Annotated in this window: 50 protein-coding genes; 32 read left to right on the top strand and 18 right to left on the bottom strand. The window is 62.1% G+C overall.

Annotation, left to right across the window (positions count from 1 at the left end):
- Positions 1 to 117: 117 nt before the first annotated feature.
- Both OKB81_RS04795 and OKB81_RS04790 read right to left on the bottom strand, forming a co-directional pair.
- Positions 118 to 2,343 (bottom strand): sensor domain-containing diguanylate cyclase, encoded by a 2,226-nt coding sequence (locus OKB81_RS04795; RefSeq protein WP_333562692.1) that lies wholly within the window; start codon positions 2,341 to 2,343, stop codon positions 118 to 120.
- An 85-nt stretch (positions 2,344 to 2,428) separates the two neighbouring features.
- Positions 2,429 to 3,037 carry an AhpA/YtjB family protein gene (locus OKB81_RS04790; RefSeq protein WP_049636480.1) on the bottom strand — a complete coding sequence of 203 codons (609 nt, stop codon included), beginning with the start codon at positions 3,035 to 3,037 and terminating at the stop codon, positions 2,429 to 2,431.
- 193 nt (positions 3,038 to 3,230) lie between these two features.
- On the opposite strand from OKB81_RS04790, the gene serB reads away from it, so the two are divergent.
- Together serB and OKB81_RS04780 are read left to right on the top strand one after the other, a co-directional pair.
- Positions 3,231 to 4,235: a phosphoserine phosphatase SerB gene (serB, locus tag OKB81_RS04785; protein WP_160839083.1), complete on the top strand. Its 1,005-nt coding sequence runs from the start codon at positions 3,231 to 3,233 to the stop codon at positions 4,233 to 4,235.
- Positions 4,236 to 4,263: 28 nt separating this feature from the next.
- Positions 4,264 to 5,169, top strand: a complete 906-nt coding sequence (locus OKB81_RS04780; protein ID WP_160839081.1) for an alpha/beta hydrolase family protein — start codon at positions 4,264 to 4,266, stop codon at positions 5,167 to 5,169.
- A 56-nt stretch (positions 5,170 to 5,225) separates the two neighbouring features.
- Here the strand turns inward: OKB81_RS04780 and OKB81_RS04775 are convergent, their stop codons facing one another.
- On the bottom strand, positions 5,226 to 7,601 hold the full coding sequence (locus tag OKB81_RS04775; RefSeq protein ID WP_270661878.1) for a PilZ domain-containing protein: 2,376 nt from the start codon (positions 7,599 to 7,601) through the stop codon (positions 5,226 to 5,228).
- A 100-nt stretch (positions 7,602 to 7,701) separates the two neighbouring features.
- Here OKB81_RS04775 and radA point away from each other — a divergent pair, with 100 nt between their 5' ends.
- On the top strand, positions 7,702 to 9,066 hold the full coding sequence (gene radA / locus OKB81_RS04770) for a DNA repair protein RadA (protein ID WP_010673036.1): 1,365 nt from the start codon (positions 7,702 to 7,704) through the stop codon (positions 9,064 to 9,066).
- Positions 9,067 to 9,119: 53 nt separating this feature from the next.
- Here the strand turns inward: radA and OKB81_RS04765 are convergent, their stop codons facing one another.
- Positions 9,120 to 9,506 (bottom strand): PilZ domain-containing protein, encoded by a 387-nt coding sequence (locus OKB81_RS04765; RefSeq protein WP_029313755.1) that lies wholly within the window; start codon positions 9,504 to 9,506, stop codon positions 9,120 to 9,122.
- A 102-nt stretch (positions 9,507 to 9,608) separates the two neighbouring features.
- Positions 9,609 to 10,091 (bottom strand): sigma D regulator, encoded by a 483-nt coding sequence (gene rsd / locus OKB81_RS04760; protein ID WP_160839077.1) that lies wholly within the window; start codon positions 10,089 to 10,091, stop codon positions 9,609 to 9,611.
- Between the two features lie 338 nt (positions 10,092 to 10,429).
- Here rsd and hupA point away from each other — a divergent pair, with 338 nt between their 5' ends.
- Positions 10,430 to 10,702: a nucleoid-associated protein HU-alpha gene (gene hupA / locus OKB81_RS04755; RefSeq protein WP_005305063.1), complete on the top strand. Its 273-nt coding sequence runs from the start codon at positions 10,430 to 10,432 to the stop codon at positions 10,700 to 10,702.
- Positions 10,703 to 10,815: 113 nt separating this feature from the next.
- On the top strand, positions 10,816 to 11,241 hold the full coding sequence (locus OKB81_RS04750; RefSeq protein WP_029313758.1) for a hypothetical protein: 426 nt from the start codon (positions 10,816 to 10,818) through the stop codon (positions 11,239 to 11,241).
- A gap of 83 nt (positions 11,242 to 11,324) precedes the next feature.
- On the opposite strand, the gene OKB81_RS04745 is transcribed toward OKB81_RS04750, so the two are convergent.
- Entirely contained in the window at positions 11,325 to 11,474 is a 150-nt protein-coding gene (locus tag OKB81_RS04745) for a hypothetical protein (protein WP_128273066.1), read from the bottom strand.
- A 2-nt stretch (positions 11,475 to 11,476) separates the two neighbouring features.
- Positions 11,477 to 12,463 carry a tRNA dihydrouridine(20/20a) synthase DusA gene (gene dusA, locus OKB81_RS04740; RefSeq protein ID WP_010673041.1) on the bottom strand — a complete coding sequence of 329 codons (987 nt, stop codon included), beginning with the start codon at positions 12,461 to 12,463 and terminating at the stop codon, positions 11,477 to 11,479.
- 136 nt (positions 12,464 to 12,599) lie between these two features.
- Between dusA and zur the strand changes: the two genes are divergently transcribed.
- Genes zur through OKB81_RS04725 form a run of 3 tightly spaced genes read left to right on the top strand, consistent with a single transcriptional unit; the run spans position 12,600 to position 13,742 of the window.
- Entirely contained in the window at positions 12,600 to 13,058 is a 459-nt protein-coding gene (gene zur / locus OKB81_RS04735) for a zinc uptake transcriptional repressor Zur (RefSeq protein ID WP_010673042.1), read from the top strand.
- On the top strand, positions 13,048 to 13,509 hold the full coding sequence (locus tag OKB81_RS04730; RefSeq protein ID WP_270661854.1) for a chemotaxis protein CheX: 462 nt from the start codon (positions 13,048 to 13,050) through the stop codon (positions 13,507 to 13,509). Before zur ends, OKB81_RS04730 begins: the two co-directional genes overlap by 11 nt.
- Before the next feature lie 5 nt (positions 13,510 to 13,514).
- Positions 13,515 to 13,742 (top strand): hypothetical protein, encoded by a 228-nt coding sequence (locus tag OKB81_RS04725; protein WP_160838505.1) that lies wholly within the window; start codon positions 13,515 to 13,517, stop codon positions 13,740 to 13,742.
- Between the two features lie 89 nt (positions 13,743 to 13,831).
- On the opposite strand, the gene brnQ is transcribed toward OKB81_RS04725, so the two are convergent.
- On the bottom strand, positions 13,832 to 15,139 hold the full coding sequence (brnQ, locus tag OKB81_RS04720; RefSeq protein WP_039040015.1) for a branched-chain amino acid transport system II carrier protein: 1,308 nt from the start codon (positions 15,137 to 15,139) through the stop codon (positions 13,832 to 13,834).
- 190 nt (positions 15,140 to 15,329) lie between these two features.
- Entirely contained in the window at positions 15,330 to 16,040 is a 711-nt protein-coding gene (locus tag OKB81_RS04715; RefSeq protein ID WP_160838503.1) for a tRNA1(Val) (adenine(37)-N6)-methyltransferase, read from the bottom strand.
- A gap of 127 nt (positions 16,041 to 16,167) precedes the next feature.
- Between OKB81_RS04715 and srmB the strand changes: the two genes are divergently transcribed.
- Positions 16,168 to 17,388 carry an ATP-dependent RNA helicase SrmB gene (srmB, locus tag OKB81_RS04710; RefSeq protein WP_041210934.1) on the top strand — a complete coding sequence of 407 codons (1,221 nt, stop codon included), beginning with the start codon at positions 16,168 to 16,170 and terminating at the stop codon, positions 17,386 to 17,388.
- Between the two features lie 187 nt (positions 17,389 to 17,575).
- Here the strand turns inward: srmB and yaaA are convergent, their stop codons facing one another.
- From yaaA to tapT, 3 genes are read right to left on the bottom strand one after another with little or no spacing between them, the layout of a single operon-like run.
- A complete protein-coding gene (yaaA, locus tag OKB81_RS04705) occupies positions 17,576 to 18,349 on the bottom strand; it encodes a peroxide stress protein YaaA (protein ID WP_042882155.1) in 774 nt (257 codons plus the stop codon).
- A gap of 32 nt (positions 18,350 to 18,381) precedes the next feature.
- Positions 18,382 to 19,491, bottom strand: coding sequence for a PilT/PilU family type 4a pilus ATPase (locus OKB81_RS04700; protein ID WP_041214461.1), 1,110 nt, complete (start codon positions 19,489 to 19,491; stop codon positions 18,382 to 18,384).
- Positions 19,492 to 19,514: 23 nt separating this feature from the next.
- Positions 19,515 to 20,549, bottom strand: a complete 1,035-nt coding sequence (tapT, locus tag OKB81_RS04695; RefSeq protein ID WP_010673050.1) for a type IVa pilus ATPase TapT — start codon at positions 20,547 to 20,549, stop codon at positions 19,515 to 19,517.
- Positions 20,550 to 20,588: 39 nt separating this feature from the next.
- Between tapT and OKB81_RS04690 the strand changes: the two genes are divergently transcribed.
- From OKB81_RS04690 to OKB81_RS04670, 5 genes are all read left to right on the top strand, one after another.
- Complete coding sequence (locus OKB81_RS04690; protein WP_042864460.1) at positions 20,589 to 21,290, top strand: YggS family pyridoxal phosphate-dependent enzyme; 702 nt, start codon at positions 20,589 to 20,591, stop codon at positions 21,288 to 21,290.
- A gap of 123 nt (positions 21,291 to 21,413) precedes the next feature.
- A complete protein-coding gene (proC, locus tag OKB81_RS04685) occupies positions 21,414 to 22,238 on the top strand; it encodes a pyrroline-5-carboxylate reductase (RefSeq protein WP_041210938.1) in 825 nt (274 codons plus the stop codon).
- Positions 22,239 to 22,261: 23 nt separating this feature from the next.
- Positions 22,262 to 22,813 carry a YggT family protein gene (locus OKB81_RS04680; RefSeq protein ID WP_010673053.1) on the top strand — a complete coding sequence of 184 codons (552 nt, stop codon included), beginning with the start codon at positions 22,262 to 22,264 and terminating at the stop codon, positions 22,811 to 22,813.
- On the top strand, positions 22,813 to 23,112 hold the full coding sequence (gene yggU, locus OKB81_RS04675) for a DUF167 family protein YggU (RefSeq protein ID WP_010673054.1): 300 nt from the start codon (positions 22,813 to 22,815) through the stop codon (positions 23,110 to 23,112). Before OKB81_RS04680 ends, yggU begins: the two co-directional genes overlap by 1 nt.
- Before the next feature lie 18 nt (positions 23,113 to 23,130).
- Positions 23,131 to 23,550, top strand: a complete 420-nt coding sequence (locus tag OKB81_RS04670; RefSeq protein WP_160838499.1) for a DUF4426 domain-containing protein — start codon at positions 23,131 to 23,133, stop codon at positions 23,548 to 23,550.
- A 77-nt stretch (positions 23,551 to 23,627) separates the two neighbouring features.
- Here OKB81_RS04670 and OKB81_RS04665 read toward each other — a convergent pair whose 3' ends face one another.
- The 3 genes from OKB81_RS04665 to OKB81_RS04655 all read right to left on the bottom strand — a co-directional run bounded on the left by OKB81_RS04665 (position 23,628) and on the right by OKB81_RS04655 (position 25,334).
- Positions 23,628 to 24,458 (bottom strand): CPBP family intramembrane glutamic endopeptidase, encoded by an 831-nt coding sequence (locus OKB81_RS04665; protein ID WP_160838497.1) that lies wholly within the window; start codon positions 24,456 to 24,458, stop codon positions 23,628 to 23,630.
- 161 nt (positions 24,459 to 24,619) lie between these two features.
- The gene (locus OKB81_RS04660; protein ID WP_039039963.1) at positions 24,620 to 24,910 is read right to left on the bottom strand and encodes a hypothetical protein; all 291 of its coding nucleotides are present in this window, start codon (positions 24,908 to 24,910) and stop codon (positions 24,620 to 24,622) included.
- A 49-nt stretch (positions 24,911 to 24,959) separates the two neighbouring features.
- Positions 24,960 to 25,334, bottom strand: coding sequence for a YacL family protein (locus tag OKB81_RS04655; RefSeq protein ID WP_039039964.1), 375 nt, complete (start codon positions 25,332 to 25,334; stop codon positions 24,960 to 24,962).
- A gap of 206 nt (positions 25,335 to 25,540) precedes the next feature.
- Between OKB81_RS04655 and OKB81_RS04650 the strand changes: the two genes are divergently transcribed.
- From OKB81_RS04650 to OKB81_RS04620, 7 genes are all read left to right on the top strand, one after another.
- Positions 25,541 to 26,656 carry a sugar diacid recognition domain-containing protein gene (locus tag OKB81_RS04650; RefSeq protein ID WP_160838495.1) on the top strand — a complete coding sequence of 372 codons (1,116 nt, stop codon included), beginning with the start codon at positions 25,541 to 25,543 and terminating at the stop codon, positions 26,654 to 26,656.
- A gap of 119 nt (positions 26,657 to 26,775) precedes the next feature.
- Positions 26,776 to 28,038, top strand: a complete 1,263-nt coding sequence (locus OKB81_RS04645) for a GntP family permease (RefSeq protein WP_042014914.1) — start codon at positions 26,776 to 26,778, stop codon at positions 28,036 to 28,038.
- A 9-nt stretch (positions 28,039 to 28,047) separates the two neighbouring features.
- Positions 28,048 to 29,181 (top strand): glycerate kinase, encoded by a 1,134-nt coding sequence (locus OKB81_RS04640; RefSeq protein WP_160838493.1) that lies wholly within the window; start codon positions 28,048 to 28,050, stop codon positions 29,179 to 29,181.
- A 261-nt stretch (positions 29,182 to 29,442) separates the two neighbouring features.
- Positions 29,443 to 30,006, top strand: coding sequence for an NnrU family protein (locus tag OKB81_RS04635; RefSeq protein WP_103857977.1), 564 nt, complete (start codon positions 29,443 to 29,445; stop codon positions 30,004 to 30,006).
- A 59-nt stretch (positions 30,007 to 30,065) separates the two neighbouring features.
- Positions 30,066 to 30,602 (top strand): glutathione peroxidase, encoded by a 537-nt coding sequence (locus OKB81_RS04630; RefSeq protein WP_010673063.1) that lies wholly within the window; start codon positions 30,066 to 30,068, stop codon positions 30,600 to 30,602.
- An 82-nt stretch (positions 30,603 to 30,684) separates the two neighbouring features.
- Entirely contained in the window at positions 30,685 to 31,620 is a 936-nt protein-coding gene (locus OKB81_RS04625; protein ID WP_010673064.1) for a LysR family transcriptional regulator, read from the top strand.
- A 182-nt stretch (positions 31,621 to 31,802) separates the two neighbouring features.
- Entirely contained in the window at positions 31,803 to 32,999 is a 1,197-nt protein-coding gene (locus OKB81_RS04620; protein WP_270805134.1) for a NupC/NupG family nucleoside CNT transporter, read from the top strand.
- Between the two features lie 606 nt (positions 33,000 to 33,605).
- Here the strand turns inward: OKB81_RS04620 and OKB81_RS04615 are convergent.
- Positions 33,606 to 34,100, bottom strand: a complete 495-nt coding sequence (locus OKB81_RS04615) for a methylated-DNA--[protein]-cysteine S-methyltransferase (RefSeq protein ID WP_052814794.1) — start codon at positions 34,098 to 34,100, stop codon at positions 33,606 to 33,608.
- A 26-nt stretch (positions 34,101 to 34,126) separates the two neighbouring features.
- Complete coding sequence (gene arfB, locus OKB81_RS04610; protein ID WP_010673067.1) at positions 34,127 to 34,543, bottom strand: alternative ribosome rescue aminoacyl-tRNA hydrolase ArfB; 417 nt, start codon at positions 34,541 to 34,543, stop codon at positions 34,127 to 34,129.
- A gap of 201 nt (positions 34,544 to 34,744) precedes the next feature.
- Here arfB and glnK point away from each other — a divergent pair, with 201 nt between their 5' ends.
- The 5 genes from glnK to OKB81_RS04585 all read left to right on the top strand — a co-directional run bounded on the left by glnK (position 34,745) and on the right by OKB81_RS04585 (position 40,054).
- Complete coding sequence (glnK, locus tag OKB81_RS04605; protein WP_005332325.1) at positions 34,745 to 35,083, top strand: P-II family nitrogen regulator; 339 nt, start codon at positions 34,745 to 34,747, stop codon at positions 35,081 to 35,083.
- A gap of 228 nt (positions 35,084 to 35,311) precedes the next feature.
- Positions 35,312 to 36,319, top strand: a complete 1,008-nt coding sequence (locus tag OKB81_RS04600) for a Fe(3+) ABC transporter substrate-binding protein (protein ID WP_270661880.1) — start codon at positions 35,312 to 35,314, stop codon at positions 36,317 to 36,319.
- A gap of 39 nt (positions 36,320 to 36,358) precedes the next feature.
- Complete coding sequence (locus tag OKB81_RS04595; protein WP_103857974.1) at positions 36,359 to 37,984, top strand: ABC transporter permease; 1,626 nt, start codon at positions 36,359 to 36,361, stop codon at positions 37,982 to 37,984.
- Between the two features lie 40 nt (positions 37,985 to 38,024).
- A complete protein-coding gene (locus tag OKB81_RS04590) occupies positions 38,025 to 39,059 on the top strand; it encodes an ABC transporter ATP-binding protein (RefSeq protein ID WP_104455236.1) in 1,035 nt (344 codons plus the stop codon).
- An 89-nt stretch (positions 39,060 to 39,148) separates the two neighbouring features.
- Positions 39,149 to 40,054 (top strand): Dyp-type peroxidase, encoded by a 906-nt coding sequence (locus tag OKB81_RS04585; protein ID WP_042864452.1) that lies wholly within the window; start codon positions 39,149 to 39,151, stop codon positions 40,052 to 40,054.
- 79 nt (positions 40,055 to 40,133) lie between these two features.
- On the opposite strand, the gene argR is transcribed toward OKB81_RS04585, so the two are convergent.
- Complete coding sequence (gene argR / locus OKB81_RS04580; protein WP_005308670.1) at positions 40,134 to 40,604, bottom strand: transcriptional regulator ArgR; 471 nt, start codon at positions 40,602 to 40,604, stop codon at positions 40,134 to 40,136.
- 200 nt (positions 40,605 to 40,804) lie between these two features.
- On the opposite strand from argR, the gene OKB81_RS04575 reads away from it, so the two are divergent.
- The 6 genes from OKB81_RS04575 (at position 40,805) to OKB81_RS04550 (ending at position 45,791) form a co-directional block, all read left to right on the top strand.
- Positions 40,805 to 41,545, top strand: coding sequence for an ATP-binding cassette domain-containing protein (locus tag OKB81_RS04575; RefSeq protein WP_041214472.1), 741 nt, complete (start codon positions 40,805 to 40,807; stop codon positions 41,543 to 41,545).
- A 24-nt stretch (positions 41,546 to 41,569) separates the two neighbouring features.
- Entirely contained in the window at positions 41,570 to 42,307 is a 738-nt protein-coding gene (locus tag OKB81_RS04570) for an arginine ABC transporter substrate-binding protein (RefSeq protein ID WP_010673073.1), read from the top strand.
- A 3-nt stretch (positions 42,308 to 42,310) separates the two neighbouring features.
- Positions 42,311 to 42,961, top strand: a complete 651-nt coding sequence (gene artQ, locus OKB81_RS04565) for an arginine ABC transporter permease ArtQ (protein ID WP_125117090.1) — start codon at positions 42,311 to 42,313, stop codon at positions 42,959 to 42,961.
- A 2-nt stretch (positions 42,962 to 42,963) separates the two neighbouring features.
- The gene (gene artM / locus OKB81_RS04560; protein ID WP_048209073.1) at positions 42,964 to 43,626 is read left to right on the top strand and encodes an arginine ABC transporter permease ArtM; all 663 of its coding nucleotides are present in this window, start codon (positions 42,964 to 42,966) and stop codon (positions 43,624 to 43,626) included.
- A 242-nt stretch (positions 43,627 to 43,868) separates the two neighbouring features.
- Complete coding sequence (gene mdh, locus OKB81_RS04555; protein WP_010673076.1) at positions 43,869 to 44,804, top strand: malate dehydrogenase; 936 nt, start codon at positions 43,869 to 43,871, stop codon at positions 44,802 to 44,804.
- 396 nt (positions 44,805 to 45,200) lie between these two features.
- Positions 45,201 to 45,791 (top strand): tetratricopeptide repeat protein, encoded by a 591-nt coding sequence (locus tag OKB81_RS04550; protein ID WP_029313773.1) that lies wholly within the window; start codon positions 45,201 to 45,203, stop codon positions 45,789 to 45,791.
- Positions 45,792 to 45,893: the final 102 nt, after the last annotated feature.

The following is a 45,893-nucleotide window of genomic DNA, read 5'->3' as shown; positions in this document are numbered from 1 at the left end:
CAAAGCCAAACCACAGAAGTATGCGACGAGAAAACCTAGTAAAAACAATGCCAGTCAGGCTTAACTGACTGGCATTACGGCCCTCGGGCCGCCGTTTTGCATTTTTGCGAAGCACGGTCAGAGATCGAGGGCGAAGCGCCCCTTGCCCGACTGCTTGGCCCGGTACATGGCGGCATCGGCCCGGTGCAGCAGATCGTCGATGTGACAATACTGGCCCGAGTGGCAGAGGGCGCCTCCTATGCTGCCGGCAAGGGGCAGCCGGTGACCGGCCACGTCCCCAGGAACCGCCATGGCCGCCAGCAGCCGCTCGCACAGGGCGGGCAGCTCCAGTTCCGGCTGGCGCAGGGCGGGCAGTATGATGGTGAACTCGTCGCCGGCCAGGCGCGCCACCATGTCCCCCGGGCGCACCTCGGCACTCAGCACCTGGGCGAAGCGTTGCAACAGGGCATCGCCGACGTGGTGTCCCAGCCTGTCGTTGATCCCCTTGAAGCCGTCGAGATCGAGGAACAGCAGGCCCAGGGGGTCGGCATTCTGGCGCACCCGCTCCAGCTCCCGGGAGAGGCGCAGGGTGAAGGCGCGCCGGTTGGGCAGGCCGGTGAGGGGGTCGTGAGCCGCCTCGTGTTCCAGCTGGCTTTGCAGCGCCTTGAACTCGGTGATGTCGCTGCCGAGGATGTAGACCCCGGGCTCGTCGCCCCGGCTCGGGATCATGGTGATCCTGAGGTCGCGTTGGCCTATGGGGAGATCGAAACGGTGCTCGAAACTCACCTGCTCACCGGCGAGGGCCTTTGCCACATAGGCCATGGCCCTGCCGTGGGCCTCCTCGCCGATGACGTCCCGCACGCTCATTTCCCGCATCTGTTCGGTATCGAGCCCGAAGTAGCGGCAATAGGCTTGGTTGGCGAACAGGTAACGCCCTTCGGGCGACACCATGCTGATGGTGACCGGCAGGCCATCGGTGATGGCCCGCAGTCGGGCACGGCCACGCTCGATCTCCGCGAGCACCTGGCGGCGGGCCGTGATGTCGTGCAAAAACAGGGCGATGCGCACCTTGCCGTCGAACTGGTAACGCTCGGCAATCACCTCGACCGGGATGTGCCGGCCTGTGCGGGTGATGATGTCGCACTCCAGCCGCCGTGGCGGACTCTGCGGGTTGCCTGACAGGCTCAGCAGGGGATGCTCGGCGCCGAGTAGCCCGAAGAGGGGACGGCCCAGCATCTCGTCGGCGTGCCAGCCGAGCAGGGTGGTGGAGGCCGGGTTCCAGCCTGTGATGATGAAATCGGCATCGAGCTCGAGGAAGGCGTTGCTGGTGTGCTCCAGCATGTGCTGCAGGCGGCGCTGCTCCTGCCACAGCTGCTGCTGCATGGCGCCGCGCTCGCGCATCTCCTGATGCAGCTGTTCCACCGTGCGGGAGAGCTCCCGGGTCCGTGACTGCACCTGCTGCTCGAGCCCTTGCTGCAGCCGCACGAGTTCGGCTTCGGCCTGTTTGCGCTCGGTGAGGTCGGCAAACACGGCGATCATGTGGGGGGCCATGGTGCGGCTCTGGCAGAGGGTCACGCTGAGCTGGACCCAGCACTGGGTGCCATCGGCCCGGATCATCCGCTTCTCCAGCCGGTAATCCTGCAGTTGCCCCGCGATCAGGGCATCGAACAGGGGCTGCTCCCGTTGCAGATCTTCGGGATGGGTCATGGCGAGCCAGGTCCGGCTCAGCATCTCGTGCTCGCTGTAACCGAGCAGCCGCTCCAGCCCCGGGTTGGCTCTCAGCCATTTCCCCTCGAGGGAGGAGAGGGCCATGCCCACCGACGACTGGTTGAAGGTCAGGGTGAAGAGATGCTCCTTGTCTTCCAGCACCTGGTTGAGGGTACGCACCTGGTGGCGCCGCTCCAGGTCGTGCAGGGTGTTCTCCACCAGGCGGCCGAAGTCGTCGAGATCCCGGCAGGCATCTTCGTCGAGATGGCGCGGCACATGGTCCACCAGGCAGAGGGTGCCGAGCACCACGCCATCGAGGGCGCGCAGGGGGCGGCCGGCGTAGAAGACCACGCCGGGATCATCGGTCACCAGCGGATTGTCGGCAAAGCGGAGATCCCGTCTGGCATCCGGTACCTGCATGATCTCGGGGCGCAAAATGGCATGACCGCAGAAGGAGTGCTCCCGGTTGATCTCGCACATATCGACCCCGGTGCGGGCGAGAAACCACTGCCTGTTCACATCGGTCAGGGAGACCATGGCGATGGGGAGTGCGAAATGCCGGGTGATGAGCCGGGTGAGGCGATCAAGCTGATCGATGGGCTCGTGGTCGAGCAGGCCGAGGATGCGCAGTCGTTCCAGTCGACTGTGTTCATCCAGCGGCAAGGGGGGGCAATCATGTGGCTCTCCTGCCAGTGATCTTGCCAGTGTAATATACAAGCCGAAGGATGGGATCCACCCCCGCTTATTGCGGAGCGGCGGGTTTGCTCTGTTTCTTGTGCTTGCGCACCCGCATGTAGTTGCGACGGACCCCGTAGGAGATGAGCAGGCCGGCCAGCAGCATCACCAGCAGCATCAGGCGCTGTTTCTCCTGGTTGACCTTGAGATGGGTATCTTGTGCGGCCAGCAGTTTCTGCTCTTCCAGGGTGATCCTCAGATAGCCCAGGGTCAGGTTTCCGTCCTGGATCTCCTGGACGAACTGGATGCGCCCCTTGCCCTGCTCCGGCAGGGATTTGTTGTCGCTGCCGATGGGCAGCAGACTGTCCAGCGGCAGGGCGTTGTCCGACTGGGCTAGGGGAATGCCGCGGGCGTCATAGAGGGTGACATCCAGAATGTCAGGCTCGACGGCCAGATCCTGCGCCAGTCTCTCCAGTTCGCTCTCCTTGTCCTCCTTGATCCAGCGGCGCATGTCCCGGGCGGCATAGGCGACCAGCGCCTGTGCCCTGTCCCGTGCCGCCGCGTGCAGGGCGGCCTGGCTCTCTCCCTGCATGTGGATGAGCAGCACCAGCACCCAGAGACCGAGCAGGACTCCCGCCGCCAGGCTGACAACACGTTTGATGGGAAGATGACGCACAGAACCGGGCCTTTGGTAATGGATGAGCGGGGCTGGCTGGTGCCCCGGTGCCGCGAAGCGGGAAACAGGGTGGTCTGTTTCCATGTCTGCCCGCACCGCAGGCGGGATCTTGGCGCTTGCCTGTACAAAAAGCAATACGCTACTCTGGGCCCGCATGATGAACCCCATGATTTCCAAGGAAGGCGTCTCTCTTATGTTGTTGTCCCAACTTCCCCGCTCCCTGCACGACTGGTCCGGGGCCCTGAGCTGTGCCCCCTGCTGGCAGCTCACCAACGAAGCCCTGCTGCCCGCGGCCAACGCCCACGACAGCGCCTGGATTGTCCTGTTTGGCAAGGGGCTGGAGGCCGGTCATCTGGCCCGCCTGGCCCAGCAGCTGGATGCCCTGGGGCTCGAGGCCAGCCTCTATCCCGCAGGGGAGCAGGCCGGTATTCCGCTGCTGCTGCTTGGCACCAACCGCTTTTCCCCCGAGCTGGTGCAGGCGCTCAAAGCCCAGGAGTGGGACATCGATCTGTGTCATCTGGCCGCCCTGCCTACCCTGAGTGAGCCCGGTCTGCTGGTGATGGACATGGATTCCACCGCGATCAGGATAGAGTGCATCGACGAAATCGCGCGGCTGGCCGGGGTCGGTGAGCAAGTGGCGGCCGTTACCGCGGCGGCCATGCAGGGCAAGCTGGAGTTTGCCGACAGTCTGCGTGCCCGGGTGGCGCTGCTGGAAGGGGCGCCGGTCACCATCCTCGACGAGGTGGCGGCCGACATGCCCTGGATGCCGGGCCTGCCACTCATGGTCGATACCCTCAAGCAGGCTGGCTGGAAGGTGGCGATCGCCTCCGGTGGCTTCACCCGCTTTGCCGGCGAGTTGCAGCGTGCTCTGGGTCTGGATGCCATTTTCGCCAACGAGCTGGCGGTGGAAGGGGGCCTGCTGACCGGCAAGGTGAGCGGCCCCATCGTCGATGCCGCCGCCAAGGCCGAGGCGCTGCAACAGCTGGCCTCGGAGTACGGGGTGGTTGCATCCCAGACGGTCGCGGTCGGCGATGGTGCCAACGATCTCAAGATGATGGGGGTGGCGGGGCTGGGCATTGCCATTCATGCCAAACCCCTGGTTCGTGCCCAGGCGGCGGCGACCCTCAATCACCACGATCTGGAAGGGGTGCTCTGCCTGCTCGGCGCCCTGGCTTGTCGCGACCGACGCTGGTGCTGATCCCGCTCAAGGAGGAGCCGATCACGAGATGGAACTGTTACAGCAATCCCTGTTTGTCCCCTGCGGTGAGCATCGACTCCATGTGCGCCATATCCAGCCCGGTGTCGCGATGCATGCCGACCCCATCCTGATGGTGCACGGGGCCATCGAGAACGGCCGCATCTTCTACACCGAATCGGGCAAGGGGCTTGCCTGCTTTCTGGCTCGCCACGGGTATCAGGTCTATGTGGCGGATCTGCGTGGTCGGGGTCTGAGCACACCGACCATCGCCGAGCGGGCCGGCCACGGTCAGCATGAGCTGATCACCGAGGATCTGCCCGCCCTGCAGCGCTGGGTATCGGCCCGCCATGCCGGTGCCCGGGTGCACTGGATGGCCCACTCCTGGGGCGGCGTCATCATGGCCTCGACCCTGGTGCGCTTCCCCGAGCTGGCGGAGCAGGTTGCCAGCCTGGTGTTCTTCGGCACCAAGCGTGGGGTCTCGGTGCAGAACCCGGAGCGCTGGTTGAAGGTGGATCTGATCTGGAACCGGCTCGCCCCCTGGCTGGCGCGCCGCCGGGGGTTTCTGGCCGCCCGCCGGTTGAAGATAGGGGCCGATGATGAGCCCCTGCGCTACCTGCAGGAGACCATCCCCTGGGTCAAGTGCGGGCCCTGGTTGGACCCCTTTGACGGCTTCGCCTATGACGAGGCGGCGAGCCGGGTCAACTGGCCCCCGCTCTGGATGATCTCCGCCAAGGCGGACAAGGTACTTGGCCACCCCGTCGACGTGCGCCGCTTCAGCGACGAGATGGGCTCGGCCGTCCGCCACACCCGCCTTGGGCGGGACAACGGCAACCGCCTCGATTACGACCACATCAACATGCTGACGGCCCCCCAGGCACAGGAGGATCACTTCCCCGACATCCTCGCCTGGCTGCGTAACCCCCAGGCTGCCTGATAGACAAAAAACGGGCACTTGCGTGCCCGTTTTTTGTTGTCTCCCGGCCCTGCTGGCTAGCGGGGCCCGGATGGTATGCCAAGGCGGAACAGGGTCGCCTCGGTGGTATCGGTCAGTTCACCCACGCCCACGACACTCCAGAGCTCCTCTTCCAGCTTCTTGGCCTTGTGAATGGCGAACTTGGCGATGTAGTCCAGTTCACCCGCGATGAAGCTGGTGTCCGGGCGGCCGGTGCGCGAAATACCCACCAGTACCGAATAGAACTCTCCCTGTTGCCGGGCCAGTTCGATGAAACGGCGCTTTTGATCCGGTGAGCTGAAGCTGCTGGCCAGGTGGCTGCGAAACAGGGGGGGTCCCCCCTGGGAGTGGAGGGCGGCGATGTAGACCTCCTCCTCTTCCGGCTTGTCTTCCCGCTCGATGGCGCGCAGGGGATTGAGCAGCAGGGCCTTGAGCAGTGCCCCCTGGAACAGGGGATACAGGTTCAACTGCTGATCCTGCTCGGCACAGATGCGCAGCAGACGGGAAAGGCTGCGTGGCTGTGGCGAGAGGCCGGCCGCGGCCAGTTTCGGGGCGGCCTTGAGCTTGTTCACATAGACGGGGGTGTTGAACAGGTGGTGGGTGTAGAGGTTGCGCAGCGCCCTGGCCATGCCGCGATAGCGATTGAACTCCCGGGTGGTCTTGAGCTTGTTCTGGTTGCTTTCGATAAGCAGGCTGAAGAACTGGTGGCCGGTATGGCGCTCGGCCGTCCCCTCGATGCACAGATGCAGCACGGTTCTGCTCAGGTTGAGGCTGACCAGCCGATAGGGCAGGCGTTGCAGGTCCATGTTCCTGGCGAGCTCCTGCAAGCGGGGCAGAGCCACCGTGATGATGTCTCCCTTCTCCCCGTCGAACGGCTCCTCCAGCTCGATTTGCATGCCGTGGGCAGAGATGTCTCGGGTCCAGCCGACCCAGGATCGCTCCTTGTGATGCAAGACGATGGCCGTCTTGTGCATGTAGCGCGCCTCCTTGCGCAGTTGCACATAGTGCAGCGTCTCTATCTCGAAGGGGGCGGCATGGATGTCATGGCCAAAGCGCTGCAAGGCGTTGGCGTTGAGCGGATCCTGACCCGTCTCTCGCTGGAACTCGTCGCGCTGGTTGTCCAGGTTTATCTCCTGCAGCATGCCCACGTAACCGAGCTGGGCCAGGCGCTCGCGCAGCAGCCTGTCCTGCAACTGGCTCGCCCCGCCCTGGGGGTTGTCGAGGTCGGCCTCCCGCAGGGTGCAGGCTTCCATGCTGAACTTGTACACCCGCCAACTGGGGCGGCGGGCGCCGATCTGGAAGAAGAGCGCGGTCAGTCCGCTCTGTTCCAGCTCCTCCCGGGTCGCGGAGAAGAAGTAGAGGTGGCTGCGTACCGCATGGGTAAAGCTGTAGATCAGCGTCTTGCGCAGCCCCTCTTTGCCTGGGAGCAATGAGGGCATGCGGGCAGCGGTGAAGAGGCTGGCGAGCATGTCGCGGTTCTTGGCGTCGCGCCAGTATTCGAGAATGTGCTGGTTGTTCTCGGTGCGCAGGGCGATCTCGAGGGCGGGGACGCTGCCCTTGCCGAAATAGAGGGGCATGCCGGTCATGCGTGGCAGATAGAACTGCTCATACCCCTTGATGACGGCGGCGGAGAGCAGGTAGTCGACGCTGACGCGATAGCGGCTGCGGTTGCGCTCGATGAAGTCGCGCAGGAACTCGTCGAACACCGGATGCTCGCCGTTCTTGAGCAGCCTGAGCCAGAATTTGTCCTCTTTTCTCTCCTCCCCCAGGATCTGGTAGCTGACCGGGTCACGCAGCAGGGGATGGGGATGATCGCGTTCCAGTCCGGTGAAGAAGACGGCTATCAGGTCGCCTGTCTGGTAGTCGGGCAGATAGGGCACGGATACCCGGATGCCGCCGAGGGAGATGTCGGAGCTCTTGGCGAGGATCTTCTCGCCGTTGGCGAGCTGGAGCACCATGGGAGAGCTGAAGTGCATGCGCTCTTCCTGTCGCCCGTAATGGCTGGCGAAGGGGATGGCGCTGACATCGAACGGACGAAACGGGCTGATGGGCAGCGCCAGATTGTCGCTGCGCCCCTGGTTGAGTTTGTACCAGGCTTGCAGCGCCTCGTAGACCCCCAGGGTGTAGCTGTCCCGGTAGAGGTAGCACTGGGATTGAAACAGCTCGATGGCCTCGGCGGGCATGAAGTGGGTCACCCCGTCGAACTCATGCACCTGACAGAGGGCGCCCAGCTCGTTGCGCATGTCGATGACGCGCCGGCAGGCGGTGCACTTGCGTTTGAGTTCCATCTTCAGCAGGAACCGGCTGTTGGTATTTTCGTTCTGGGTCAGACGGTTGAAGATTTCGTCGAAGTCCTTTTCCCGGAGCAGGGGGACAAGTTGTTCTATCAGATGTAGTGGTTGTTCTGAATCCATCTATTCCTGCCGCGGAAAGTCACTTTTCCGATTCTGGGTTTGATCTGCCGGTCGCAAACAAGTATATCAAGCAGGAATTCATCCTGTCCCCGAGTTATCCATGGCCAAAAACAAAACCGCCTATGTTTGTTCCGAATGTGGAGCCGACTTCACCCGCTGGCAAGGCCAGTGCAGCGAGTGCAAGGAGTGGAACACCATCACCGAGGTGCGACTGGGGGTGACGACACCCGGCAAGAGCGCTCGCTATACCGGTTATGCGGGCGCCGTCGGCAGCCAGGTGCAGACCCTGGCGGAGATCGCCACCACGGAGATCCCCCGTTTCAGCTCGGGCTTCAAGGAGCTGGACCGCGTACTCGGTGGCGGCGTGGTCCCCGGTTCGGCCATTCTCATCGGCGGCAACCCCGGGGCCGGCAAGTCGACCCTGTTGCTGCAGACCATGTGCGGCCTGGCGCAGCGCATGAAGACCCTCTATGTGACCGGTGAGGAGTCACTGCAACAGGTGGCGATGCGGGCTGGTCGGCTGGGTCTGCCCACGGACAAGCTGCGCATGTTGTCCGAGACCAGTGTCGAGCAGATCTGCCTCATCGCCCAGCAGGAGCAGCCTCAGATCATGGTCATCGACTCCATCCAGGTGATGCACGTGGCGGATGTGCAGTCCGCGCCGGGGTCCGTCTCCCAGGTGCGGGAGTCGGCGGCGCTGCTGACACGCTATGCCAAGCAGAATCATGTGGCCATCTTCATGGTGGGCCACGTCACCAAAGACGGCACCTTGGCGGGTCCCAAGGTGCTGGAGCACTGCATCGACTGCTCCGTGCTGCTGGATGGCGGGCACGACTCGCGTTTTCGCACCCTGCGCTCCCACAAGAACCGCTTCGGTGCGGTCAACGAACTGGGGGTCTTCGCCATGACCGGGCAGGGAATGAAGGAGGTGAGCAACCCTTCCGCGATTTTCCTCAGCCGCGGGGAGGAGCAGGCTCCGGGCTCCATAGTCATGGTGATCTGGGAAGGCACGCGCCCCCTGCTGGTGGAGTTGCAGGCGCTGGTGGATTATTCCCAGCTCTCCAATCCGCGCCGGGTGGCGGTGGGGATGGACCACAACCGTCTCGCCATGCTGCTGGCGGTGCTGCATCGTCACGGCGGGTTGCAGATGGCGGATCAGGATGTGTTCATCAACGTGGTGGGTGGCGTCAAAGTCGAGGAGACCAGCGCGGATCTGGCGCTGCTGCTGGCCATGGTGTCGAGCTTCCGGGATCAGGCCCTGCCCAAGGATCTGGTGGTCTTTGGCGAGGTGGGGCTCTCCGGCGAGATACGGCCCGTGCCCTCGGGTCAGGAGCGACTGCAGGAGGCGGCCAAGCACGGTTTCCGCCGAGCCATCGTCCCGCATGCCAATGCGCCCAAACATCCCATCGAGGGGATGGAGGTGGTGCCGGTGAAGAAACTCTCCGATGCCCTTGAAGCCCTGTAATCGACCATGAAAAAGGAGCGTATGGACGCTCCTTTGTTTTTCTGCCCGCCCGCTCAGGATTCGGGGGGGACGTGGTCTCGGTGCTCTTGCAGCAACTGCTCCAGCTCGCGATGGAGCAGTTGCTCCTCTCCGATGTTCAGCTCGATCATCCGCTTGAGGTGAGTGGCGCTGTCGATGTCGATGTGGTGGCAGTAAAACCCCAGCTTCTTGCTGGCTTCGTGGGTCAGCTCGACCTGCATCTTGATCTCGATGTCGCTGCCCCCGAGCACGAAGCAGATTTCGTACTCCTTGTCCTCGCTGGCGACCCAATCCTCGGGTCTGAGCAGCAGGGCTCCCTGCAGGGAGACATCGACCAGCTGGGTGCGCCACTGGTGTTCACCCTGGGTGAGCTTGGCGGCGGTCAAATAGAAAATCCGAGTAAAGTGGCGGCGCTCGGCCATGGTCGTCTCCGGTCTACGTGCGAGCAAGATGCTCATCCTTCATGTTGCAGAGTGTAATCCAGCTGGCACGCCAGGATATTGAACTGGCTCCGATATTGAATATCAGACCTGCTGATGGCTGAGGGATTCCACCACCTGCAGCGCCTTGACCAGCCGATCCTCCTGTTTGAACCTGTCCTCCAGCACGGGGCCGAGCTGGTTCAGATCCTCGTCCAGTTGCAGCAACTGGGCTTCGTCGGCGTTGCTGTACTTGTCGTTGAACTCCAGCGCGAATTCGGTACAGGCACGGATATGGGGGTAGATGCGCTTGGCCAGCTCCAGTTTGTCCCGGCTGGCTTGCTCAAAGGCGGTGACGACGTGGTTGTAGATCTCGAAATGGCCTGCGCTGACGTAATCGACCAGTTGTTCGCAAAAACGTTGCAGTTCGACGTGACCTGGGAGGGTGCGTTGCTTGCACTTGGCGGGCATGAGGCCTGCCAGTCGCATGTACTCGACCAGCAACGCCTGTCTGGCATCCAGCCAGTCATCTATTGCTCTGTGCTTGCCTGCCAGTGCGCGCTTGGTTTTTTCCAGTTCAGTTAACATAGTCCCTCCATGGGCATGGCATGCGGCTCTCGGGTCGCATGCCTTCGGTCATTCTCATCGACTGACGACACTCCTATAACTAGGGAAAATCCAGTTGACCGTCAATAGGAGTGTAGGGATATTGTTACATCAGGCGGGGATTTGCATGCCTCTCCCCACCGGTACTTCGCATCCTGTCGCCCATCCAGGGGACAAGGGGGCGATATATGTGACTATTTCCGCAGATCTTGATGAAAACCCCAGCATTCAAGCCAATCCGGCTGATAAAGCCTTTGCCTGAGTGTTTTTTTTTGAATAGAGTGGCCCGGTGCTAAATGCCCGATCATAAAGGAAATGTTATGAACAAAGCTCAACTTGTCGATGCAATTGCCGCCAAAGCAGACCTGAGCAAAGCTCAGGCCAAAGTCGCTCTGGAAGAGATCATCAATGGTATTACCCAGAGCCTGAAAGAGGGCGATGCCGTTCAGTTGGTGGGTTTTGGTACCTTCAAGGTCAACCATCGCGCGGGCCGTACCGGTCGCAACCCGCAAACCGGTAAAGAGATCCAGATTGCAGCCGCCAATGTGCCGTCCTTCGTGGCTGGCAAGGCGCTGAAAGACGCCGTCAAATAAGATCGTCTTGTAATCAAATGAAACCCGGCTTGTGCCGGGTTTTTTCTTGCCATCTTCGTCAAAATTTGTTTCAGATACACTCAGAATATGGCATGCGCTGTAGCGAGGTGGATATGGAACAGAAAAATGCCATTCGGCAGGTAGCCGTCCCCTGGGCACCCTCTCGTCAACTCCCTCCCGGCCTGGTCGTGGCCGAACTGCATCAGGATATCTGGAGCGACACCCTGACCGTCATGCTGGGGCGTGCTCGCAGCATCGATCTGCCTCCGTTGCCCCTGTGCCGGGTGAGTTTTCGCCACATCTTCGCAGTGCGGGTGATGGAGGATTGCGATCTGGCGGAGGGGCGTGACAGCCACGTCATCGAGGAGCAGATCCAGCTCATCACCCCGTCCCGTTTCGCCAGCTGGTTCCATCAGGAATCCGATGGACTGCACCTGGATGAAGATTTGCAGCACTACCGCATCTCGACCTGGGATTACTGCGCCGATGTGCTGACCTCTTCTCCCCCTGAACTCCAGTTCATGGTTCAGGAAGAGTAAGCCAGACTGTCGGGTCACCTCCGTGGTGACAAAAAAGCCGGCGCAGGGGCGCCGGCTTTTTCTTGTTCGGGAGCGTGGGGCGCTTAGCCCAGGATCTGGTCCCGGTGCAGCCCCAGCACGATCAGCAGCCCGATGAAATAGAAGGCGCTGAGCTTGATGCCGAGAATGGTGAGCAGGCCGGCGCACAGACGCACCACGGCCTTGTGCAGCCAGGATCCGGTGAAGCGGTACATGATCACTCCACCGCGTCGGCCGGCGCGAACTCCGGCACCTTGGCCATGGCGTCCAGCACCACTTGAATGTCGGCCCCCGGTTTGCAGGCATTCTCGCTCAGATGGCGACGCCAGGCGCGCGCCCCCTGCATGTTCTGGAACAGCCCCAGCATGTGGCGGGTCATGTGGGAGAGGTAGTTGCCCTTGGCCAGCTCTTGTTCGATGTAAGGCAGCATCATCCGCACCACCTCGTGGCGGCTCGGCACGGCACGGTTCTCGCCGAACACCAGATTGTCCACCTGGGCCAGAATGTAGGGGTTCTGGTAGGCTTCGCGGCCCATCATGACCCCGTCGAGGTGCTGCAGATGTTCAAGAGTCTGCTCCAGACTGGTCACCCCGCCGTTGATGGCAATGGTCAGATCCGGGTAATCCTGCTTGACCCGGTAGACGCGAGGATAATCGAGGGGCGGGATCTCGCGGTTCTCTTTCGGACTCAGGCCGCTCAGCCAGGCCTTGCGGGCATGGACGATGAAGGTATCGCAACCGGCGTCCCTTACCTGCTCGATGAAGGCCTGCAAGAACTCGTAGGAGTCTTGCTCGTCGATGCCGATACGGGTCTTCACGGTGACCGGAATGTCGACTACGTCGCGCATCGCCTTGACGCAATCAGCCACCAGCGCGGGTTCGCCCATGAGGCAGGCGCCGAAGCGGCCGTTTTGCACCCGATCGGAAGGGCAGCCGACGTTGAGGTTGACCTCGTCATACCCGCGCTCCTCGGCGAGCCTGGCGCAGCGGGCCAGGTCTGCCGGGTTGCTGCCACCCAGTTGCAGGGCGAGAGGGTGTTCCTGCTCGCTGTAACCCAGATAGTCGCCCTTGCCGTGGATGATGGCGCCCGTGGTCACCATCTCGGTATAGAGCAGGGTCTGGCGGGTCATCAGACGGTGGAAATAACGGCAATGCCGATCGGTCCAGTCCAGCATGGGGGCGATGGAAAAGCGCTGCGCCTGCATAAAAATCATCCGGGTTGGCCAAACAAGGGGCGGGATTCTATCACAACGTGAGACAGCCCCAGAAAATGAATTTTGTCGCCGCGCACTGGGGGCCCTGTGATAGTATCCGGCTAATTGACAGGGTATCTGCGTGAACATGAATCAAGACCAACTTCTACAACGAGCGGAGCGCCTCTGCGAGCAGCGCGGGATCCGTTTCACCCCGACACGGCGCCAGGTGCTCCGGCTGCTTGCCGCCCACGGCAATGCCATTAGTGCCTATGATTTGCTGGCCCAGTTGCAGCAGACCGAGGCTCATGCTAAACCGCCTACCGTCTATCGGGCGCTCGACTTCCTGCTCGAACAGGGCTTTGCCCACAAGGTGGAGTCGCTCAACGCCTTCATCTTCTGCTGCCACTTCGACCATGCCCACCCGATGCAACTGCTGATCTGCGATCGTTGCGGTGAGGTAGTGGAGCTGCACGATCCCGCCATCGACGGCGCCTTTTCCGAGCAGGCTCATCAGCATGGTTTTACTATTACCAACAAGACCATAGAAGCCCATGGTCAATGTGCCCGCTGTTCCGCTACCGTAGGAAGTCAAGATGAAGGCTGATTTTGTAAACCCGTTCCTGCTCTCCCTGCTCAACGTGCTCTCCACCATGGCACAGCTGGAACTCAAACCGGGCGCGCCCAAGCGCAAGACGGACGAGCTGGCTCGGGGAGATGTCTCCGGCCTGATTGGCATGGTGGGTCCGCAGACCCGGGGTTCCCTCTCCATCAGCTTCGAGAAGGGACTGGCATTGGAGATCATGCGCCGCATGCTGGGGGAGGCGCCGGCCACCATCAACGAGGAAGTGACCGACATGGTGGGCGAGATCGCCAACATGGTGACGGGCGGCGCCAAACGCATGCTGGGGGAGAAGGGCTATGAGTTCGACATGGCGACCCCGGTCATCGTCTCCGGTCCCAATCACACCATCACTCACCGGGCCGACGGCGCCAAGATCATGATGCCGTTCGAATCGGAGTATGGCCGTGCCACCATCGAGATCTGCTTCGAGTAATCGCCATGTGGAAGATGCTGAAATGGAGTGTCATCGGTGGGGTGGTGCTGCTTATCCTGTCGGATATCGAGATCAGCACCTCTCTCTACAAGTACGAAGACAACCGCGTGGAGATCAACTTCCCGCGCTGGCATGCTGACCAGCCTTGGGGCACCCTGTGCTGGCATGCGGGCCGGTTTGAGCATCACTGGTACGGTCTTGCAGGCAAACCCAAGCCCGCAACCGTACTCTGAAGAGCGCTTTCCACAACGGATGAACCAGATTGCACCAACAAAAAAGAGGCCAGCGAATGCTGGCCTCTTTATTTGGTCAAGATCTGTTATCAGGCTGCTTCTGCTGCCAGCTTGCCATTGCCACGCACCATGACACCGAGGCCACAGGCCAGCAGGGTCGGCAGCAACCAGGCCAGGCCCTTGTCAAACAGCGGCAGGAAGGCGAACGCATCCATCTTCATGCCGGCGGCGCCCAGGCCGTCCAGGCAGCCGAACAGGAAGGCGACCAGCAGCACGGAGCGGAACACCAGGCGGGGGCGACCGAAGTAACCCTTCAGGAAGGTGACCAGCACCAGCGCCACGGCAACCGGATAGATGGCGACCAGCACCGGAATGGAGAGGCTGATGAGCTGGCTCAGGCCCACGTTGGCCACGACGCCGCAGATGACACCCAGCAGCACGACCAGCTTCTTGTAGCTCATGCCGGTCAGGTTGTGGAAGAAGTCGGAGCAGGCGGAGATGAGGCCGACGGCCGTGGTGAAGCAGGCCAGGGTGATGATGGCAGCCAGGATGAACTGACCCGGTTGGCCGAACAGGCTCAGCACGTAGGCGTTGACGATGGCACCGCCGTTGCTCACGTCGGTGGCGACGCCGGCAGCGGTGTTACCCAGCTGGAACAGGGAGACATAGACCACGGAGAGACCGATGGCGGAGATGATGCCCGCGATGGCCAGGTACTTGAACTGGCTCTGGTAGTCATGGATGCCTTTCTGGCGCAGCAGGTCGACGATCAGGGCGCCGAACATCAGGGACGCCAGGGTGTCCATGGTGTTGTAGCCTTCCAGAATGCCCTTCACGAAGGGGGTGCTTTGGTAGTCACCGGATGCGGCAGGCATGCTTCCTTGCGGTGCGACGAAGACACCGATGGCCAGGGTCAGCAGCAGCAGCATCAGCAGCGGAGTCAGGTACTTGCCGATGGCATCCATCAGCTTGCCCTGGTTCAGGGAGACCAGGATGGCCACGCCGAAGAACAGTACTGTGTAGGCAGCCAGACCGGATGGTCCCATGTCGCCAAGGAAGGGCTTGAGGCCCATCTCGTAGGCCACTAGGCCGGTACGGGGGGCGGCGAAGGCCGGGCCGATGATGATGTAGATGGCGACGGCCAGTGCGGTGGCCACGCCGGTCGGCAGCAGCTTGGTCATGCCGGCCCAGCCGTTGCCAGCCTTGGCCACGGCGATGATGGTGATGAGGGGCAGGCCCACGGCGGTGACCAGGAAGCCCAGCATGGCCAGGGAGAGGTGCTCACCCGCCATGAAGCCGGCCAGGGGCGGGAAGATGATGTTGCCTGCGCCCAGATAGAACGCAAAGGTCATGAAGCCCAATCCGAGTACATCGGACAATGTGAGTGATTTCGTCAAGTTCAACCTCGTCTGTCTTGTAAACTATTGCTTGTTATAGTTTTTTATTTGTCAGTGACCGGCACTTTCCGGGGGTAAAAAAAAGAGCCCCGCTGGTTTTTTCATCGCGACCAGTGGTTTGAACTGGTCTTGAGCGGGCGCTCATTTAGCAGTCAGCATAATGATGTGAAAAAATAGTTCAAGGCAAAATTTACATCTTCAAATAGAAGGGGCTGGTTAGTTGGATATATCTGTCGGAATAGCCTCCCGTGGCAGAATGGATCACAATTTCACCCCTCTCACACTTGTTTAATCCTCTGCCAAGCAGCAATAAAACACGATTTGCCTCTTTCCCCTCTCTGGTAGTAACAGCCAGATAACAACGCTCATACAGATCATAACTCGACGAAATGCATAAAATTTCATCCGCCATCGCCGTGGGCAGCACCAGGGCCAGTTGCCCGGTACGGCTCAGCAGGCGATCGCTGGCGGCCAGCAATCCCCTGGGGGCGAGCCCCCCGGTATGACGGGCCAGAGCCCTGGCCGGATCGCGGAGTGTCTGGCCTGCCGGGAAATAGGGCGGGTTGGAGACGATGAGATCGTAAGGGGGGGCGAGGTGATCCTGAATGGCGCTCTCTATGATGGTGACCCGCTCACGCCAGGGGGAGGCCGCCACATTCTCATGGGCCTGCATGGCTGCATCCTTATCCAGCTCCACCCCGTCTATGTGGCAGTCGTTCGTGCTGCGCTGGGCCAGCATCAGGGCGATGAGGCCGCTGCCGGTGCCGATGTCCAGCACCCGACGGGCGTTGTCGACCGGCGCCCAGGCTCCCAGCAGAATGCCGTCCGTACCGACCTTCATGGCGCAGCGGTCGTGATCGATGTGAAATTGCTTGAACGTGAAACCGTTGTTGCGCCCCATTCGGCCCTCCTCCTGTGCCTGCCCGCGGAAAATGGCCGGCGATTATAGCGGCTAAGCCACAGTCACCATAGGAGCCGGCGGCATAATCGCCTATAATCTGCCGCTTCCTTAATGACCGAGTATTGCCATGAGCCAGTCCTTTGATGATTTCGACCTGAATCCAGCCCTCAGTCGGGCCTTGGCCGAGATGGGATTCACCCGCCCCACCACCATCCAGCAGATGGTGCTGGAGCCAGCCCTGGACGGCCGCGATATTCTGGCTTCTGCGCCGACCGGAACCGGCAAGACCGCCGCCTTCCTGCTGCCCGCGATGCAGCACCTGCTGGACTTCCCGCGTCGCAAGCCGGGTCCGTGCCGCATGCTGATCCTGACTCCGACCCGCGAGCTCGCGCTGCAGGTGAGTGCTCACGCCAAGGCCCTGGCGGTGCACACCCATCTCAGCATCGAGACCATCATCGGTGGCGTCAGCCATGAAGAGCAGCTGCCTGCCCTGACCAAGACCACCGACATCGTGGTGGCCACCCCGGGCCGTCTGCTCGAGTACATCGAGAAAGAGGAGTTCGAGAGCCATGACATCGAGGTGCTGGTGCTGGATGAAGCGGACCGGATGCTGGACATGGGCTTCATCAAGGACGTGAACCGCATCGTGGAAGAGGCGCGCTACCGCAAGCACACCATGCTCTTCTCCGCCACCCTGGAAGGGGCCGGCCTCGAGAAGTTTGCGAGCGAGATCCTCAAAGACCCGGTTGAGCTGCACGCCGAGCCGCCCCGCAGCGAGCGCCGCCCCATCACCCAGTGGATCCACCTGGCCGATGATGCCGCCCACAAGCTGGCTCTGCTGGTGCACATCCTGAAAAACCCGGAAACCCAGAAGGCCATCATCTTCGTCAAGACCCGTGAGCGACTGGCGGAGCTTTCCGGCCAGTTGCAGGCGGCAGGCGTGCCCTGCGCCTGGATCCGTGGCGAGATGGAGCAGGCCAAGCGCATCGAGTCTATCCGCAAGTTCCACGAAGGGGAGGTGCCCTTCCTCATCGCCACCGACGTGGCCGCCCGCGGCATCGACCTGCCGAACGTCAGCCATGTCATCAACTACGACATGCCATACGGCGCGGATGTCTATGTGCACCGCATCGGTCGTACCGGTCGTGCCGGCAACCGTGGCTGCGCCATCAGCCTGGTGGAAGCTCACGACATGGCCATGGTCGCCAAGATCGAACGCTACACCGAGGAGCGCCTCAAGCGCCGGGTGATCGATGAGCTGCGCCCCAGACACAAGGAAGCACGGGTGCCGGTGAAGAAGAAAAAGCCGAAGGATGCCAAGAAGTCGGCAAAGAAGAAAAAGAAGTAATGCCCCCGAGCACAGTTGAAACGGCCATCCCAGGATGGCCGTTTTGCTGTCTGCTGCCTGGGGAGTAGCCTGAGAGAGGCGCAGAAAAAAGCCGACGCAAGGACGTCGGCCAACAAAAAGTGCTTACAACAGAGGATTCACAGAGTCAGACCCGAGGATCTCCGACTTGGTTCCCTTGAATGTGTAATTAATTTTCAGCGCGCTTGAACATCAGGGTATTGGCGTCGGACTCTTCCGGTACAAAGTAGTAGCCGTCGGCATTGAAACCGGTCAGCTGTTCCACCCGGGTGAGCCGATGCTTGATGATGTGGCGTGCCATCATGCCGCGGGCCTTCTTGGCGTAGAAGCTGATGATCTTGAACTGGCCGTTCTTCTCGTCCTTGAAGACCGGGGTGATGATGCGCCCCTGCAGGGCTTTCGGGCGCACCGACTTGAAATACTCGTCGGAGGCGAGGTTGATCAGTACGTCGTCCCCCTGGGCCGCCAGCGCCTTGTTCAGGTGCGCAGTGATGATGTCGCCCCAGAACTGGTAGAGGTCCTTGCCGCGCGGGTTGTCGAGGCGGATCCCCATCTCCAGGCGGTAGGGCATCATGAGGTCCAGCGGCCGCAGTACGCCATAAAGGCCGGAGAGCATGCGCAGGTGGGCCTGGGCAAAGTCGAGGTCGGCCTCGCTGAAATCTTCTACGGCCAGACCGGTGTAGACGTCCCCCTTGAAGGCCAGCAGCGCCTGGCGGGCGTTGGCCGGCGTGAAGTCAGGCTGCCACTCGGCAAAGCGGGCGGCGTTGAGGCCGGCGAGCTTGTCGCTGATCTTCATCAGGCTGGCGATCTGGTCCGGGCTCAGTTGACGAGCCCGGGTGATCAGTGCTGCGGAGTGGTCCAGCAGTTCGGGTTGGGTGAAACGGGAGGTCACCAGGGGTGACTCGTAATCCAGCGTCTTGGCCGGGGAAACCACAATCAGCATAACTGTCCTTTACTAGCGGTGACGCACACCCCTCATTCATCCAGGGTCACGTTGTCGAGAGTGCCTGCGCCCAGCTGCTCGCGACCCGACAGCTTGATGAGCAGTCGCAGGTCGTTGGCGGAGTCGGCATGGGCAAGGGCCTCACTGTAGCCAATTTGGCCGGCGCAGAACAGGCCGAACAGCGCCTGATCGAAGGTCTGCATGCCGAGCTCGCCGGATTTGGTCATCACCTCCTTGAGTCTGTGCATCTCTCCCTTGCGGATGATGTCGGTGACGAGCGGGGTGTTGAGCAGGATCTCGAAGGCGGCGACCCGGCGCTGCCCGTGAGCGGAGGGGAGCAGCTGCTGGGCGACGATGGCGCGCAGGTTGAAGGAGAGATCGAACAGGAACTGGCGGTGCTTCTCCTGGGGGACCAGATGCAGGATGCGATCCAGCGCCTGGTTGGCATTGTTGGCGTGCAAGGTGGCGAGGCAGAGGTGCCCCGTCTCGGCGAACTGGATGGCGAATTCCATGGTCTCCTGGGAGCGGATTTCACCGATGAGGATGACATCCGGGGCCTGGCGCAGGGAGTTTTTGAGGGCGACATCGAAGGATGCGGTGTCGATCCCCACCTCCCGCTGGGTCACCAGACAGCGATCGTGCTGATGGACGAACTCCACCGGATCCTCCACCGTCAGGATGTGGCCGTCACCGTGCTGGTTGCGAAAGCCGATCATGGCCGCCTGGGTGGTGGACTTGCCGGCGCCAGTGGCGCCGACGAAGAGCACCAGCCCGCGTTTGGCCATGGCGACCTCCTGCAGGATGGGAGGCAGCACCAGCTCGTCAAAGGTGGGGATGCGGGTCTCGATGCGGCGCAGCACCATGCCCGGCATATCCTGTTGCCAGAAGGCGCTGACCCGAAAGCGCCCCAGCGAGCCCCGCTGGATGGCGTAGTTGGCCTCGCGGGTGTGCAGGAAGCGCTCGAAGTGGGTCTCGTCCAGGCTCTCCCTGATCAACGCCAGCGCCGTCGTCTTGTCGAGGGGAGCCGGCCCGAGCGACACCAGACGCCCGTTGACCTTGAGGGTCGGGGGGGCATCGACCGTGATGAAGAGATCCGAGCCCTTTTGTTCAACCAGTGCGGCGAGCAGAACATCCATGTTCATGGCGACTCCTTGGGTGTGCGAGCTTAAATGGTATTGGGATCGACCGCCTTGGCCTTGGCATCAAGGGAGGCGACGACCCCCCGGTTGACCAGCTGCTTGAGGCTCTGGTCCATGGTCTGCATGCCGTGGGTCATCCCGGTCTGGATGACGGAATAGAGCTGGGCCACCTTGTCTTCCCGGATGAGGTTTCGCACCGCCGGGATCCCCAGCATGATCTCGTGGGCCGCCACCCGGCCGCCACCGATACGCTTGAGCAGGGTCTGGGAGATGACCGCTCGCAGGGATTCGGAGAGCATGGATCGCACCATGTCCTTCTCCGAGCCGGGGAAGACGTCGATGATGCGGTCGATGGTCTTGGCAGCCGAGGAGGTGTGCAGGGTGCCAAACACCAGGTGACCGGTTTCGGCGGCGGTCATGGCGAGGCGGATGGTTTCGAGGTCCCGCATTTCACCTACCAGGATGATATCCGGGTCTTCCCGCAGGGCCGAGCGCAGGGCGTTGCTGAAGCTCTTGGTGTCGCGGTGTACTTCCCGCTGGTTCACCAGGCAGCGCTTGTTCTCGTGCACGAATTCGATGGGATCCTCGATGGTGAGGATGTGGTGGTGGAAGTTGTCATTGATGTAATCGACCATGGCGGCCAGGGTGGTGGATTTGCCCGAACCGGTGGGTCCAGTCACCAGCACCAGGCCGCGAGGGTACTCCGCTATCTTGCGAAATATCTCCGGCGCCCCCAGATCGTCCAGGGTCAGAACGGTGCTCGGGATGGTACGAAACACGGCGCCCGAGCCGCGCGCCTGCTGGAAGGCATTGACCCGAAAGCGTGCCATGCCGGGTACTTCGAAGGAGAAGTCCACCTCGAAGTTCTCCTCCAGCTCCTTGCGCTGGTGGTCATTCATGATGTCGTAAATGAGAGCATGGACTTCCCGGTGATCCAGGGCGGGCAAATTGATCTTGCGAACCTCCCCATCAACCCTGATCATCGGGGGGACCCCGGCCGAGAGGTGTAGATCCGAGGCCTTATGCTTTACACTGAATGCCAATAACTCTGTGATATCCATAGATTTGTTATTCTCCCATCACAAGATTACGAACGAAATATGAGCCAGATTGCCCAGCACCTGCTTCAGGTAAAGGAACGTATTGTAGAGGCTGCCCGGCGTGTTGGCCGCAGCCCAGATCACATCCAGTTGCTTGCTGTCAGCAAAACCAAGCCGCTGGGGGACATTCAGGCTGCCTATGCCGCCGGTCAGCGGCGCTTTGGCGAATCCTACGCCCAGGAGGCCGCGCTCAAGATTGATGCCTTGCGCGAGCAGAACGCCTGTACAGACATAGAGTGGCACTTTATCGGCCCGCTGCAATCGAACAAGTCCAAGCTGGTGGCGGAGCGGTTCGACTGGGTTCAAAGTGTCGATCGCGACAAGCTCATCGAACGCCTCAACAACCAGAGACCGAGTGGGCTCGCGCCGCTAAATATCTGTCTGCAAATCAATATTAGCGGAGAGAGCAGCAAATCCGGTACGTCGGAGCAAGAGATTTTCCGCCTGGCCTCCCTGGTGGCCCAAAGCGAGCGGCTGCGGTTGCGCGGTCTGATGGCCATCCCCGAGCATACCCGCGACGAGGGGGTGCTGGCGGCCCAGATGGCGCGCATGCAGGCTCTGTTCACCGAACTTGCGCAACAATACCCGAGCGTCGACACCCTTTCGATGGGGATGACCGAGGATCTTGAGCCGGCCATTGCCCATGGCAGCACCATGGTGCGGGTCGGGACCGCCATCTTCGGGGCCCGTGACTATTCATGAGCAAGAGCCGGGGCGAGAAACATCCCGGTCGTGCTTTTTTTCAGGTAAACAGGCGCGTGTGATGCTGTCAGCCCACACAGGCTGGGTCGGCATCCGCTGCGATGTCAGTAACAGGAGTGTTTGATGCAGCAGAGAACCCTCGCCTTCATCGGGGCAGGCAATATGAGCCGCAGTATCATTGCCGGCCTCATCCAGGCGGGTTACCCGGCAGAGCGTATCATCGCCGCCAATCCCAGCCGTCCCAAGCTGGACGAACTGGCCAGCCAGTTCGGCATCCGTATCACCCAGGACAACGCCGAGGCGGCCCGGGAGGCCGAGGTGATCGTGCTGGCGGTCAAGCCCCAGCTGATGGCGGGCATGCTGACGGCACTGGTGGCCGAGCTTGGCTCGCTGGATGGCAAGTTGCTCATCTCCATCGCTGCCGGCATTCGCGTCGCACGCTTGCAGGAGATGGCAGGCGGTCACGATCGCATCATTCGCACCATGCCCAACACCCCCTCCTTGCTGGGACTGGGGATGACCGGGCTCTATGCACCGCCCGCCATCGGGCAGGCCGATAGGGCGGTGGCCGAACAGATGATGCAATCCGTGGGCAAGACCCTCTGGGTGGATGAGGAGGCCGGCATCAACGGCGTGATTGCGGCGGCGGGCAGTGCCCCGGCCTACTTCTTCCTGTTCATGCAGGCGATTGCCGAGGAGGCCGAGGCCATGGGCTTTACGCCGGAGCAGGCTCGCCTGCTGGTGCAGCAAACCGCCCTGGGGGCGGCCGCCATGGTGGAGCAGAATCCCGAGCTGTCGCTGCAGACCCTGCGCGAGCAGGTGACCAGCAAGGGCGGGACCACGGCCGAGGCCGTCAAGACATTCCAGGAGCAGGGGCTGATGCCGCTGACCGCAAGAGCCATGCAGGCGGCCGTTACCCGGGCTGGCGAAATGGAAACCCTTTTCTGAATCCCTTTTAGCAAGGAGCCCGGATGAACACGGCTTACTTTTTGATTAACACTGTCTTTGATCTCTACCTCATGGTGGTGCTGCTGCGGGTCTGGCTGCAGTGGGCGCGGGCCGACTTCTACAACCCGATGAGCCAGATGGTGGTCAAGCTGACCAACCCGCTGGTGGTGCCCCTGCGCCGCGTCATCCCGGGTTTTGGCGGGCTGGACATGGCCTCTGTGCTGCTGGCGCTGCTGATCGCCTTTGGCAAGTTGGTCCTGCTCAAGAGCATGAATGTGCTGCAGGCGGACTGGCTCACTCTCTGTCTGTTTGCGACGCTCACCGTGTTGAAGAAAGCGGGTTCCATGATCTTCTGGATCCTGCTTATCCGCGCCATCCTGAGCTGGGTCAGCCAGGGTCGCAACCCCATTGAATACGTGATGCACCAGCTCACTGAACCCTTCCTGGCCCCCATTCGCCGCATCCTGCCTGCACTGGGCGGGCTGGATCTCTCCGTGCTGGTCGCTTTCATCGCGCTGCAGGCCATCAACTACCTGATGGGGGATCTGTTCGGCCAGTTGTGGTGGATGATCTGATGCCCGCCGTCCTGCTGGAAGGGGACGAGCTGGTGTTGCATCTGATGATCCAGCCCAAGGCGAGCCGGGATCAGATCATCGGATTGCACGGTGACGAGTTGAAAGTGGCCATCACGGCACCGCCGGTCGATGGTCAGGCCAACAGTCACCTGATCAAGTACCTAGCCAAGCAGTGCAAGGTGGCCAAGGGGCAGGTTCGCATCCTGCGGGGGGAGCTGGGTCGGCACAAGACGGTCGCCATCGACGCGCCAAAGCAGATCCCCGCCGAGATTGCCGCTTTGCTCGATAATCAGGGTTGATACGAGAGGGATGACATCATGAAAACTGCCTGGATGAGTTGCCTGCTGGCACTCCTGATGACGCTGCCGCTGCGGGCTGAGCAGATGCAGGAGCTGGGCCCCTGGAAAGTGCACTACAGCGCGTTCAACTCCAGCTTCCTCACCCCCGAGGTAGCCAGGACCTATGGCCTGGAGCGCAGCCGCTATAACGGCATCGTCAATATCGCGGTGCAGAACAAGCAGGGGGTGGCACAGGCGGTGGGGATCAGCGGCGAAGCCCGCAATCTGACCGGCACCCTTCGCCCCCTGAATTTTCAGGAGGTGAAAGAGGAGAATGCCATCTATTACCTGGCAGTGCTGCCCTATCGCAATGAGGACACCTACCAGTTCACCCTGAAGATCATGGGGGAGGGGCAGCAGCAGACGCTGACCTTCCAGCAGACCTTCTACGTCGACTAGATTGCAGGGTGAATGCAGATGCCCTGCCCCTACGGGGGCGGGGCATTTTTTTTTGCCCGGTGAACCGGTACTCGACGTCAGTGGCTGGCCAGGGGATAGGTAAACAGGGCCAGGTGGGCGAAGTTGAACAGGAAGTGGAGCAGGATGGCGATACTGAGGCGCCCGCTCAGCTGGAACGCCAGGCCATAGCAGGCCCCCGCCAGCGCGGCGAACAACACCAGCAACGGGCCCCCGGCAAGATGGGCTGCGCCGAACAGCAGGCTGGCGACCAGGAGACCTGCCCAGGGCGTGCTTCGGCTTGCCACCCCTTGCTGGATGCATCCCCGGAACAGCGCTTCTTCCGCCACACAGGTGAAAAGCAGGTTGTTGAATGCGAACAGCCACCACCAGTGGGGCAGTCCCGCTTCGGGTTTGAGGGCGCCCAGTTGCCAGGCGGTGATGAGCAGGGCCGCGAGCGGCAGGATGAGCAGGGCCAGCGGCCGCCAGCGCATCGTTCCACCCGGGCCGAGCAGGCCGGTGATGGCCAGCAGCAGGGCGAAGAAAATGAGCGGCTTGTCCAGATTGAGGTAGAGGGTGAAGGGCACGCTGGCCGGGCCCGCCTGTACCTTGTCGAGCACCCTGAGATTGTCAAAGCCGGGCACCAGATGCAGCGTCAGGGCGAGGGACCACAGCAGTACCAGCGTCAGTGCGACGCCGCGCCAGGGTGGGGGCAGGGTGGGGGTACGCCAGGCCAGCAGCAGACCGGCGAGGCTGACAAGAGCGGCGAGGGGCGCGAGTCGCTCAAGCCAGAGGGCTGTGAGCAGGGCTAGTCCCAGCAGGAGCATGCCGGGCCTGGTCCGGCGGGCGAGGCAGCAGAGTACGGCGAGCCCCAGGACGAGCCAGATGAGAATATCGGGGAGTGGTAACATCGAGTCTCCTTGTATGAATGAAGGGCGCACCTTAACGATCCCCATGGTCTGGTTCAAGGAAAAGGGACTGGCCGGCAGAAGACGCGCAATGAAAAGCCGGAGCTGGGCTCCGGCTTGAGCGGCGGCAAGATGCCACCGAGAGAGGCGATGGCCTTCCCGTATCAGCGACCGGACTCGGCGATGACCCGGGCGATGATGTCGGCGCGTTTGCTGGCTTCCAGCTCGCCCAGGGCGATGAGACCGGCCTTGAAGATGACGTTCTTCGGCAGACTGACGTCATCCAGAGTGGTGATGGCCTCGACGTGCATGCCGTTCAGGCGGCTGGCATCGCGCGGGCTCAGGTTGACCTGGGTGTTCAGCACCTGCTTGCCCTTCTTCTTGGGCTGGGCGGGTTTCTTCGGTTGATCCAGCTCGTCTTCCGGCAGTTCGTCATCAAAATCGTAAATGGACATAGTCAATCCTGTTGGGTTGCAAGGGGCATGCTCGCCCGAATGGGGGTAATCAGCCCATATCCTCGTTGCGGATAAAGGCGCGCCAGGAGCCGAGTACCTGGGCAAAATCTTCCAGCCCGCACATGGCCAGCTGTTCATCATCGTAGTAGGCGAGATCGTCGAGATCCTCGTCCTGCTCGATATTGAGGACATTGGCCTTCACCTCGGCTTCCTCGTGGGTCAGCAGCAGGGAGTAGTCGCCCCCCAGCAGCCGGTATTCGGTGCGGGCCCGGCTGGAGAGCTGGTCGATGATGGCGAACAGCTCGTCGAGCTTCTCCTCGTCCTTGCCCACCTCGTCGATCAACCACTGGCCGATGGCTTCATGGCCCATGGAGAACCGGGCGCGATAGCCACCGAACGGGTCGCGGCGAAATTCATAATCCATAGCGGAGTCCATATCGGAGGGTGAAACCACCACGGCGCAAAGCGGCATGATGCCGGATCCTTGATCCATGGTGGGGCACTGATAGCGTAAAGTGGCCTATTCTAGCGATCCCCCCCGCGCTTGTCTTGATGATGTGGGATCTTTAACGGGTGATCCCGGTGATGGCGCACGCCGGGGACCCTGTCAACGAATGGTATGGAGAGGCAATGCAGCTCAACGACGCGCTCGCGCATCAGATAGTCAGCCGGGCGATGAAGATCCTCTCGTTCTCGGTCAACGTCATGGATGAACGGGGACTCATCATTGCGTCCGGCAATCCGGAGCGGCTGCACCAGCGCCACGAGGGGGCCGTGCTGGCCCTGACCGAGAACCGGGTGGTGGAGATAAGCGAGGCCACCGCCCGGGAGCTCAAGGGGGTGAGGCCCGGCATCAACCTGCCCATCGCCTATCAGGGGGAGCTGCTCGGTGTCATCGGCATCTCTGGGGATCCGGACATCGTGCGTGCTTACGCCGAGCTGGTGCGCATGACCGCCGAGCTCATCCTGGAACAGGCGGCGCTCACCGAGCAGTTGCAGTGGGACAAGCGCCACAAGGAGGAGCTGGTGTTGCAGCTCATTCGCGGCGAAGGGCGGGCCGATCAATTGCAACAGGTGGCCCGCTTCCTCGAGCTGGATCTCGCCCAGCCCCGGGTGGTGGCCGTGCTGGCGCTGGAGGAGGCCGAGCCCGCCCAGGTGAGGGAGCTGGTTCACCTGCTGGAAAACCCGGAGCGGGACAACCTGGTGGCCATCAACGGCCTGGACGAGATAGTGGTGCTCAAACCCGCCCAGCTCAGCGAAGGCGTCTGGCAGTCGGCGCAGGAGCGCAGCCGGATCCGGCAGCTGCTCTCCCGTATTCCCCATTTCAAGGTTCGCATCGGGGTGGGTGATTACTTCGCCGACATCCCCGGGCTGGCACTCTCCTACCAGACGGCGCGAGACACCTTGCGCCGTGGCATGCGCCAGTCGCCCCGCAAGCAGGTCTATTTCTTCGAGGATTACCGGCTTTCAGTGCTGCTCGGCACCCTGGCGGACTCCTGGCAGGCGGATCAGCTACGGGCTCCGCTGCAAAAGCTGGCGCAGGAGGACACAAAGGGAACGCTGCAAAAGACGCTGCGCCAATATTTCTTGCAGGATTGTGATCTGCATCCCTGTGCCGAAGCCCTGTTCATTCACCCCAACACCCTGCGTTATCGACTGACCCGGATAGAGCAGATAACCGGCTTGAATTTCAACAAGTTAGATGAAAAGTTTCTGCTCTATCTCGGGCTCAGTCTCGATAGCTGATTTGTCTTTTCCAACAAAAATACAAGGCCGGTAAATGCTTTTTTTGGTTTTATGGCCAAAGCATTCCAGGCGGGGATCCCCATAATGACGCCACTCATTACAACAACAAGGTGCCCGTCATGATCCCAGTCTCCGCGCTCGGCGCGCTCGCCGCGCTCTCCATCGCCATCTTCCTCATCCTGAAGAAGGTGCCGCCCGCTTACGGCATGATTGTCGGTGCCTTGGCCGGTGGCCTGATCGGTGGCGCCGACCTGACCCAGACCGTCGCTCTGATGATCGGCGGCGCCCAGGGGATCACCACGGCGGTGATGCGGATCCTGGCGGCGGGTGTGCTGGCCGGGGTGCTCATCGAATCGGGCGCCGCCACCACCATCGCCGAGACCATCGTCAAGAAACTCGGCGAAACCCGCGCCCTGCTGGCACTGGCGCTGGCCACCCTGATCCTGACCGCGGTCGGCGTCTTCGTGGACGTGGCCGTCATCACGGTCGCCCCCATTGCGCTGGCCATCGCCCGCCGTGCCGATCTCTCCAAGGCTGCCATCCTGCTGGCGATGATAGGCGGTGGCAAGGCGGGCAACGTCATGTCTCCCAACCCCAACGCCATTGCGGCAGCCGATGCCTTCCACCTGCCTCTCACCTCGGTGATGGCGGCGGGCATCATTCCCGGCCTGTTCGGTCTGGTGATGGCCTACTGGCTCGCCAAGCGCCTCAACAACCGGGGCAGCAAGGTGGCCGCCGACGAGGTGGTGAGCGTTGACGGTGCCAAGTTGCCCGGCTTTGCCGCCGCCATCAGTGCGCCCCTGGTCGCCATCCTGCTGCTGGCCCTGCGTCCCATCGCCGGCATCGTGGTGGACCCGCTCATTGCGCTGCCTCTCGGCGGCCTGGTGGGGGCCCTGATGATGGGCAAGTTCACCAAGGTGAACCAGTTTGCCGTCTCGGGCCTGGCCCGCATGGCACCGGTGGCCATCATGCTGCTGGGGACGGGTACCCTGGCGGGCATCATCGCCAACTCCGGCCTGAAAGATGTGCTCATCAGCGGCCTGACCGCCTCCGGTCTGCCCTCCTATCTGCTGGCCCCCATCTCCGGTGCCCTGATGTCGCTGGCGACCGCCTCGACCACGGCCGGGACCGTGGTGGCCTCCAACGTGTTCAGCGCCACTCTGATTGAACTGGGGATCAGCAGCTTGGCAGGGGCCGCCATGATCCACGCCGGCGCCACCGTGTTTGACCACATGCCCCACGGCTCCTTCTTCCATGCCACCGGCGGCAGCGTCCACATGGGCGTCGGCGAGCGACTCAAGCTCATCCCCTACGAAACCGCGGTCGGTCTGACCATCGCCGTTGTCTCCACCCTGATGTTTGGCGTGTTTGGCCTCGCCTAAGGAACTGATATGAAAATTGTGATCGCCCCCGATTCATTCAAGGAGAGCCTGAGCGCCATGGCGGTGGCCGATGCCATCGAGGCCGGTTTCAAGCAGGTGCTGCCGGATGCCACCTACGTCAAGCTGCCCATGGCCGATGGCGGCGAGGGGACGGTGCAGTCTCTGGTGGATGCCACCGGTGGTCGCATCCTGCCGGTCGAGGTGACCGCCCCCCTCGGCAACAGGGTGCAGGGCTTCGTGGGCCTGCTGGGGGATGGCAAGCGCGCCGTCATCGAGATGGCGGCGGCCTCCGGCCTCCATCTGGTGGCGCCCGAGCTGCGCAATCCGCGGCTCACCTCCAGTGTCGGCACCGGGGAGCTGATCCTGGCCGCGCTGGAGATGGGGGTGAACCACCTCATCCTCGGCATCGGCGGCAGCGCCACCAATGACGGCGGTGCTGGCATGATCCAGGCACTCGGCGGCAAGCTCCTGAAAGCAGATGGTTCCCCCATTGCGCCGGGCGGTGCCGGTCTGGCCGAGCTGGCCACCATCGACCTGAGCGGGCTGGATCCCCGTCTGACCGGACTCACCATCGAGGTGGCCTGCGACGTGGACAATCCGCTGTGCGGCCCGAAAGGGGCGTCCGCCGTGTTCGGTCCGCAGAAGGGGGCAACTCCCGAGATGGTGGCCGAACTGGATGCCAATCTGGCCCGTTACGCGGACTGCATCGAGCAGGCGCTTGGCAAGCAGGTGAAGGAGATCCCGGGAACGGGGGCCGCAGGCGGCATGGGGGCAGCCCTGGTGGGGCTGCTCGGCGCCGAGCTCAAACCCGGCATCCGGATCGTCATCGAGGCGCTGAACCTGGCTGAGGCGGTGGCCGATGCGGATCTGGTCATCACCGGCGAGGGCCGCATCGACAGCCAGACCATCCATGGCAAGACGCCCATCGGGGTAGCTCGCTGTGCCAAGCAGTTCGGCAAGCCGGTGATCGGCATCGCCGGATGCCTCACCGATGACTGCGGCGTGGTGCACGAGCATGGGCTGGATGCGGTGTTCGCCGTGGTCAATCGGGCCATGTCCCTGCCGGAGGCGCTGGCCACCGCCACCACCAACCTGCAGCTCACGGCCCGCAACGTGGCGGCTCTCTACCTGCTGCGCAAATGACCCTCTCTCCTGGCCGATGCGGTGCATCGGCCTGACCCTGCCCCGTGCAGCAGAGTGAGCGGCCCGGCGTGGCACCTCTGACGCACTTGCCGATCCCTGGGTCGGCTTTTTTTATTATCCTGCTGTCTTTCATATGGTTTTTGTATTCTGACAAGGGGCTTTGCGGCATAGTGATCTCCCGACAGTGAGGGAGCCACGAGAAACAAGGCCCGCCTGAGGGAGGGCTTCCCATTCCGGGGGGCAATATGCGAGGAGCAAGCCATGATCCTGCTGACCCTGGGGGTGGTATTGTTCACCCTGACTCATCTTTACCCCTGTTTCGCGGCACAGCACCGCGCCCGTCTGCGGGCTCGGCTGGGGGAGAACCGCTACAAGGGGCTCTTCTCGCTGCTGGTGTTCGTCGCCATCGGCTGCATCCTCGCAGGCTGGCGCAGTGCCAGTCCCATGCCCCTCTATTTTCTGCCTGTCTGGGGGCCCACCCTGGTGATGGGGATCATGCCGATCGCCCTTGTCCTGCTGTGTGCGGGGCAGGGGGCGAACCATTTCCGTCGTTGGCTGGTGCATCCCCAGCTGCTCGGGGTGCTGCTCTGGTCGGGGGCCCATCTGGCGGTGAACAGCGAGGCGCGTTCTCTGGTGCTGTTTGGCGGGCTCGGTCTCTGGGCTCTCATCAGCATCGTCTGGATTTCGATGCGGGAGTGGGGTCGTCACCCCCGTGCCGCCGCCACCTGGCAGGGGACGGGGATCAGTCTGGGGGCGGGGCTGGCGCTCACGGCTCTGCTTATCTTCTGGGGACACGGCTGGCTGACCGGGATCCCCCTGCACTGATCCCTGAACCAGATTCCGGGGTCTTGCGTATGATGGACAAAACAATGGGAGTCACGTCGATGAAATGGTTCACCCTGCTGCTGATGCTCGGCTCGGGCGCGGTCTCTGCCGCCTGCCCAGATTACTTCAACGTGGAGATGCGGGAGCTCAACAGCACCCAGCGCCACAACCTCTGCCAGTTGACCGAGGGCAAGGTGGTGCTGGTGGTCAACACCGCCTCCTACTGCGGTTACAGCGGTCAGTTCCGGGATCTGGAAGCCCTCTATCAGGGCTACAAGGAGAAGGGACTGATGGTGTTGGGCTTCCCCTCCAACGATTTCTGGCAGGAGGCGGGCAACGAGAACAAGACCGCCGAGGTGTGCCGCCGGGACTACGGGGTGACCTTCCCCATGTTCAACCGGGTGGCGGTGCGGGGTTCGGATGCGGTGCCGCTGTTCAAGGGGCTGGCCGCTGCTGCCGACGGTGATGCGCCCAACTGGAACTTCCACAAGTACCTGGTCGGGCGGGACGGCAAGCTGATTGCGAGCTATGGCGCCAACCAGAATCCGTCGGATGATCCTCTCAAACAGCAGATCATCGATGCCCTGGGGCACTGACCCTACCCCATGGCGGGCCGCTCTGGAATAATGCGGCCCCGCCATCTACTCCGGTGACACCGTGCTGCAACGTCTTCCCCAAATGGTGATCTTCGATGCCCTGGTTCGTGAACAGGGCATCTCGGCGGCTGCGCGCCGACTCGGGGTCTCCAAATCCCACATCAGCAAGCAGCTCGCCCTGCTGGAAACCGCGCTCGGCGCCCAGCTGGTACAGCGCACTACCCGTCGTTTCGGGCTCACCGAACTGGGTCAGGAGTATGCCCGCCACTGCCGCGCTCTGGTGGCGGTGGCGCTGGAGGCGGAATCCATGGTGGCGGAGCGCCGTGGCAAGGTGAGCGGCGTGCTCCATCTGGGGGTGGGTCAATCCTTCGGGCGGTTGCACGTGATCCCGCGCCTCAAGGCGTTTCAGGCACGTTATCCGGATCTGGAGCTGGAGGTGTCCCTGTTCGATCACCGCACCAATCTGGTGGATGAGGGGCTGGATCTCTGGATCACCACCTACGAGGACAAACCCGAGTCCCTGGTAGGGCAGCGACTGGCAGACATCGGCTTCGTGCTGGTGGCCTCGCCGGATTATCTGCTGAGTCACGGCACGCCACTGCACCCCAGGGATCTGGCCCATCACAATTGCATCACCTACCAGAGCCGGGAGCGACGTTACCACGAGTGGTCATTTCGCCAGGGCAAGGAGCGCCAGACGGTGCAGGTGGCGGGCAACTATCGGGTGGATCTGGCGGAAGCGGTGCGGGACGCCGCCCTGGCCGGGCTCGGCATCGCCTATGTGGCCAACTACCTGCTGGACAAGGAGCTGCAATCTGGTCAGCTCATCCCTCTGCTGCCCCAGTGGCAACCGAACCAGAAGATGGCGGTGCACGCCGTCTATGCCAGGCGAGAGCATCTGGATCCCAAGATCCGCCTCTTCATCGACTTCCTCAAGGAGAGCTTCGGACCCGGGCCCTACTGGGCGCAGCGACTCGCACCCTGGCTCGGGGGGAAATTGTCCGGCACCGAGGAATAATCGTTTCCATACAAGAACACTGGCGTGAGTGCGGTTTCAAAGTTGTGTCAAATCAGTCAGTTGGCGCAACCGATATCGTGCAAACGTTTTTGCTAACAGGGTTGTAACCCGGCGGGGTTGCGGCGGTGAGGGGAGGGGAGCAGAATCCGCGCCCATCTTCAGCCTCACTGGATGGAATCCCCATGATTGCCCTGCTTGGTATCCTGAGCATCCTGGCCCTGGCCGCACTCTGCTCTGATAATCGTCGTCGTATCCCGTTGCGAACAGTGGGCTTTGCCCTCTGCCTGCAAGTGCTCTTCGCCGCCCTGGTGCTCTGGCTGCCCGCCGGTCAGCAGGTCTTGAACGGTGTCAGCGAGAGCGTCAGCAGCGTCATCGGCTACGGCCAGGAGGGGATTGCCTTCCTGTTCGGGGATCTGGCCAAGTTCAAGCTGGGCTTCATCTTCGCCTTCAACGTGCTGCCGGTGATCATCTTCTTCTCCGCGCTGATCGCCATCCTCTATCACATCGGCCTGATGCCCAAAGTGATCGCCCTGCTCGGCGGCGGCCTGCAGAAATTGCTGGGCACCGGCCGCGCCGAGAGCCTCTCTGCCACCGCCAACATCTTCGTCGGCATGGTGGAAGCGCCGCTGGTGGTCAAACCCTATCTCTCCAGGATGTCCGATTCCCAGTTCTTTGCGGTGATGAGCTGCGGACTGGCCTCGGTAGCCGGCGGCACCCTGGTGGGCTACGCCAGCATCGGGGTCGAGCTGAAATACCTGATTGCGGCGGCTTTCATGTCCGCCCCTGCCGGGCTTGCCATGGCCAAGATCCTGGTGCCGCCCGCCGCGCAAGAGGAAGATCACCACGAAGACGTGGAGATCCCCCGCGCCACCAACGTAATTGAAGCGGCCGCCGATGGCGCCATGGCGGGTCTCAACATCGCCGTCGCCGTGGGGGCGACCCTGCTGGCCTTCGTCGGCGTGATCGCCCTGCTCAACGGCCTGCTGGGCTGGGCCGGCGACCTGGTGGGGCTGGAGCTGAGCTTCCAGATCATCCTGGGCTGGCTGTTTGCCCCCGTCTCCTGGCTCATCGGCGTCCCCTGGGGTCAGGCCCAGGCGGCCGGTGCCCTGATCGGCACCAAGATCGTCATCAACGAGTTCGTCGCCTTCATTGCCCTGGTGCAGGATCAGACCCTGAACGAGTCGAGCAAGGCCATCGTCACCTTCGCCCTGTGCGGTTTCGCCAATATCTCTTCCATGGCGATCCTCATCGGCGGCCTGGGGGCCATGGTGCCGGAGCGCAAGTCCTTCATCGCCCGCTTCGGCATGCGCGCCATCCTGGCGGGGGTGTTGGCAAACCTGATGAGCGCCTCCCTGGCAGGCTTGTTCCTCGCCCTCTGATAGACCCTGGAAGTCAGCACCTTCCGGTCATTGCCCGCTTCGGCGGGCTTTTTTGCACCCGCTTGCAGGCAAAAAAAGCGCCTCTGGGGAGGCGCGGGGAAAAGACAGATTGGAAGCGTCACATGGGTGTCACCTGAATGAGGGATGAGCCGTCCCATCCAAGTGTGAAGCCATGATGCCTGATACTCTCTGAAGCGCTTCTGAGGCGATTCTTCATACTGTGTTCATTTTCAAAATGCTGCTGCAATGTGATTTTTAAATGATTGATGCTGAAATAAAATAAATAATCAGTGATTTATTTTGCTGTGCGGCTCAAAGGAAAGATGAATCGGGGCGGTGGGCATGCTCCTGCCATGGGGCGGATCTGGCGGCAGATTATCCCGGTGCAGGCTCAACACATCACGCAACCATGCTGCCAGATGGCAAGCAACCAGCATGTGATGGAGATGCTGTCCGTCATGGGCAGTGCAACGCCGCCTGCGGTCTACTGTTGGGCCCAGCAACTCGTATGTGATGAAGATGCCGCTCGTCAGAGGATCCGCGCGAGTGGCCTGCGGTCTGTGGTGCCTGCACCCGCAACCCGCATTTGACAGGAGGCGCACCCTTTCATGGGGTCAGCGCGAAGTGGTCTGCGCTCTCCTGCTCCAGTGCCAGCAACCAGCGCTTGATGGGGATGCCTCCCCCGTAGCCGGTCAGTTCACCGCTGCGCCCTATGACCCTGTGGCAGGGCACTATGATGCTGAGGGGATTGCGGCCGTTGGCGGCGCCTACCGCCCGCACGGCCCTGGGGTTGCCGATGGCCTCTGCAATCTGGAGGTAGCTGACGGTCTCGCCGTAGGGAATGTCGCACAACGCCCGCCACACGGCCTGCTGGAATGGTGTGCCCGTGGCGGCCAGGGGGAGATCGAAGCGCCGCAGGCGGCCGGCAAAGTAGTCGACAAACTGCTCGACGAAGGGGGCCAGGGCGGCATCATCCCGCTGCCACTCCGGTTGCGGCAGGACGGGGCGCTCCCCTTGCACGAATTCCACGTGGCGCAGCCCGGCCCCATCGATGGCGATGAGCAGGGGCCCCTTGGCACATTCACAAAAGCTGTACTGCATTCTCTTGTCCTCGGGGTTGTGGCAGGTCACTCCAGCACGGGCTTGCCGCGGGTGGATTTGATCTCTCCCTTGCGTTTCTTGGCATCGACCCGCTTGCGTTGGGAGCTGCGGGTCGGCTTGGTGGCGTGGCGGGCCTTGGGGCGCCAGGCGGCTTTTTTCAGCAGCTCGGTCAGGCGGCTCATGGCCTCCTTGCGATTCATGTCCTGGCTGCGATGGGTCTCGACCCTGATCTGGATGAAGCCGTCGTGAACCCGGCTGTCGCTGAGCCGCTCCAGTCCCTCCTTGTAGAGCGGCGGCAGGCTGGGGGAGTCGCGATAATCGAAGCGCAGCCAGACGGCGGAGTCGGTCTTGTTGACGTGCTGGCCGCCATTGCCCTGGGCCCGCATGGTCTGGAATTGCAGTTCATGCCAGGGGATGATCACGCTGTTGGAGATGACTAACATGGGGTGATGCTCTCATTTGGTGCATCAAGGGAGTCTGGTGCAGCTTGGTGCCTCATTATGGGGCGAGATGCGCTTCCTTGGTGATCCTGAGCCTTTCTGGCTCAGAGTGTCATATCTATCTATATGAAAATAAACGATAAAAATACTTGGCACAAGAATTGATGACCCATTCGTGACATACCATGGATTGGGAGCAACCAGATGAAGCTGATTACTGCGATTATCAAACCTTTCAAGTTGGACGACGTGCGCGAGGCCATCGCCAACCTGGGGGTGGAAGGCCTGACCGTCTCCGAAGTGAAGGGTTTTGGTCGCCAGAAGGGGCACACCGAATTATACCGGGGGGCCGAGTACCAGGTCGACTTTCTGCCGAAGGTGAAGCTGGAGATCGCCACCGCAGACGAGAACGTCGAAGGGGTGATCGAGGCCATCTGCAAGGCTGCCTATACCGGCAAAATCGGTGACGGCAAGATTTTCGTCTATGACCTGCTGCAAGCGGTGCGTATTCGTACTGGTGAGAGCGACGACGAGGCGCTCTGAGTACGCTCCTTTGCCCGGCCGGGTCGGGCAAAGGTCCGGGCAGGTTCTGCCGACAGTGTGAAGGGGTGGTCGTCGAAAGACCGGATGGGATTCCATCCGGTCTTTTTGTTTGGCCGCTGATTAAATAGATCGTTCCAACCCAGCAAACAGCCTTGATCCTCTCCTCCCGATTCATGCAGAATGCAAACGAAAATGGTTATCACTCTTTACGCAGACAAGGAACGGATGATGAAAATGAAGATGTTGGCACTGGCTTTCTCCACGCTTGTCGCCCAGTCGGCGTTCGCCGCCCAGGAGGTAAACGTCTATTCGAACCGTCAGGATGAGCTGATCAAGCCCATCATCCAGCAGTTCGAGAAGGAGACTGGGATCAAGGTCAATGTGGTGTTTGCCAAAGAGGGGCTGAACGAGCGTCTGGAACGGGAAGGCAAGCTCTCTCCGGCCGATCTGATGCTGACCGTGGACATCAGCCGTCTGACCGAGCTGGTGGACAAGGACCTGGTGCAGCCGGTGGACAGCAAGACGCTGCAGGAGAACATCCCCGCCATCTATCGCGATCCGGACAACCGCTGGTTCGCCCTGACCACCCGGGTGCGTGCCATCTACTCCAGCAAGGAGCGTCTTGGCAAGCTCGACACCATCCGCTACGAAGATCTGGTCAAGCCTGAATTCAAAGGAAAAATTTGTACCCGTAGCGGCAAGCACGAGTACAATGTGGCGCTGGTTTCGTCCATGATTGCCCATCACGGCATGGCGGACACCAAGACCTGGCTGGAAGGGGTCAAGGCCAACCTGGCGCGCAAGCCCCAGGGCAACGACCGTGATCAGGTCAAGGCGATCAAGGACGGCATCTGTGATGTCTCCCTGGGCAACAGCTACTACCTGGGTGCCATGTTGAAGGACCCGGCGCAGAAGTCCTGGGCCGACGCGGTGGAAATCAACTTCCCGAACCAGGGTGATCGCGGTGCCCACGTCAACGTGAGCGGCGTGGCCATGACCAAGTATGCCAAGAACAAGGACGCAGCACAGAAGCTGATGGAGTTCCTCTCCGGGGATACCGCCCAGCACATGTATGCGGATGTGAATGCCGAGTACCCGGTCAAGGCGAGGGTCGAGCCTTCTGCCATGGTCAAGTCCTGGGGCACGTTCAAGTCTGACCCCATGCCGGTCAGCGATTATGCCAAGCACCGCAAGGACGCCTTGCAACTGCTGGATGAAGTGAAATTCGACTTGTAATCAGATGGGGCCAACGGCCCCATCAACTTCTGTGGACTCATGAAACATTTTGGATGGATTGCCGGCAGCTGGGCCACCGCCCTGCTGCTGGGTTTGCCGGTACTCGCCCTGGTCTTCTCCGCCTTCTCGGCTGATGGGGAACTGTTTGCCCACCTCGCCGATACCGTACTGCCCGACTATCTGCGAAACACGTCCGGCCTGGTGCTGGGGGTGGTCTGCTTCAGCCTGCTGTTCGGAGTGCCCACCGCCTGGCTGGTGGCCATGTGCGAGGTGCCGGGGCGCCGCGCCCTGCAATGGGCGCTGATGCTGCCCATGGCGATGCCCTCCTATATCGTTGCCTACGTCTATACCGACCTGCTCGACTACTCGGGCCCGCTGCAGGCGGGGCTGCGTGCCCTGTTTGGCTGGCAGGGACCGACCGACTACTGGTTCCCGGCCATTCGCTCCCTCGGGGGCGCCGCCTGGGTGCTGGCGCTGGTGCTCTTCCCCTATGTCTATCTGCTGGCACGGGCCTCCTTCCTGGAGCAGTCGGTCAGCCTCATTCACTCCAGCCGTCTGCTCGGCTGCACCCCCTGGCAGAGCTTTCGCCGCCTGAGCCTCCCCCTGGCCCGCCCGGCCATCATGGTGGGGGCATCTCTGGTCGCGATGGAAACTCTGGCGGACTTTGCCACCGTCCACTTCTTTGCCATCAACACCCTGACCACCGCCATCTACGACACCTGGCTCGGCTACGGCAGCCTGGCGACCGCCGCCAAGCTCTCCTGTCTGATGCTGCTGGCGGTGGTGCTGCTCATCGCGCTGGAGCGCCGCTCCCGCCAGCGCCAGCAGGTGTTCCAGAAGTCCATGGGCTTCGAGCAGCCCCTGCGTTACCCCCTCGGGGGCCTGAGGGGCGTGCTGGCCGGGCTCTGGTGCTGGGGCCTGGTGCTGGCGGGGTTTGCCCTGCCGTTCGTCATCCTGCTCGATTACGGGGTGCGTTACTTCGCGCTGTCGTGGACGCCCGAATTCGTGCGCTTTGCGGGCAACAGCCTCGCCATCTCGGCCCTGACCGCCCTGCTGGCCATGGCCATTGCCCTGCTGCTCGGCTTCTTCCGTCGCCTCGATGGGGGGACTCGCAGCCTGCTGCCCCTGCGCCTCGCCGCCATGGGCTATGCCATGCCGGGGACCGTGCTGGCCATCGGCGTGCTGGTGCCGCTCACGGCCCTTGATTTTGGCATCAACGATCTGGCCGAGTGGCTCGGGATGCCGGGCCCCGGTCTGCTCCTGACCGGCACCCTCACCGCCATCGTGTTCGGCTATCTGGTGCGCTTCGTCGCCATCGCCATCGGGTCGGTGGAGAGCAGCATGAGCAAGATCTCCCCCAGCCTCGACATGGCGGCCCGCTCTCTGGGGCAGGGGGCGGGCGGCATGCTGCGTCGCATTCACCTGCCGCTGGTACGCCGCGGCCTCTTTGCCGGCGCCATGCTGGTGTTCATCGAATCCATGAAGGAGCTGCCCGCCGCCCTGCTGCTGCGGCCGTTCAACTTCGAAACCCTGGCGACCCACGTCTATCAGTTCGTCTCGGACGAGATGCTGGAGCGGGGGGCGCTCGGTGCCATCGTCATCGTGCTGGTGGGGCTGATTCCCCTGCTGTGGATAAACCGTACCCTGGATGGTCCAGGCCATTGAGCGGCCCCGTCCGGCATCACTACGCGAGAGGAAAAGAACCTTGTCCTGCCTGAATATCGAGAAGGTCAGCTGTCACTACAATGGCCGCCCCGTGCTGGAGCAGCTCTCCCTGCAGGTGGCCGACAACGAGATCGTCTGTCTGCTGGGGGCCAGCGGCTGTGGCAAGACCACGCTGCTCAAGGCGGTGGCCGGTCTGCTGCCCCTGGCCCAGGGGGAGATCCGGCTGGGAGAGACCCTGCTCGATGCCCCCGGCGTGAGTGTGCCGCCGGAGGCCCGCCATATCGGCATGATCTTCCAGGATTACGCTCTCTTTCCTCACCTGACGGTGGCCGAGAACGTCGGCTTCGGCCTGACCGGGCAGGATCGCGGCAGCCGCCTGCAGCAGGTGGAAGAGGCGCTGGCGCTGGTCAACCTGCAGGGATTGGGGGAGCGCTATCCCCATCAGCTCTCCGGCGGCCAGCAGCAGCGGGTGGCCATCGCCCGCGCCCTGGTGTGCAAGCCGCGCCTGATGCTGCTGGACGAGCCCTTCTCCAACATCGACACCCAGGTGCGGATGAAGCTGATCCTCGAGATCCGCACCCTGCTCAAACAGCAGGGCATTGGCGCCATCTTCGTCAGCCACAGCAAGGAAGAGGCCTTCGCCTTCGCCGATCGGCTGGCCCTGTTTCGCGCCGGTCGCATCGAGCAGGTGGGGGAGCCGGAGCAGCTCTATCGCCGCCCCGGGAACCGCTTCGTGGCGGAGTTTCTCGGCGGGGTCAACTATCTGGCGGCCGAGGTGGTGGACAGCCACTGCGTGCAGACCCTCCTTGGAACCATCTGCGGTCAGGAGCCCCATGGCCGCGCGGTGGGGGAGCGGCTGCAGCTCATGCTCAGACCCCAGCAGTTGGCGCTGACGGCGGCGGATGACGGTGAGCTCCGGGTGCGTGAGCAACAGTTCCTGGGCCATCACTGCCGGGTACTGGTGGAGTGTGGCGGCCAGCAACTGGAAGCCAGCATCGGTGAGCCCCTGGAAGGGGAGCGCGCGCGGGTGACCGTGGCGCCTCATGCCCTGGTGTTGTTTGACCCCTTGCCCTGAGTGCGTGGTATTGTCATGAAATCAATGAACTGGAAGCGCGCTGGTTTATAATCGCGCCACGCCCATAGCCAACGCACTTGGAGAGAGACATGAAAGCCCAAGCCGGGATCTGCGCAGAGCCGAATCTGCACGCCCTCTATCTGATGTTCAATCGCACCGGTGACGCCGCTGCCCTGACCTCCCGCCTTGCCAGCCTGCCAGCACTCTGGGAGGCGGTGAGCGCCGACTTCCCCGATGCGGCTTTCAGCGGTCTGGTCGCCGTCGGGGCCGACGCCTGGGATGATCTCTATCCTGCCGCCCGGCCGCCCCAGTTCCGCGGTTTCATGGCGCAATCCGCCAACGGTCAGGAGGCCCCCAATACCCCGTTCGATCTCTTCGTACAATTGCGTGCTGATCGGGTGGACGTGCTGCATCATGCCGGTCATCGCGTCATGGCCCTGCTGGCCGGGCTTGTTGAATTGGCCGAGGAAGTCCGCGGTTTTCGCAACCAGGATTGCCGGGATCTGACCGGTTTCGTCGACGGCACCGAGAACCCGCAGGATGAGCACCGAGCCGAGGTGGCGTTGCTGGACGGCGGCGAGTTCGCCGGTGGCTCCTACATCCACGTGCAGCGCTGGGTCCACGCCATGAGCGACTGGGAGAAGCTGGCCCTGAAGGAGCAGGAAGACATCATAGGCCGCACCAAGGTCGACAACATCGAATACGAGTCCGCCGACAAGCCGCTCACCTCCCACATCAAGCGGGTCAACCTCAAGACCCCGAAGGGGGAGTCCATGGAGATCCTGCGCCAGAGCATGCCCTGGGGCACCATGAGCGAGCAGGGGCTCTACTTCATCTCCTGCTGCCGCACGCCGCTGCACTTCAACGCCATGCTGGCCAGCATGTACAAAGGGGAAGGCAGCCACTTCGACCACCTGCTGCGCTTCACCCGGGCGGTGACCGGCGCGGCCTTCTTCGCCCCTTCCGTCGATTTTCTGGTGGCCGAGGGCAAATAAACCCGGCCTGCCGACCGCTCAAAACAAAAAATCCCGGCCAAGGCCGGGATTTTTGTGCGGATCGCCCAAGGCGATCGGATCAGGGCGTCTGCTCGAACAGCTCGAGGGCGGAGAGGTAGAGCTCCTCGATGTCGGTATCGCTGGTCGGGGTGATGAAGATGGTGTCATCACCGGCGATGGTGCCGAGGATCCCTTCGGCCTTGCCGAGGGAGTCAAGCAGGCGGGCGATCAGCTGGGCTGCGCCGGGACTGGTGTGGATCACCACCAGAGCGCCGTTGTGGTCGACATCCAGCACCAGGTTCTTGAGGGGGCTGGAGGTGGTGGGCACGCCCAGTTCCACCGGCAGACAGTAGACCATCTCCATCTTGGCATTGCGGGTGCGAACGGCGCCGAAGCGGCTCAGCATGCGCGAGACCTTGGATTGGTTGATGTTCTCGAAGCCCATCTCTTGCAGGGCAGTCACTATCTCTGCCTGGGAGCCGAAACGCTCCTCTTTCAGCAAGGCTTTAAAGGCCTTGGCCAGTTTTTCTTGCTTGTCGTTATGTTTCATCTTGGACTCACGAATGAGGGGAGTGACCGCCTGTCACGCTCAGGCGGTAGATACGAACAGCGCTGCTATTTTGCATTCATATGCCTGTTTTGGCAAGGAAGCGGCGCTTGTTCTGCATATTGATTCAAATATAGCTTGCATCAACTTATGCTGGCGCTAGAATCAGGACGAAATTTTGAAAACTTATTCAATTGGGCTGTATGGGTATCGAATTAATCGGCATCGAAAAATCCTGGCACAAGGTGCCGGTACTGCAGCAGGTGAGCTTTCGGACTGCTCCCGGCGAGACCTTGGTATTGCTGGGCCCGAGCGGGGCAGGCAAGAGCTCTCTGCTGCGCATGATGAACTTGCTGGACACGCCGGATGCCGGTGTGTTGCGCATCGCAGACAGTGAATTTTCTTTCCCGTCCAGCCTCTCTACTGCCGAATTCAACCGTCAGGCACAGGCGCTGCGCCGCAAGGTGGGCATGGTGTTCCAGCAGTACAATCTGTGGCCGCACCTCACCGTGATGGAGAATCTGATTGAAGCGCCCGTCAAGGTGCTCGGCATGAGCCGCGAGGCGGCCATCGAGAAAGGGGCCTATCTGCTGGCCCAGCTGCAACTGGCCGACAAACGGGACGCCTGGCCCGCACGGCTTTCCGGTGGCCAGCAGCAGCGGGTCGCGATTGCCCGGACCCTGATGATGGATCCCCAGGTGCTGCTGTTTGACGAACCGACGGCTGCCCTGGATCCCGAAATTACTAAAGAGGTGGCGGAGATCATCCGCACCCTGAGCCAGACCGGCATCACCCAGGTAGTGGTGACCCACGAAGTGGAGTTCGCCCGCAAGGTGGCCAGTCAGGTGATCTATCTGGAGAAGGGGCGGATCATCGAATCCGGCACCGCCGCCATCTTCCAGTCCCCGCAAACCAGCCGGTTTGCCGAATTCTTGATGCATTGATATTGAGTCGATAAGGAAGCTGTCATGAAAAAGAGTCTGTTGCTGATCGCCGCCATGGGTCTGCTGAGCACTTCTGTGCTGGCCAAAGAGATCAAGTTCGCCACCGAGGCAACCTATGCGCCGTTCGAATACCTGGATGACAAGAACGAGTTCCAGGGGTTTGACATCGATCTGGCCCGCGCGGTCTGCGAGCAGGCCAAGCTGGAGTGCAGCTTCCACAACCAGGCCTTCGACAGCCTGATCCCCAGCCTCAAGTTCCGTCGCTATGACGCCGTCATCGCCGCCATGGACGTGACCCCGGAGCGGGCTGCCCAGGTCGACTTCTCCGACATCTATTACGAGAACTCCGCGGTGTTCGTCGCCAAGAAAGAGACCTTCAAGGGGCCGGACGATCTGGTGGACAAGACAGTTGGCGTGCAGAACGGCACTTCTCACCAGTCCTATCTGGTGGACAACTGGGTGAGCAAGGGTCTGCTGACCGTGCCCTACGCCAGCTACCAGAGCGCCTTCCTCGACATGATGAATGGCCGCACTGACGGCGTGTTTGCCGATACGGCGGTGGCCGCCGACTGGCTCAAGCAGCACAAGGAATACGCCGTGGTCGGTACCCCGGTGACCGACGCCAAGTACTTCGGTACCGGTTTTGGCATCGCGGTGGCCAAGGGCAACCAGGAACTGCTGACCCAGCTGAACAAGGGGCTGGCCGAGATCAAGGCCAACGGCACCTATCAGAAGATCTATGACAAGTACTTCGCGCAGTAAGCCATGTTGAGCCTGTTGTTGGATGCAGCCTGGATGACCCTCGGGCTGGCCCTGGCATCCCTGGTCGGTGGCATGGTGCTGGCACTGGCATTCAGTGCGGCTGAGTTGAGCAAGCAGCGTGCGTTGGTGTGGCCCGTGGCCACCCTGACCACCTTGATCCGTGGTCTGCCCGAGTTGCTGGTGGTGCTCTTCATCTACTTCGGCTCGACCCAGGTGCTGTTCCTCATCACCGGGGAGTATGTGGAGTTCAGCCCGTTCGCCTGCGGTGTGCTGGCGCTCTCCCTGCTGTTTGCGAGCTACGCCACCCAGACCCTGCGTGCCGCCCTCAATGCGGTGCCCACGGGGCAGCGGCTGGCGGCGCAGGCGCTCGGCCTGGGCAAGGGGCACACCTTCTTTCGCATCGTGCTGCCCCAGGCCTGGCGTCACGCCCTGCCCGGGCTCGGCAACCAGTGGCTGGTGCTGCTCAAAGACACCGCTCTGGTCTCCCTCATCGGGGTAAACGAGATGATGCGTCAGGCACAGATGGCGTCGGCCAGCACCTATCAACCCTTCACCTGGTACGCCGCTGCCGCCCTCATCTATCTGGCCATCAGTCTGGTGAGTGAATTCGGCTTGAAGCAGGCGTCCCGCTATACCCGCCGTTACGGAGGCTGACCATGCAGGATTACCTGATGACCCTGCTGGGAGGGCTGGCGATCACCTTGCAGCTCACCGCATTCAGCTTGCTCCTGGGCGTGCTGATGGCGGCCGGCATGACCTGGGTGCTGGAGCGTCGCATTCCGGTGGCGACCCAGCTGGTGCAGCTCTGGGTACTGGTCTTTACCGGTACGCCGTTGCTCATCCAGATCTTCCTCATCTACTACGGGCCTGGTCAGTTTGAATGGCTCAAGGCGGGGCCGCTCTGGCCGCTGCTCAAGCAACCCTGGTTCTGCGCCGTGCTGGCGCTCGGTTTCAATACCGCAGCCTACTCCACCCGGCTGTTTAAGGGGGCGCTCGACGCCATCCCCGCCGGTGAAGTGGAGGCCTGCCGTGCGCTCGGCTTCTCCGCCGGACAGACCCTGTGGATGAAGGCCCGCCATGCCGCCCGTCGGCTGGTCCCCGCCTATTCCAACGAGGTGATCCTGGTGCTCAAGGGGAGTTCGCTCGCCAGTACCATCACCATCATGGACATCATGGGGCTGGCCCAGCGTCTCAACGCCCAGACCTATGACACCCTGGCGGTGTTTACCGTGGCCGGAGCGCTCTATCTGACCATGAATGGATTGTTAACAATTGGTTTCCGCTGGTGTGAGCGTCGGGCACTGGCTTTCCAGTCCTGAAGCAGTCACATTTACCTCTTAATGGTGAGGGGAGCACAGGAAATCTGTGTCTTTCCTCCCATTTATCGCATATTCCTCTCCGCTTTCATCGCCGCTTGTTCCCTGGCTCACAGAACCCGTGATTACAACTGTTATCAGATTGTTTTTTAGGAGGGGATCCTTTAAGGTGAGGCGCACAATAAGAATCAGCATTAACCCAACTAGAAACAACCTTAAACCTACGCTTAGACATGGAGTTGATCATGAAAGTTGCCGTTCTGGGTGCCGCCGGTGGCATCGGCCAAGCCCTCGCTCTGCTGTTGAAAAACCGCCTGCCTGCCGGTTCCGAACTGAGCCTGTATGACATTGCCCCGGTCACTCCGGGCGTGGCGGCGGACCTGAGCCACATCCCGACTGACGTGAAAGTAAAAGGTTTCTGCGGTGAAGATCCGAGCCCGGCTCTGGTCGGCGCCGATGTCGTGCTGATCTCTGCCGGCGTGGCGCGCAAGCCCGGCATGGACCGTTCCGACCTGTTCAACATCAACGCCGGGATCGTCAAGAACCTGGTGGAAAAGTGTGCTGCTTCCTGCCCGAAAGCACTGATCGGCATCATCACCAACCCGGTCAACACCACGGTCGCCATCGCCGCCGAAGTGCTAAAGAAAGCCGGTGTCTATGACAAGCGTCGCCTGTTCGGCGTGACCACCCTGGATGTGATCCGTGGCGAGACCTTCGTGGCCGAAGCCAAGGGCCTGAACGTTGACAAGGTACGTGTCAACGTCATCGGCGGTCACAGTGGCGTGACCATTCTGCCGCTGCTCTCCCAGGTTGAAGGCGCCAGCTTCACCGCTGAGGAAGTGGCTGCCATGACCAAGCGCATTCAGAATGCCGGTACCGAGGTGGTGGAAGCCAAGGCCGGTGGCGGTTCCGCCACTCTCTCCATGGGTCAGGCAGCCTGCCGTTTCGGTCTGTCGCTCATCAAGGGTCTGCAAGGGGAAGCCAACGTCATCGAGTGTGCCTATGTGGAAGGCAACGGTGAGCACGCCACCTTCTTCGCGCAGCCGGTGCTGCTCGGCAAGAACGGCGTCGAAACCGTGCTGGACTACGGCAAGCTGAGCGCCTTCGAGCAGGAAGCGATGGACAGCATGCTGGCCACCCTGAAGGCTGACATCCAGCTGGGCGTCGACTTCGTCAAGTAAGTCTCTACGTCGACCGCAAGGGGAGCCCAGGCTCCCCTTTGTCATTTTCGGGGTTGGGTGTAGCGGGCTAAGGAGATGGCCCTGGCTGCCGATAACAGAAGGCAGCAGGAGATCCCTATGATAAAACCAAGAACCCTCATCGCCATTATCGGTGTGTGCAGCTTACCCTTGCAGGGGGCGGAGTCCACCTCGGCCGCCGCGCCCACCCAGGCGGTGGCGGCTGCAGCCGCGCCGCCATCCGCGGCGTCTGCATCCTTGTCACCGGCCTCATCATCGGCCCAGCCAGCCCTGACGCCAGCCTCTTCTGTCGCCACGCCATCCCTCCCTGTGTCAGCAGTTCCAGCCCAGGCGCCATCCGCATCCGCACCTGTGCCGTCCGCACCGGCAGCTGCGCCGCTGCCCAGGGCGACGACGCAGGCATCCGCTGCTGCGGGAGAGTTGCAGGCCGTGCCGCTCTATCGCCAGGACGAACTGCTCAACTGGATAGAGCAGGGGCGCCATCTGGCCCGGGTGAAGCAGGACAGGTGCCAGCTCACCCAGGATATCGAGGCGAGGGCCTCGGTGATGAAGATCCCTGCCTATCAGTTCCTCTGGGGAGACATGCTGGCGTGGGGGGTTTGCACCAAGCCGGACGCCCAGATCGGGGTGCAGTACATGTGGGAGGCCGCCAACCAGGGGCTGGCGCCGGCGCTGGAACAGCTTGGCCGCTATTACTGGAAGGGGATCCTGGTTCAGAAGGATCTGGTGCGGGCCGAGACCCTGATGCGGGAAGCCGCGAGCCTCGGCTTCTTACGGGCACAGATGGAGTGGGTGGAGATGTTGCTGCAGGGCATGGGGAGTCCGCTGGATTACGAGGAGGCGTATCACTGGCTGCACGGCGCCGTCATCGGTGACAAGGCCATGCACCAGAAGGCGGCGAGCCTGCTCAGCCGGCTCGGCAACCGGATGCCCGCCAATGCCATCGCCCGTGCCAAGGCGATGCACTGAGTTCTGGTAGCCCGCTTTGATATTACCGACATTCCGCACCCGCTTCATGAATAAATCTGCCGGTATCGAGGGCCGAGAACGTCGATGATGGTCTCCTGAACG

The sequence above is a fragment of the Aeromonas sp. QDB56 genome (assembly GCF_027705505.1).
Classification (GTDB): domain Bacteria; phylum Pseudomonadota; class Gammaproteobacteria; order Enterobacterales; family Aeromonadaceae; genus Aeromonas; species Aeromonas caviae.
Note: the sequence above shows the minus strand (reverse complement) of the source record. Positions and strands in the feature narration are given on the sequence as shown.

What these genes read in the sequence shown, in the direction of transcription:
- arfB (WP_010673067.1), bottom strand. Translation starts at nt 34,543, where the DNA reads ATGTTAGTCATCTCCAACAGCGTGATCATCCCCTGGCATGAACTGCAA.
- OKB81_RS04600 (WP_270661880.1), top strand. Translation starts at nt 35,312, where the DNA reads ATGAAAATGAAGATGTTGGCACTGGCTTTCTCCACGCTTGTCGCCCAG.
- OKB81_RS04750 (WP_029313758.1), top strand. Translation starts at nt 10,816, where the DNA reads ATGGAACAGAAAAATGCCATTCGGCAGGTAGCCGTCCCCTGGGCACCC.
- mdh (WP_010673076.1), top strand. Translation starts at nt 43,869, where the DNA reads ATGAAAGTTGCCGTTCTGGGTGCCGCCGGTGGCATCGGCCAAGCCCTC.
- OKB81_RS04680 (WP_010673053.1), top strand. Translation starts at nt 22,262, where the DNA reads ATGAACACGGCTTACTTTTTGATTAACACTGTCTTTGATCTCTACCTC.
- OKB81_RS04780 (WP_160839081.1), top strand. Translation starts at nt 4,264, where the DNA reads ATGGAACTGTTACAGCAATCCCTGTTTGTCCCCTGCGGTGAGCATCGA.
- OKB81_RS04585 (WP_042864452.1), top strand. Translation starts at nt 39,149, where the DNA reads ATGAAAGCCCAAGCCGGGATCTGCGCAGAGCCGAATCTGCACGCCCTC.
- srmB (WP_041210934.1), top strand. Translation starts at nt 16,168, where the DNA reads ATGAGCCAGTCCTTTGATGATTTCGACCTGAATCCAGCCCTCAGTCGG.
- OKB81_RS04650 (WP_160838495.1), top strand. Translation starts at nt 25,541, where the DNA reads ATGCAGCTCAACGACGCGCTCGCGCATCAGATAGTCAGCCGGGCGATG.
- OKB81_RS04765 (WP_029313755.1), bottom strand. Translation starts at nt 9,506, where the DNA reads ATGGCCGAGCGCCGCCACTTTACTCGGATTTTCTATTTGACCGCCGCC.
- proC (WP_041210938.1), top strand. Translation starts at nt 21,414, where the DNA reads ATGCAGCAGAGAACCCTCGCCTTCATCGGGGCAGGCAATATGAGCCGC.
- OKB81_RS04665 (WP_160838497.1), bottom strand. Translation starts at nt 24,458, where the DNA reads ATGTTACCACTCCCCGATATTCTCATCTGGCTCGTCCTGGGGCTCGCC.
- glnK (WP_005332325.1), top strand. Translation starts at nt 34,745, where the DNA reads ATGAAGCTGATTACTGCGATTATCAAACCTTTCAAGTTGGACGACGTG.
- OKB81_RS04575 (WP_041214472.1), top strand. Translation starts at nt 40,805, where the DNA reads ATGGGTATCGAATTAATCGGCATCGAAAAATCCTGGCACAAGGTGCCG.
- OKB81_RS04725 (WP_160838505.1), top strand. Translation starts at nt 13,515, where the DNA reads ATGTGGAAGATGCTGAAATGGAGTGTCATCGGTGGGGTGGTGCTGCTT.
- OKB81_RS04645 (WP_042014914.1), top strand. Translation starts at nt 26,776, where the DNA reads ATGATCCCAGTCTCCGCGCTCGGCGCGCTCGCCGCGCTCTCCATCGCC.
- OKB81_RS04630 (WP_010673063.1), top strand. Translation starts at nt 30,066, where the DNA reads ATGAAATGGTTCACCCTGCTGCTGATGCTCGGCTCGGGCGCGGTCTCT.
- dusA (WP_010673041.1), bottom strand. Translation starts at nt 12,463, where the DNA reads ATGCAGGCGCAGCGCTTTTCCATCGCCCCCATGCTGGACTGGACCGAT.
- OKB81_RS04745 (WP_128273066.1), bottom strand. Translation starts at nt 11,474, where the DNA reads ATGTACCGCTTCACCGGATCCTGGCTGCACAAGGCCGTGGTGCGTCTG.
- tapT (WP_010673050.1), bottom strand. Translation starts at nt 20,549, where the DNA reads ATGGATATCACAGAGTTATTGGCATTCAGTGTAAAGCATAAGGCCTCG.
- yaaA (WP_042882155.1), bottom strand. Translation starts at nt 18,349, where the DNA reads ATGCTGATTGTGGTTTCCCCGGCCAAGACGCTGGATTACGAGTCACCC.
- OKB81_RS04730 (WP_270661854.1), top strand. Translation starts at nt 13,048, where the DNA reads ATGAAGGCTGATTTTGTAAACCCGTTCCTGCTCTCCCTGCTCAACGTG.
- artM (WP_048209073.1), top strand. Translation starts at nt 42,964, where the DNA reads ATGCAGGATTACCTGATGACCCTGCTGGGAGGGCTGGCGATCACCTTG.
- OKB81_RS04640 (WP_160838493.1), top strand. Translation starts at nt 28,048, where the DNA reads ATGAAAATTGTGATCGCCCCCGATTCATTCAAGGAGAGCCTGAGCGCC.
- OKB81_RS04715 (WP_160838503.1), bottom strand. Translation starts at nt 16,040, where the DNA reads ATGGGGCGCAACAACGGTTTCACGTTCAAGCAATTTCACATCGATCAC.
- serB (WP_160839083.1), top strand. Translation starts at nt 3,231, where the DNA reads ATGTTGTTGTCCCAACTTCCCCGCTCCCTGCACGACTGGTCCGGGGCC.
- artQ (WP_125117090.1), top strand. Translation starts at nt 42,311, where the DNA reads ATGTTGAGCCTGTTGTTGGATGCAGCCTGGATGACCCTCGGGCTGGCC.
- OKB81_RS04690 (WP_042864460.1), top strand. Translation starts at nt 20,589, where the DNA reads ATGAGCCAGATTGCCCAGCACCTGCTTCAGGTAAAGGAACGTATTGTA.
- yggU (WP_010673054.1), top strand. Translation starts at nt 22,813, where the DNA reads ATGCCCGCCGTCCTGCTGGAAGGGGACGAGCTGGTGTTGCATCTGATG.
- hupA (WP_005305063.1), top strand. Translation starts at nt 10,430, where the DNA reads ATGAACAAAGCTCAACTTGTCGATGCAATTGCCGCCAAAGCAGACCTG.
- OKB81_RS04635 (WP_103857977.1), top strand. Translation starts at nt 29,443, where the DNA reads ATGATCCTGCTGACCCTGGGGGTGGTATTGTTCACCCTGACTCATCTT.
- OKB81_RS04660 (WP_039039963.1), bottom strand. Translation starts at nt 24,910, where the DNA reads ATGTCCATTTACGATTTTGATGACGAACTGCCGGAAGACGAGCTGGAT.
- OKB81_RS04620 (WP_270805134.1), top strand. Translation starts at nt 31,803, where the DNA reads ATGATTGCCCTGCTTGGTATCCTGAGCATCCTGGCCCTGGCCGCACTC.
- radA (WP_010673036.1), top strand. Translation starts at nt 7,702, where the DNA reads ATGGCCAAAAACAAAACCGCCTATGTTTGTTCCGAATGTGGAGCCGAC.
- OKB81_RS04700 (WP_041214461.1), bottom strand. Translation starts at nt 19,491, where the DNA reads ATGAACATGGATGTTCTGCTCGCCGCACTGGTTGAACAAAAGGGCTCG.
- OKB81_RS04595 (WP_103857974.1), top strand. Translation starts at nt 36,359, where the DNA reads ATGAAACATTTTGGATGGATTGCCGGCAGCTGGGCCACCGCCCTGCTG.
- argR (WP_005308670.1), bottom strand. Translation starts at nt 40,604, where the DNA reads ATGAAACATAACGACAAGCAAGAAAAACTGGCCAAGGCCTTTAAAGCC.
- OKB81_RS04775 (WP_270661878.1), bottom strand. Translation starts at nt 7,601, where the DNA reads ATGGATTCAGAACAACCACTACATCTGATAGAACAACTTGTCCCCCTG.
- OKB81_RS04670 (WP_160838499.1), top strand. Translation starts at nt 23,131, where the DNA reads ATGAAAACTGCCTGGATGAGTTGCCTGCTGGCACTCCTGATGACGCTG.
- zur (WP_010673042.1), top strand. Translation starts at nt 12,600, where the DNA reads ATGAATCAAGACCAACTTCTACAACGAGCGGAGCGCCTCTGCGAGCAG.
- OKB81_RS04570 (WP_010673073.1), top strand. Translation starts at nt 41,570, where the DNA reads ATGAAAAAGAGTCTGTTGCTGATCGCCGCCATGGGTCTGCTGAGCACT.
- OKB81_RS04655 (WP_039039964.1), bottom strand. Translation starts at nt 25,334, where the DNA reads ATGGATTATGAATTTCGCCGCGACCCGTTCGGTGGCTATCGCGCCCGG.
- OKB81_RS04625 (WP_010673064.1), top strand. Translation starts at nt 30,685, where the DNA reads ATGGTGATCTTCGATGCCCTGGTTCGTGAACAGGGCATCTCGGCGGCT.
- rsd (WP_160839077.1), bottom strand. Translation starts at nt 10,091, where the DNA reads ATGTTAACTGAACTGGAAAAAACCAAGCGCGCACTGGCAGGCAAGCAC.
- OKB81_RS04615 (WP_052814794.1), bottom strand. Translation starts at nt 34,100, where the DNA reads ATGCAGTACAGCTTTTGTGAATGTGCCAAGGGGCCCCTGCTCATCGCC.